The 57,671-nt window shown below is 51.5% G+C and carries 57 protein-coding genes (2 of these 57 running past the window's edge); 22 read left to right on the forward strand and 35 right to left on the reverse strand.

Features of this window, described 5'->3' with window-relative positions; genetic code table 11:
- On the forward strand, positions 1–354 hold the 3' portion of the coding sequence (locus tag FT643_RS17045; RefSeq protein ID WP_156872630.1) for an ExbD/TolR family protein. 60 nt of this gene lie to the left of the window's left edge; 354 of the gene's 414 nt are visible here — the last part of the coding sequence; the start codon falls outside the window, past its left edge; it ends in the stop codon at positions 352–354.
- Positions 355–676: 322 nt separating this feature from the next.
- Here the strand turns inward: FT643_RS17045 and FT643_RS17050 are convergent, their stop codons facing one another.
- Both FT643_RS17050 and FT643_RS17055 read right to left on the reverse strand, forming a co-directional pair.
- Positions 677–1,186: a hypothetical protein gene (locus FT643_RS17050; RefSeq protein ID WP_198043636.1), complete on the reverse strand. Its 510-nt coding sequence runs from the start codon at positions 1,184–1,186 to the stop codon at positions 677–679.
- A complete protein-coding gene (locus tag FT643_RS17055; protein ID WP_156872631.1) occupies positions 1,186–2,361 on the reverse strand; it encodes a PepSY-associated TM helix domain-containing protein in 1,176 nt (391 codons plus the stop codon). The genes FT643_RS17050 and FT643_RS17055 overlap by 1 nt, the downstream gene beginning before the upstream one ends.
- A 150-nt stretch (positions 2,362–2,511) precedes the next feature.
- On the opposite strand from FT643_RS17055, the gene FT643_RS17060 reads away from it, so the two are divergent.
- The 4 genes from FT643_RS17060 to FT643_RS17075 all read left to right on the forward strand — a co-directional run bounded on the left by FT643_RS17060 (position 2,512) and on the right by FT643_RS17075 (position 5,734).
- Positions 2,512–3,348 carry a siderophore-interacting protein gene (locus FT643_RS17060; RefSeq protein WP_156872632.1) on the forward strand — a complete coding sequence of 279 codons (837 nt, stop codon included), beginning with the start codon at positions 2,512–2,514 and terminating at the stop codon, positions 3,346–3,348.
- 138 nt (positions 3,349–3,486) lie between these two features.
- The gene (locus tag FT643_RS17065) at positions 3,487–3,897 is read left to right on the forward strand and encodes a YybH family protein (protein WP_156872633.1); all 411 of its coding nucleotides are present in this window, start codon (positions 3,487–3,489) and stop codon (positions 3,895–3,897) included.
- A gap of 46 nt (positions 3,898–3,943) precedes the next feature.
- Positions 3,944–4,555 carry an HD domain-containing protein gene (locus FT643_RS17070; RefSeq protein ID WP_156872634.1) on the forward strand — a complete coding sequence of 204 codons (612 nt, stop codon included), beginning with the start codon at positions 3,944–3,946 and terminating at the stop codon, positions 4,553–4,555.
- 183 nt (positions 4,556–4,738) lie between these two features.
- Entirely contained in the window at positions 4,739–5,734 is a 996-nt protein-coding gene (locus FT643_RS17075; RefSeq protein WP_156872635.1) for an alpha/beta hydrolase family protein, read from the forward strand.
- Between the two features lie 30 nt (positions 5,735–5,764).
- Here the strand turns inward: FT643_RS17075 and FT643_RS17080 are convergent, their stop codons facing one another.
- The 6 genes from FT643_RS17080 to FT643_RS17105 all read right to left on the reverse strand — a co-directional run bounded on the left by FT643_RS17080 (position 5,765) and on the right by FT643_RS17105 (position 14,734).
- The gene (locus FT643_RS17080; protein ID WP_156872636.1) at positions 5,765–7,075 is read right to left on the reverse strand and encodes a serine hydrolase domain-containing protein; all 1,311 of its coding nucleotides are present in this window, start codon (positions 7,073–7,075) and stop codon (positions 5,765–5,767) included.
- 102 nt (positions 7,076–7,177) lie between these two features.
- Positions 7,178–9,352: a glutamine synthetase III family protein gene (locus FT643_RS17085; RefSeq protein ID WP_156872637.1), complete on the reverse strand. Its 2,175-nt coding sequence runs from the start codon at positions 9,350–9,352 to the stop codon at positions 7,178–7,180.
- A gap of 270 nt (positions 9,353–9,622) precedes the next feature.
- The gene (locus FT643_RS17090) at positions 9,623–10,366 is read right to left on the reverse strand and encodes an ABC transporter ATP-binding protein (RefSeq protein ID WP_156872638.1); all 744 of its coding nucleotides are present in this window, start codon (positions 10,364–10,366) and stop codon (positions 9,623–9,625) included.
- Positions 10,366–11,358, reverse strand: coding sequence for a FecCD family ABC transporter permease (locus FT643_RS17095; protein ID WP_317622051.1), 993 nt, complete (start codon positions 11,356–11,358; stop codon positions 10,366–10,368). The genes FT643_RS17090 and FT643_RS17095 overlap by 1 nt, the downstream gene beginning before the upstream one ends.
- A 74-nt stretch (positions 11,359–11,432) precedes the next feature.
- Positions 11,433–12,602 carry an ABC transporter substrate-binding protein gene (locus FT643_RS17100; RefSeq protein ID WP_156872640.1) on the reverse strand — a complete coding sequence of 390 codons (1,170 nt, stop codon included), beginning with the start codon at positions 12,600–12,602 and terminating at the stop codon, positions 11,433–11,435.
- Positions 12,603–12,628: 26 nt separating this feature from the next.
- Positions 12,629–14,734 (reverse strand): TonB-dependent receptor domain-containing protein, encoded by a 2,106-nt coding sequence (locus FT643_RS17105; RefSeq protein ID WP_156872641.1) that lies wholly within the window; start codon positions 14,732–14,734, stop codon positions 12,629–12,631.
- A 141-nt stretch (positions 14,735–14,875) separates the two neighbouring features.
- Here FT643_RS17105 and FT643_RS23945 point away from each other — a divergent pair, with 141 nt between their 5' ends.
- A complete protein-coding gene (locus tag FT643_RS23945; RefSeq protein WP_156872642.1) occupies positions 14,876–15,829 on the forward strand; it encodes a helix-turn-helix transcriptional regulator in 954 nt (317 codons plus the stop codon).
- 14 nt (positions 15,830–15,843) lie between these two features.
- Here FT643_RS23945 and FT643_RS17115 read toward each other — a convergent pair whose 3' ends face one another.
- Entirely contained in the window at positions 15,844–16,287 is a 444-nt protein-coding gene (locus FT643_RS17115) for a hypothetical protein (RefSeq protein ID WP_156872643.1), read from the reverse strand.
- Between the two features lie 165 nt (positions 16,288–16,452).
- Between FT643_RS17115 and FT643_RS17120 the strand changes: the two genes are divergently transcribed.
- From FT643_RS17120 to glnG, 8 genes are all read left to right on the forward strand, one after another.
- Entirely contained in the window at positions 16,453–17,298 is an 846-nt protein-coding gene (locus FT643_RS17120; RefSeq protein ID WP_232340284.1) for a TonB-dependent receptor plug domain-containing protein, read from the forward strand.
- Between the two features lie 72 nt (positions 17,299–17,370).
- Entirely contained in the window at positions 17,371–18,420 is a 1,050-nt protein-coding gene (locus tag FT643_RS17125; protein WP_156872644.1) for an arabinan endo-1,5-alpha-L-arabinosidase, read from the forward strand.
- Positions 18,421–18,698: 278 nt separating this feature from the next.
- Complete coding sequence (locus tag FT643_RS17130; protein ID WP_156872645.1) at positions 18,699–19,166, forward strand: hypothetical protein; 468 nt, start codon at positions 18,699–18,701, stop codon at positions 19,164–19,166.
- 54 nt (positions 19,167–19,220) lie between these two features.
- Positions 19,221–19,454, forward strand: coding sequence for a sulfurtransferase TusA family protein (locus FT643_RS17135; protein WP_156872646.1), 234 nt, complete (start codon positions 19,221–19,223; stop codon positions 19,452–19,454).
- A 424-nt stretch (positions 19,455–19,878) separates the two neighbouring features.
- Complete coding sequence (glnA, locus tag FT643_RS17140) at positions 19,879–21,285, forward strand: glutamate--ammonia ligase (protein ID WP_156872647.1); 1,407 nt, start codon at positions 19,879–19,881, stop codon at positions 21,283–21,285.
- A gap of 123 nt (positions 21,286–21,408) precedes the next feature.
- On the forward strand, positions 21,409–21,930 hold the full coding sequence (locus tag FT643_RS17145) for a DUF4124 domain-containing protein (RefSeq protein ID WP_156872648.1): 522 nt from the start codon (positions 21,409–21,411) through the stop codon (positions 21,928–21,930).
- A gap of 300 nt (positions 21,931–22,230) precedes the next feature.
- Entirely contained in the window at positions 22,231–23,376 is a 1,146-nt protein-coding gene (gene glnL, locus FT643_RS17150; protein ID WP_156872649.1) for a nitrogen regulation protein NR(II), read from the forward strand.
- A gap of 3 nt (positions 23,377–23,379) precedes the next feature.
- Positions 23,380–24,816, forward strand: a complete 1,437-nt coding sequence (glnG, locus tag FT643_RS17155; protein ID WP_156872650.1) for a nitrogen regulation protein NR(I) — start codon at positions 23,380–23,382, stop codon at positions 24,814–24,816.
- 10 nt (positions 24,817–24,826) lie between these two features.
- Here glnG and FT643_RS17160 read toward each other — a convergent pair whose 3' ends face one another.
- The 16 genes from FT643_RS17160 to FT643_RS17235 form a co-directional block, all read right to left on the reverse strand.
- The gene (locus FT643_RS17160) at positions 24,827–25,450 is read right to left on the reverse strand and encodes an NUDIX hydrolase (RefSeq protein WP_156872651.1); all 624 of its coding nucleotides are present in this window, start codon (positions 25,448–25,450) and stop codon (positions 24,827–24,829) included.
- 31 nt (positions 25,451–25,481) lie between these two features.
- Positions 25,482–26,225: an SDR family NAD(P)-dependent oxidoreductase gene (locus FT643_RS17165; protein ID WP_156872652.1), complete on the reverse strand. Its 744-nt coding sequence runs from the start codon at positions 26,223–26,225 to the stop codon at positions 25,482–25,484.
- Between the two features lie 98 nt (positions 26,226–26,323).
- The gene (locus FT643_RS17170) at positions 26,324–29,461 is read right to left on the reverse strand and encodes a DUF6701 domain-containing protein (RefSeq protein ID WP_156872653.1); all 3,138 of its coding nucleotides are present in this window, start codon (positions 29,459–29,461) and stop codon (positions 26,324–26,326) included.
- A gap of 34 nt (positions 29,462–29,495) precedes the next feature.
- Entirely contained in the window at positions 29,496–29,930 is a 435-nt protein-coding gene (locus FT643_RS17175; protein ID WP_156872654.1) for a hypothetical protein, read from the reverse strand.
- Positions 29,920–30,777 carry a type II secretion system protein gene (locus FT643_RS17180; RefSeq protein ID WP_156872655.1) on the reverse strand — a complete coding sequence of 286 codons (858 nt, stop codon included), beginning with the start codon at positions 30,775–30,777 and terminating at the stop codon, positions 29,920–29,922. The genes FT643_RS17175 and FT643_RS17180 overlap by 11 nt, the downstream gene beginning before the upstream one ends.
- Positions 30,777–31,244 (reverse strand): type II secretion system protein, encoded by a 468-nt coding sequence (locus tag FT643_RS17185; RefSeq protein ID WP_156872656.1) that lies wholly within the window; start codon positions 31,242–31,244, stop codon positions 30,777–30,779. The genes FT643_RS17180 and FT643_RS17185 overlap by 1 nt, the downstream gene beginning before the upstream one ends.
- Complete coding sequence (locus FT643_RS17190; protein WP_156872657.1) at positions 31,241–31,714, reverse strand: prepilin-type N-terminal cleavage/methylation domain-containing protein; 474 nt, start codon at positions 31,712–31,714, stop codon at positions 31,241–31,243. The genes FT643_RS17185 and FT643_RS17190 overlap by 4 nt, the downstream gene beginning before the upstream one ends.
- Before the next feature lie 22 nt (positions 31,715–31,736).
- Complete coding sequence (locus FT643_RS23805; RefSeq protein ID WP_156872658.1) at positions 31,737–32,192, reverse strand: type II secretion system protein; 456 nt, start codon at positions 32,190–32,192, stop codon at positions 31,737–31,739.
- A gap of 41 nt (positions 32,193–32,233) precedes the next feature.
- Positions 32,234–32,806, reverse strand: coding sequence for a prepilin-type N-terminal cleavage/methylation domain-containing protein (locus tag FT643_RS17200; RefSeq protein ID WP_198043637.1), 573 nt, complete (start codon positions 32,804–32,806; stop codon positions 32,234–32,236).
- Between the two features lie 65 nt (positions 32,807–32,871).
- Complete coding sequence (locus FT643_RS17205) at positions 32,872–34,101, reverse strand: type II secretion system F family protein (protein WP_156872660.1); 1,230 nt, start codon at positions 34,099–34,101, stop codon at positions 32,872–32,874.
- Positions 34,101–35,810, reverse strand: coding sequence for a GspE/PulE family protein (locus tag FT643_RS17210; RefSeq protein ID WP_156872661.1), 1,710 nt, complete (start codon positions 35,808–35,810; stop codon positions 34,101–34,103). The genes FT643_RS17205 and FT643_RS17210 overlap by 1 nt, the downstream gene beginning before the upstream one ends.
- 5 nt (positions 35,811–35,815) lie before the next feature.
- Positions 35,816–37,546 (reverse strand): pilus (MSHA type) biogenesis protein MshL, encoded by a 1,731-nt coding sequence (gene mshL / locus FT643_RS17215; protein WP_156872662.1) that lies wholly within the window; start codon positions 37,544–37,546, stop codon positions 35,816–35,818.
- Entirely contained in the window at positions 37,530–37,871 is a 342-nt protein-coding gene (locus FT643_RS17220) for a hypothetical protein (RefSeq protein ID WP_156872663.1), read from the reverse strand. The genes mshL and FT643_RS17220 overlap by 17 nt, the downstream gene beginning before the upstream one ends.
- Positions 37,858–38,526 (reverse strand): hypothetical protein, encoded by a 669-nt coding sequence (locus FT643_RS17225; protein ID WP_156872664.1) that lies wholly within the window; start codon positions 38,524–38,526, stop codon positions 37,858–37,860. The genes FT643_RS17220 and FT643_RS17225 overlap by 14 nt, the downstream gene beginning before the upstream one ends.
- Complete coding sequence (locus FT643_RS17230; protein WP_156872665.1) at positions 38,507–39,124, reverse strand: hypothetical protein; 618 nt, start codon at positions 39,122–39,124, stop codon at positions 38,507–38,509. Before FT643_RS17230 ends, FT643_RS17225 begins: the two co-directional genes overlap by 20 nt.
- The gene (locus FT643_RS17235; RefSeq protein ID WP_156872666.1) at positions 39,114–40,073 is read right to left on the reverse strand and encodes a type IV pilus biogenesis protein PilM; all 960 of its coding nucleotides are present in this window, start codon (positions 40,071–40,073) and stop codon (positions 39,114–39,116) included. The genes FT643_RS17230 and FT643_RS17235 overlap by 11 nt, the downstream gene beginning before the upstream one ends.
- A 143-nt stretch (positions 40,074–40,216) precedes the next feature.
- On the opposite strand from FT643_RS17235, the gene trmL reads away from it, so the two are divergent.
- Both trmL and FT643_RS17245 read left to right on the forward strand, forming a co-directional pair.
- Positions 40,217–40,681 carry a tRNA (uridine(34)/cytosine(34)/5-carboxymethylaminomethyluridine(34)-2'-O)-methyltransferase TrmL gene (gene trmL / locus FT643_RS17240; RefSeq protein WP_156872667.1) on the forward strand — a complete coding sequence of 155 codons (465 nt, stop codon included), beginning with the start codon at positions 40,217–40,219 and terminating at the stop codon, positions 40,679–40,681.
- 140 nt (positions 40,682–40,821) lie between these two features.
- Positions 40,822–41,571 (forward strand): ParA family protein, encoded by a 750-nt coding sequence (locus tag FT643_RS17245; RefSeq protein WP_198043638.1) that lies wholly within the window; start codon positions 40,822–40,824, stop codon positions 41,569–41,571.
- Between the two features lie 35 nt (positions 41,572–41,606).
- Here FT643_RS17245 and secB read toward each other — a convergent pair whose 3' ends face one another.
- The 3 genes from secB to FT643_RS17260 form a co-directional block, all read right to left on the reverse strand.
- Entirely contained in the window at positions 41,607–42,083 is a 477-nt protein-coding gene (secB, locus tag FT643_RS17250) for a protein-export chaperone SecB (protein WP_156872669.1), read from the reverse strand.
- A 46-nt stretch (positions 42,084–42,129) separates the two neighbouring features.
- Positions 42,130–42,393: a glutaredoxin 3 gene (grxC, locus tag FT643_RS17255; protein WP_156872670.1), complete on the reverse strand. Its 264-nt coding sequence runs from the start codon at positions 42,391–42,393 to the stop codon at positions 42,130–42,132.
- Between the two features lie 67 nt (positions 42,394–42,460).
- The gene (locus FT643_RS17260; RefSeq protein ID WP_156872671.1) at positions 42,461–42,886 is read right to left on the reverse strand and encodes a rhodanese-like domain-containing protein; all 426 of its coding nucleotides are present in this window, start codon (positions 42,884–42,886) and stop codon (positions 42,461–42,463) included.
- A gap of 210 nt (positions 42,887–43,096) precedes the next feature.
- Here FT643_RS17260 and gpmI point away from each other — a divergent pair, with 210 nt between their 5' ends.
- The 5 genes from gpmI to FT643_RS17285 all read left to right on the forward strand — a co-directional run bounded on the left by gpmI (position 43,097) and on the right by FT643_RS17285 (position 49,486).
- On the forward strand, positions 43,097–44,638 hold the full coding sequence (gene gpmI, locus FT643_RS17265) for a 2,3-bisphosphoglycerate-independent phosphoglycerate mutase (protein ID WP_156872672.1): 1,542 nt from the start codon (positions 43,097–43,099) through the stop codon (positions 44,636–44,638).
- Between the two features lie 49 nt (positions 44,639–44,687).
- The gene (locus FT643_RS17270; RefSeq protein WP_156872673.1) at positions 44,688–45,830 is read left to right on the forward strand and encodes a murein hydrolase activator EnvC family protein; all 1,143 of its coding nucleotides are present in this window, start codon (positions 44,688–44,690) and stop codon (positions 45,828–45,830) included.
- A 226-nt stretch (positions 45,831–46,056) separates the two neighbouring features.
- On the forward strand, positions 46,057–47,382 hold the full coding sequence (locus tag FT643_RS17275) for a S41 family peptidase (RefSeq protein ID WP_317622052.1): 1,326 nt from the start codon (positions 46,057–46,059) through the stop codon (positions 47,380–47,382).
- A 52-nt stretch (positions 47,383–47,434) separates the two neighbouring features.
- Positions 47,435–48,364, forward strand: a complete 930-nt coding sequence (locus tag FT643_RS17280) for a divergent polysaccharide deacetylase family protein (RefSeq protein WP_198043639.1) — start codon at positions 47,435–47,437, stop codon at positions 48,362–48,364.
- A gap of 90 nt (positions 48,365–48,454) precedes the next feature.
- A complete protein-coding gene (locus FT643_RS17285) occupies positions 48,455–49,486 on the forward strand; it encodes a hypothetical protein (RefSeq protein ID WP_156872676.1) in 1,032 nt (343 codons plus the stop codon).
- 49 nt (positions 49,487–49,535) lie between these two features.
- On the opposite strand, the gene FT643_RS17290 is transcribed toward FT643_RS17285, so the two are convergent.
- From FT643_RS17290 to FT643_RS17320, 7 genes are all read right to left on the reverse strand, one after another.
- Positions 49,536–49,892, reverse strand: a complete 357-nt coding sequence (locus FT643_RS17290) for a hypothetical protein (protein ID WP_156872677.1) — start codon at positions 49,890–49,892, stop codon at positions 49,536–49,538.
- 82 nt (positions 49,893–49,974) lie between these two features.
- Entirely contained in the window at positions 49,975–50,400 is a 426-nt protein-coding gene (locus FT643_RS17295; RefSeq protein WP_198043640.1) for a GNAT family N-acetyltransferase, read from the reverse strand.
- Between the two features lie 7 nt (positions 50,401–50,407).
- A complete protein-coding gene (gene hisF, locus FT643_RS17300; protein WP_156872679.1) occupies positions 50,408–51,184 on the reverse strand; it encodes an imidazole glycerol phosphate synthase subunit HisF in 777 nt (258 codons plus the stop codon).
- 30 nt (positions 51,185–51,214) lie between these two features.
- Positions 51,215–51,952, reverse strand: a complete 738-nt coding sequence (gene hisA / locus FT643_RS17305) for a 1-(5-phosphoribosyl)-5-[(5-phosphoribosylamino)methylideneamino]imidazole-4-carboxamide isomerase (protein WP_156872680.1) — start codon at positions 51,950–51,952, stop codon at positions 51,215–51,217.
- A 76-nt stretch (positions 51,953–52,028) separates the two neighbouring features.
- Positions 52,029–52,679: an imidazole glycerol phosphate synthase subunit HisH gene (hisH, locus tag FT643_RS17310; protein ID WP_156872681.1), complete on the reverse strand. Its 651-nt coding sequence runs from the start codon at positions 52,677–52,679 to the stop codon at positions 52,029–52,031.
- Between the two features lie 26 nt (positions 52,680–52,705).
- A complete protein-coding gene (gene hisB / locus FT643_RS17315) occupies positions 52,706–53,311 on the reverse strand; it encodes an imidazoleglycerol-phosphate dehydratase HisB (protein WP_156872682.1) in 606 nt (201 codons plus the stop codon).
- 57 nt (positions 53,312–53,368) lie between these two features.
- The gene (locus FT643_RS17320; RefSeq protein WP_156872683.1) at positions 53,369–56,494 is read right to left on the reverse strand and encodes a response regulator; all 3,126 of its coding nucleotides are present in this window, start codon (positions 56,492–56,494) and stop codon (positions 53,369–53,371) included.
- 135 nt (positions 56,495–56,629) lie between these two features.
- On the opposite strand from FT643_RS17320, the gene mutY reads away from it, so the two are divergent.
- Positions 56,630–57,671, forward strand: the 5' portion of a protein-coding gene (gene mutY / locus FT643_RS17325; protein ID WP_317622053.1) for an A/G-specific adenine glycosylase. Its footprint extends 38 nt past the window's final position; only the first 1,042 of its 1,080 coding nucleotides appear in the window; the start codon lies at positions 56,630–56,632; its stop codon lies beyond the right edge, outside the window.

A 57,671-nucleotide genomic window follows, 5' to 3' on the forward strand; every position in this document is an offset into this window, starting at 1 on the left:
CCCCTGGTGGACGTCATGTTGGTACTGCTAATCATCTTCATAATTACCGTTCCGGTACTGACTCACTCGGTCAAAGTGGACCTGCCCCAGGCAGACAACACACCCAACGAAATCAAGCCGGAAACGGTCAGTATCGCCGTGACCGACGACCGCAAGATTCACTGGAACGAAGATGTTGTGAATTTTGAAGAGTTAGAGCAACGCCTGGCGGCAGCGGCCCAGCAAACCAAGCAACCGGAAATTCACCTGCGGGGCGATAAAACCGTGCCCTATGAAAATGTGGTGCAGGTGATGGCCGCTATCCAACGCGCAGGAATCGATAAGCTAGGGTTTGTGACGGAACCTGCCCAATAAGGGCAGGAAGCGCGCCGCTCCCGCCAAAGGGGTCAGAAACCCAACAAATATAATTGATGATATTCATCATTGGCATTGGCCTCCTTGATTTACTAAGGAGTACTTTGCGATGAGCGCAAAAATTGGGAACACTTTATTGGAACTGGAAGAAAAAAGGCCGCATCCATCCGGGGTAAATATGAAAGTCTTAATGAAGGTTCTGACTGCACCTATGGCGAGCGTTTGAACGTCACCGGAAACGCACGATATAACTTCTGAACTGCTGTAAACTGAAAAGCCCCACTGCGAAAGCGGGGCTTTTTATTGCGCCGGATAATCCGCTTTACTGCTGTACCACTTGGTCTGCTGAGGACGCCTTGCCTGTTGCCTGCCCCACCGCAGCATGGGTATCCAGTGACCAGCCGCCATGATGAATTTTGCCATTCCACTCCTGCACCGAAACCCACAGTTTATCTGCTGCGTTCAGCTCCGCAGGATATGGTGCATGCACGTGTTGCGTTACCCTATTACCATGCAATATCCCTTCTCCGCCTCGCGGTATCGGTGCTGGCCGCTCACCAACACTCATATACGCATAACGGATTTTTTCCACGCAGCCATCACAAAATTTCACACTGAAATCTTTTACTGATTCCCCGTCGTGCAGGTACGGCGGCTCACCATTTGCCGGCGTGGGTGTCGCAGTGAAGGGCCCGATGGATTGCTCTTCCCATGCTTCCTGTAGGGCCGGTGGCGTCAAAGACGTATATAAAAAATACACCGGCGCAATGATCACCAACCCATTCAGCCAATAACGGGATTTGTGCCATAACGTGCGTTTAGCTTTGGTCATTATTGCACCCCCTCCACAGGCTCTGAAACACCCGGTGCAATATTGCTTGGCGTTTCACGAACCGGCTTTTTACTGCGTCCTGCTTTCACCGTGCGCTTGCTGTAAATCATAAAGCCACTGATTGACATGCCGCTCAGTATCAGACCGAAAATAAACCAGATTGCTTTGGTCCACGGGCCCAGCAAAGTGCCGTAATGCAAAGGATCCGCGAGATGCGACATGGTTTGCACAAAATTCATAGTCGATGGAGTACGAATGGCGCTGACTTCTCCACTCCAGGGATTGACCTTGACCTGATAGGAATAACGATCAAAGAAGAACGAATCGCCATAACCGCTAAACGTATAATAATCGCGATTGTGCTCCGGCAGATTGATACTGGCGGGTCTCAGTTCCGGAACCGCAGCCAACGCGCTTTCCATCGCATCGGAAAGGGTAACCGGTGTCGGTGCCAGACTTTCCGTTACCGGAACCGAGCCCAGCTTCATTGGATCTTCATGGGGCCAGATATCTATACCGTTATGCCACAGAATTCCCTGCACCAGATACCAGAACCCGGTGAACCCCATAATCAATAAAAACCAGATCGACCATACACCGCCTAAGCGGTGCAGATCACCCAGCAAAATGCGCGCCCCCTTGCCTTTACGCAAACGGGGTTGAGTGAGGGAGCGCCAGAATTTTTTATACACCACCAAGCCGGTGATCAACGCCCCTAACACCACAAAGGACATGGCCCCCACCAGATAGTATCCGACGCTATAACTGTTCTGCCACGGAAACAGCAGCCAACCGTGAAGCCCCCGCAAAAACCCGATCAGTGTGATGCCCTGACTCATACCCTGTATTTCTGCCGTATAAGGATTCACATAAGCGAACGCAGAAGGTATCTCTTTCGTGGTAAAGCTCAACGCCGTGACCAGATAGGGCTCCATGGTATAAACCAAACCCACATCCGCGCCCGGATAGGCTTTTTCAACCGCTGCTTTCAACTCCGGCAACGGCTTTGCAGGCAAGTTCTGCGGGTTTTCGGCGCGCGCTTCAGGATGGATCAGCCAGGTTATTTCATGACTCACAACAGCCAACGTACCGGTGATACAAATAAAGGCGAACAGCAACCAGATCGGCAGGGAGAACCAGCCATGCAATTGAAACCAAAGACGTTTTTTATTCATAACTCTACTACCCGCTGACACGGCCCCACCGACGACGAATGTTTTGACTCAAACCCAAAGAGTGGGTGAAGAACTATACATGATAATAGTTATCATTTATAGTTTGACCCTGACCTAAATTCAGCCCGGCTCCGATCAAGAGAAAGTTCAATGTCCAAACCTCGCCGTTTACCGCCCCGACCTTTGCAGGTGGTCCGCTCCACTTTACTGAATCCGAAATTAGTCCGTATTACTTTGGGGACGAAACCGGGCGGCACAGAGCTCAATGAGTTTCCCGAGGATAGCCGCGGCGACCACATCAAACTGATGTTTCCCCGTGCTCACCAAACAGTGCCGAAACTACCCACATTGGGCCCGGATGGCCCAGTCTGGCCAGCCGCAGATGAACGCCCCATTACCCGCACCTACAGCGTCAGTCAGTTCCGCGCGGAGCAAGGTGAGCTGGACGTGGATTTTGTACTGCACAGCGAAGGGCCCGGATCACTATGGGCAGAGAGTGCCAAACCCGGTGATGCGGTGGGATTAGCAGGACCGGGTGGACCGAAGCGAGTGAAACCCGGTGCAGACTGGTATTTACTCGTCGCCGACCCGAGCTCTTATGCCGCTTTCGCAGCGGCCCTGGATTCGTTGCCGCCGCACGCCACAGGCTACGCGCTGATTGAAGTTGGTGCGGCGAACGAAGAAATTGAAACGCCGCACCCGCCGGGAATCGAATTGCGCTGGTTGGTGCGGGAACAGGGTCGGGCCGGTGAAAGCCGGCTGTTGATAGACGCCGTTCAAGAGTTGGCATGGCTGCGTGGCACACCCTCGGTAATGGTATCCGGTGAAAATGCACAGGTCATCGCGATCCGCAACTATGTGGTGAGAGAACATAAGGTGCCCAAAGCCATGATCTATGCCGTGCCGTACTGGAAAGACCTCCACGACGAAGAGCGTTATCACCAGGAACGTCATCGCATTATGGATGAAATGGATGAGGCTGAATAATGGGTGCGCATGACTCTTAAATAAGCCATTCAAATAATCCACGCACCCAACTTCCGACAACTGATCCACACCCTACTGTAAGCTGCATCCAACCCATGCCATACTGGCCTGCAATCAACAATAAGATGGAGACGTTTAATGTTTGCAGGATCAATTGAAGACCGAACACTTATTCGTGAACGATACGGCGCTTATAGTGACGCGGTATTTCAGCAGGATGCCGAAGCCTGGCTTGCCAATTTCAGTGACGCCGCCGTTTGGGAAATATTTGGAAAAAAAATCCAGGGAAAATCCATGCTCAAAGCGCAATGGGATGGGCTATGGAAAAACCTGGAAAGGATGGCTTTCTTTTCAGAAATCGGTTCCATTGTCGCACACGACAACAGTGCCACCGCCCGCTTATACTGTCGGGAAATCCTCTTGCTTAAAACCGGCAGCGTAAAAAAAATTACCGGGTGCTACGAAGATGAGCTGATCAAAGTAAACGGCGTTTGGCTCTACTCCAGACGATGCTACTCCGTTTTGATTAACGAAGCCGGACCATCCTGACGGCACAAATTTTCTTACTGCACAGGCTTTCATACCGAGAATTTATATGGACTTCCAACGCTGGAAACAATTGATGCAGCGGCTACAACTACCGCCTAACAAGAACACCTTTGATGCTCTACTAAAATCCTACTCCGAACCACACCGCCACTATCACAACCCAATCCATATTGATGCCACACTAAAACAGCTGGATTGCGTACAGTATCTGGCAGAACAGCCGGATGAAATTGAGCTGGCGTTATGGTTTCACGACGCCATCTATAACCCGGTGTCATCCAGCAACGAACTGGACAGTGCCGATTGGGCTGCGGGTTTTTTAAAACAACATGCCGTAATACAAGACCGCATTGACCGGGTGCACAATCTGATTATGGCGACCCTCCACTGTGCGAGCTTGAAGCAGGCAGACGAAACCCTGATGGTGGATATCGACCTGACTATTCTGGGCAGCCCGGAATCCGCTTACGAACAGTTTGAATGTAATGTTCGCGAAGAATATAAATGGGTGCCAGAACCGCTATATAAAGCTAAGCGAAAGGAAATATTGCAAGGCTTTGTTGATCGCGAACGAATATACCACACAGACTACTTTCATAATCACTTGGAGGTTCGGGCAAGACAAAACCTGAATAAAGCAATCCGTAATTTATCCTAAAGCGTAAACGAATTCGTTGCACCACAGCCTGATCAATCCCTTGTACCCTGGACCATGACTTTGTGCCTGGGCCCAATGTACACTGGGGTTATGGGTCACAGCACCCACTTATAAGCCTACAAATTGAATATCGACACAACCAAGAAAAAACAATAATAAATACAACTGAAGGATTTACCTGCCATGAAAGCGATTTTAAAAAAAACGGCTCGTCCCTATATTTGGATTAGCCTTATCATGTTCGCGTTATCTTTTATCAGTGGCTGCCAGAAGCCCATCGATCCGGGCCCACCGCCGCAGACCACCCCCGAGCCAACGGCACTGGATGAACCGGGCTCGTATTCGGTCAGGACATTTGATACCGGATTCAACAATGACAGAGGATCATACGGCGCCACAATTTACTACCCGGAACAGGCAGACAACACACCGGCTATCGCATTCTCACCCGGCCTCGGTGCCCGAAAGCAATACTATACGTGGGTTGGCAATCATCTGGCATCCCACGGTTACACCGTGCTTATTTTTACGGTTCCCATGCCCTTCACTTTCAAAACCACTCAACACGAAGCGGGGTTTGCCAGCGCCTTCGAGACCCTGGAAAAAGAAAACAATGACCCGGACAGCCCGCTGTACACCCACCTCGATCTAAGCAAACGAGCCATCATGGGCCATTCACTGGGCGGCGCAGCAACGATTAAAGCGGCTGTTTATATGGATCTGAGTGCGGCCGTGGCACTCGCTCCGGCAATTAACCCCGCAAGCTCTGGCAGCAACGCAACACTGAGCGATTTTCCGATCCCCGGCGAGACTGCGGTAAAGACTCCGCTGCAAATTCACGCAGCTAACTATGACTGCATAACCGGCGATAAAGACGCCATCGCATTTTATGATGCTTTGGATTTCAGCCCGAAACAGGTGATCAATATCAATGGTGGCAACCACGTCGGTTTTAATGACGCATCCAGTATCGCCAACACGGGGGGGCAATCTTTCGATTGCAGTGCATTGATTGACACAACAGATCATTTGCAACGCTTATCCCGCCGCTATTTCACCGCTTGGCTGGATTACCATCTTAAACAAGACAGAAATGTTGGAGCTTATCTCTTCGGTTCATCGGCGCAACAGGATTTAACCTCCCGGTTACTCACGAAGATGGAGTTTGAGCTGGATTAATATCGCAGATTCGAAATTCGGGACTTCCTTCTACTCCGGTGGTAATCGGTCCAATATATTCAGAATAAAGTCCTGCATATCGAAATCACCGGGCTGCGCGCTAAAACCAAACCGCACCACCACTACATCGTGCTGCGGCAGTGCAACGGTGTAGCGATCGTAGGAACCAATAAACGCAAACGTATCCGCGGGCAAACCAGGAAACAACGATTGCCCGCGGTTCAACCAGATACCCGCGCCGTAATCAAAATTGGTGGCGCTGGGTCGGAGACTGTAATCAACCCACTCCGCGGACAATACCCTTTGCCCTGCCAATATGCCCCCATGCATATATAGCGATGCCATTGCCGCCCAGCCGCGAGTGGTAAGATACACACCTTCGGCTAATAAAGGTATCTGGCCGGTTGGCCCGTATTCCAGTGCGAATGTCTCACCCAAATACCAACCGGGATCAAACCAATCCCGCATTTGCACCAGGCCTGTGGCGATATTCATATAATCGCCGCTGGAATAATTGAATTCAGAGCCAGGCTGTACCGCCAAGGGTCTAGTTCTGGCATAAACAGACGGCGCCGGATTATTGTAAAGCATTTGCCCCTGGTCATTGTCCGCCCCGATTGCAGCTTCATGCCACAACAATCCACTGCTCATCCGCAAGCTGTCATCCCAGCTAATTGCGCCGCGCTCGTCAGTGGACCAATCAGCCAACAGCATCGGCTCATTCACGTTCAATCTCTGCTGATCTGCCAACCTACCCACCAACAGGTTGGCAAAACTTTTTGACATTGAAAACCCTTTTAACGCAGAGGCAGCGCCAATGCCATCACGATACACTTCCCCCACCACCTGATTTCGGTGTAGCACCAAGATGGCCGTGGTGTGTTCCGGTGCTCCCACGGCAATTACCTGTTTCAGATAATTCTGTATCTCACTGTGCTGGTTGGTAACGTCCACAAACTCGGCTTTTACATAGGAAGTTATTTTCTGCGGGCTATCGTTGTGTGTGCTGGCTTGCCTGGAAACACCAGCGTAGTCATTGCGGCACACACTCACTTCCTCGGATACGATGGGCATCGCAGTTTCGATGTTTAACCAGGCAAACCAATTATTACGAACCGATACCGAAGCCTGGTCTGCCACCATAATCGTCCAGCTATTTTTTAACGGCGGTGCTATGTTACTTACGTAATCAATCGCTGCAGATTCACTGTATCCTTCCTGCCAAATTGCACCACACACATTCTTTGCAATATAACGACTTATCAAAGGCAGATCTTTCCCGTGGTCGCACCCAATCAAAGCCAAAATCAAAATCGCGCACAACCCCCATTTTTTGCCCATGACTTCCCCCGTTTTTATTCTTATTTTGAGTATTAATTTGAAATCAAACGAGGGATTATAACAAGCACTGCGATTTATAGATTAATAGAACTGCATAAAAATTTATTTAATGAACAGCATCTCCCGATATTTCGGCAAAGGCCATAACTCGTCGGCAATTTCGCATTCCAATAGATCACCATGCTCCCGGATTTTGTCCATCAACGGCCGGATAGTAAAGGCGCAGTGATTCATATGGGCATCCGTAGAATCGAAATCGTGTTGCGCCAGGGCATCACTGAGTTCAGCTACGGCTGTCATCATGGCATTGCTTTCTTCCGCAATGGTTTTGGCCGTGCTGGCGTCCACAGTGATGCCTAACCCGGAGCCTTCTGATACCACCGCCAGTAAATCCGACAAATAGCTCATAGCTGTGGGATAAATCGTGGTTTTGGCCATATCTATCACCAACTTGGCTTCTACTTCGATAGATAATATGTACTGTTCAGCATAAACATCAAAGCGGCTTTTTAATTCCACCGGGGTTAACACACCGGTGCTTTCAAACAATTCTACGATGGAGGGATCACGCAAATACGGTAGGGCATCGGCTGAAGTGGGCAGATTTTTCAAGCCGCGCTCTTCCACCGCTTTGGTATGCCATTCAGAAGAATACCCGTCCCCACCGAACACCACGTTGCCGTGCTCATCCATGAGTTTTTTGAGCACAGTGATCACAGCCAAGACCTGATTCGAATCGGTGCTTAACGCTTTCTCTAACTGGTCCGCTACCCACTCCAGTGAGTCAGCCAGGATGGTGTTCATAGCAACCAGGGGGCCGGATACAGACTGAGACGATCCCACTGCACGAAATTCAAAACGGTTTCCGGTAAATGCAAAGGGCGAGGTTCGGTTACGATCACCCGGATCGCGTTCGAATTTCAGGATCTGATCCAAACCCAGGTCCATCAAACCACCACTGGCGGTGGCTTCGAGCTTGCCTTCTTTGATATCCAGAAACAGCTTTTCAAGCTGATCGCCCAAATAGACTGAAATAATGGCGGGTGGTGCTTCATTGGCGCCCAGCCGATGATCATTGGAGGCAGTAGCAATAACCGCCCGCAACAGCGGTCCATAGGTGTGTACACCGCGGATTACCGCACCACAGAACAACAAAAAGTTCAGGTTCTCGTTTGGCGTATTACCGGGATCAAGCAGGTTGCCCTGGGTCGCATTACCCACAGACCAGTTCACATGTTTGCCCGAACCGTTCACACCGGCAAACGGCTTTTCGTGTAACAAACACATAAAGCCATGCTGCTTGGCTGTCACCTTCAAAATGGTCATCATCAATTGCTGATGGTCCGATGCGACGTTGGCCGACTCAAAGTACGGGGCGATTTCGAACTGTCCGGGCGCCACTTCGTTATGGTGAGTTTTGGCGGGAATGCCCAGGCGATACAATTTGTTTTCGAAGTCCTGCATAAATACCTGAACCCGCTCAGGTATGGCCCCAAAATAATGGTCATCAAACTCCTGGCCTTTGGCGGGTGCTGCACCAAACAAAGTACGTCCTGCCAACAGCAAGTCCGGCCGGGCGTTGGCAAACAAAGCATCTACCAGGAAGTATTCCTGCTCGGCACCGCAACTGGAATTCAGTGTCGCAATCTCCGTTTCCCCCATCAGTGACAACACTTTTTGCGCCGCTTCATTCATCGCGCAATTCGACCGCAACAAGGGGATTTTCTTGTCCAGTGCTTCTCCGGTCCAGGACATAAATACACTGGGGATCATCAAGGTAGCACCGTTGTCGGTCTCCATGATGTAAGCCGGACTGGTCGGGTCCCAGGCAGTATAGCCGCGGGCGGCATTGGTCATGCGCAGGCTGCCATTAGGGAAAGAGGATCCGTCCGGTTCGCCTTTTATTAATAAGCTTCCGGTGAATTCGGTTATGGCCGCGCCATCCGCATTGGTGATTATAAAACCGTCGTGCTTTTCAGCGGTTGCGTTGGTCATGGGATAGAATATATGGGAAAAGAACTTTACCCCTTTCGACATTGCCCAGTCTTTCATGGCAGCGGCGACCACATCCGCGGTCGCGGGGTCTAAAGCGGCCCCTGTCTGCACGGTATTCTTAATAGCTTTGAACGCTTTCTTGGACAGGGAATCTTCCATGGTCGCGAGATTAAATACATCGCACGCCCAGATCGATTTCAAGGTGTCCGGCATTTCCACCGACATAGGTACACGCTTGGTAATCTCGTTAATCGCTTGAACTCGGGCTGAATTTCCACTCATTGGTCTTTTTCCTCGGCTATCCGCCTTGCACTATATTGGTATTTTGAAGAGACAGGCAAAAAACGATCCACCTTTGCAAATGCGAAGTAAATCTCCGACCAACAGCATCCAAACCGGTGTTTTTAAATCAAAGCCGGTAAAAATCGCGGAATAAGTGAATGCAACAAGCGGGTTTGATTTCAGCGCCCCGCACCAACTCAGCCCCGGGGCTAATTCCCGCGCCAAGCAATGCCCGAAAACGGGCACCACACCAATAGGGATTCATTAGGGTTATAACGGCCGGATAATTTCCACCATGGGGAAACCCTGGCTGCCACACTCAACCCGGGCTTCAACGTTAAATGCTTCCGCTATATAAGCCGGTGTCAGCACCTCTTCAACCGTGCCCACCGCTATCACCCGGCCCTGCTTCAGCAGAACCAGCTTGTTGCAATAGCGCGCCGCCAGATCCAGATCGTGTAGAGCGGCAATCGCCATGCCACCCTGCTCCTTGACCCGGCCCTGTACCAGCCCCAGAACCACCATACGCCAATGCAGATCCAGTGCTGAGGTCGGTTCGTCCAGTAACATGATCGCCGGGTCGCGGATAAGGGCCATCGCCAACCCCACCAACTGCCGCTTACCTCCGGATAAGGAATACATAGGTGACATCGCCACTTCACTCAAACCCAGGCGCCGGAAAAGCACCTCTATTTTGCCTGCAAGCTGCTGGTCCGACCAGGCTAGGCCTAACGACCGGATCGCACTCCACAGCAGCTCATAGGGCAGTAGAGACGATTCTTGCGGCGGATTTTGTGGCATATACGCCAGCTGCGCTTGCAGGTCGGAGTCAAACTCGATCTTTCCCTGATACTTCTGAAATCCCGCCAACGCCCGCATTAACGTCGACTTGCCTGCACCGTTAGGCCCCAATAGACCAATCACATCGCCCTCTTCCGGGGCTGGCAGACTGACATCAAACAGTCGTTGCTGCTTTCCGTAAAACACTTGAATTTGCTCAGCACAGAACATCATTACAACCTGCTGCGCCGGGATAACACCAACAGCACAAATACCGGTACCCCGATAATCGCGGTGAGGATACCCACAGGAACGATGGCTCCCGGTATCAGTATTTTGGATAAAAACGACGCCAGAGACAGAATCAACGCACCACACATTGCGGCACCCGGCACCAGCAAGCGATGGTCTTCACCCAGTAATAACCGCGCGATATGGGGTCCGATCAATCCTACAAAACCGATTGCACCCACAAAGCACACCGCAAAAGCACTTAAAACCGATATACGGGCAATCACCAGCATACGGATGCGCGGAACGTTCAAACCCAGGCTCATCACCTGCGCCTCACCAGCCCGCATCATCGTCATAACCCACACGTGCTGCATACTGAAGGGCAAGATTATGCCGACACAGGCAGACACAATAAGCAGTTCCGTCCAACCCGCTTTCGTCAAATTACCGATACTCCAGAACACGATTTGCTGAACCGCTTCTGCACTGCCCACATATTGAATGGCTGCAGTTAACGCATTACCCAAAAAAAACAACGCCATTCCTAGCAGGATAATACTTTCACGGGCCCCTCCGGTGAGGTGGGAAAATATCAAAACCAGGCCACCGCAAAGCAACGCAAAAAACAGCGCGAGTGCGGGCAGCGCAAATACCAAGCCCGCGCCCACCTCCATGCCGACAGCGGGCACCACGATAATCGCTATACTGGCCCCTAGCGCAGCAAAAGAAGAAATTCCCAGAGTGAAAGGACTGGCCATCGGGTTATTCAATACAGTCTGGGTTTCAATGCCGGCCAGCCCCAACGCTGCACCCACCGCCAACGCAATTAATGCATCCGGCAGTCGCACATCAATCAGAATAATACGATGACGTAATGATAAACTGTCGGGAGCGATGATGCCCTTGAACACATCAGCCAAGCCCAATTGCGCTGGCCCGGCGCTAACATCCAACAACAAGCTACATACGATTGCCAGCAATAATCCCGACACAATAGTTGCCCGCCGCAACCAAAGTTGCCGGTACCGGGATTGAAGAGAGTCTGATTGCATCGCAGGCTTAATAACTATCGGCTGTTCGTTGAGGTCGCACTACCGGACCAATCGAATGGTAAATACTGCGCAAAAATAGTGGACATCGTGTGTTCCGGGTCCAGGTCGGGGAATAACTCCGGATGAATCCAGCGGGCGAACGCGTCCAGCACCACGATATTGAGCGGGGAATTATAGAAGTTATGCCAAATTGCATGGGCGCGCTTTTTTTGCACTGCCGTTAACGCCTGAAACTCTTTCGACGACAGATATTGATCCAGACTTTTTTGAGCAGTCGCGCGGTCCACTCCCAACCCCAGGGTCACGCCATTCTGTCCTTTGGCAAAATCGTCCGGACTGGCGGATGCAGTACCGATCCACACATCCGGATCTTCAACCAATAAAAATTCCATCGTGTGTTTGGAAACCGGACCAGGGGCCACTGCGTCAGCAATGTTATTACCACCGGCAAAGCCCACAAACGGCCCTAACATCCCGTCGGCCATTCCCACACAACAATCAAAGCGGCCAGGATGGGCTTGCAGAAATACACCGGGTTTTGTTTTGGTGTTAGCTACCGTAGCGGCGATGTGATCGCGCTTTTTCTGGTAAAAATCGATGTATTTTTTTGCGTGCTGTTCGGACGCAAATAACTGGCTGAGAATCTTCAGGGAGGGCAGTGTGTTATGCAGAGGGTCCATTCTGAAATCAATAAAGATAACTTTAATCCCCGCCGCCTGTAGCTGATCCAGCAGTTCTTTATTTTTGGAGCCCGGCCCGTGATCCTGAATACCGAAAATGGCGGCTTCCGGTTTCAGGTCAATGAGCTTTTCCACCGACAGGCTGCTTTGGTCATTAGCACCGAACAGCGCAATGTCTTTAGCCTCGGGGAAGCGTTCGAACACTTGCTTTTCCAATTTCGGATAAGCCCAGGACACCGGCTGCATCATGCCTTTTAATCCGCTAACCGGATTACCGGGACGCACCAATGCCAACGCCATTACATAGCGGCCTTCACTCATCACAAAACGCTCTAGCGGCTGTGACAACGTGACTTTACGGCCCACGATATCGGTCACCGTGACCGGAGCAGCCTTCACCTGCGTTGACAGCACAACCCCTAAAATAAAAACGCAGAACAGTCTGGTTAAGGCCTGCCCTGTGCTGTTTAACTTTGCGTTAATCCCGCTACTGATTAAACTCATTTATCAACCTGTTGGAACAATTTCATTTAAAACCGATAACCCACTGACACCTTCACATTGCGACCCGGCTCATAATCCAGCAGGAACAAATCGCCGAACAACGGATGCTTGGATAGCCCGGTACGCGAAGATTGTGATGCATAGTATTCATCAAACAGGTTATCCACCCCCAGAGTCAGATCCAGCCCCTCCCATTGTGCCGGCGTCCAGCGCAGCGAGATGTTATGCACCATATACCCCTCTTTGGCATTATCAAAAGAGGCTCCGTCCAGATCAGCCCCCGCCGGCAGATCATTCACCAATTGCATATCCCAATGCAAATTCAGGTCCCGTGATGCCACAAAATAATCCACGCTCAGGCTACGGCTGTTGCCCTGTTCACGGTCCAGACGTGCACCTTGCAGATAGCTGTATTCAGCAAAAGCAGACAACTCACTGTTGGCGCGGGCATAGGTCCACAGCACACTCAGGTTACGGTAATCAAAACCAATGTAAGCTTCATACCCTTCGTTGGTCATATCACCCACATTATCCTTACCGGAAAAGCCAGTGGTCTGCGACGCTGCATAATCGTAAATGTAGCCGTCTATCTCAGTCTGAAAGAAGGTAATCCCCATACTGAACTGATCCAGACTCCAGGCCGCTTCCTGAAAACCAAAAAACAGCTCGTGGTTATATCCGGTTTCCGCTTCAATATCCGGGTTAGGTGCGTCATCAATACCGGCACCGACAAATATTTCACCCAGTTCCGGCCCTTTGAATAACTGCGTGGTGCTGGCCCGCGCCGAAAAGCCATTGGCAGCTTCGTATTCCAGCGCTAACGCTCCGGTTACGTCATCGTAGGTTTCGGTGACCACAGTGGATTCTATATCGTATACGCTATAGCGCACTCCCGGCGTTACCGAAATACCGTTACCGAAACCAATCTTGTCCTCGATATACAGCGCCGAATCCGTGGCTTCTTCATTGGACTCCACCAAGCCACCGGACAGCGGTTGTGAGCGGTAATTGGTTTCGTATTTCACACTATCCAGCCCGTATACCAGGCCGTGGGTAATAGTACCGTCGATTTCAGTTTTACCGAGAATTTTGATACCGGTGTTATCGGCTTCGCCTTGGGTAATCGCTGCAGAGGCTGCAATAAAACCTGCGGTCGACTGGGACAGGCCACTTTCATCGCGCCAGAACTCACTGGTATTCTGAAAAACCGTGGTTTCAAAAAAAGTGCTTTCCCCGACTTCGACATCGTAATTCAGGGTCAGGGTATCGCGGGTATATTCCGTAGGAAACTCAAGCGGAGTATTCAGGCCCACCGCAATGGCCAGGTCGGTCGACAAGCCCATATCCGGACGGTAACTGTAATCTCCTTCATCGGTGTAGGTTTCGTACCCCAACACCAAACGCTGGCCTTCGGTTATATCCCAACCCAACTTAATCAGGGCATCATCAAGCTCACCCTCCAAACCGCGTACCGTGCCATCAGTGCCAGGCACCACGTTGTCTTGAAAATCCCTGATTTCGCCACCACCCACCTCAAAATTATCGCGCTCTATCAAATTGTAATAACCAAGAATATCGATGCTGTCCGTGATATTGCCATAACCGGTTGCCGAATAACTTTGCGACGCATTGCTGTTAAACGTGTATTTGAGATGAGCCCCCACCTGCTGCCCCGGCATCAACAGTTCATCGGCGGATTTGGTTTTAAAGCGCACTGCGCCACCCAAACCACCGTTCACCACCGAATTATTCCCCACCGCAATCTCGGCGGATTTGAGGATATTGGTGTTGATCTGCAGGTTACCCATATGGTGATACATATAGTTATTCTGATTAGCGCCATCAATGGTGATGTTCAAATCCTTATCGTCCATGCTGCGGATGGTAATGCGCTGGTTGAGGGAATGAGCGCCCCCCACATCGACACCCGGCAGCGGGCGCAACAAATCACTAATATGGTCGGATTGCCGAATGGCGATGGCCTCATCATCCAAATCCACCGATGAAGTATGCACCTCCGTACCCCAGACCTGCACCGCGTCCAGTGTTGCAGCGTCTTCTTGGGCCATCAGCGGGTTGCTCATCCCAGTAACACCGACCAGCAAAGGCCCCAAAACATGACTTTTGTTCATACCCACTCCCAAATAACAGCAAATCGATTTACATAATAAAAATGAGATTCATTATCATCTATGGTATAAAAAACCGGCGGCAGATGCAGTGCTAACTGTTATGCAAAATCGCCAATTGAATGTGAGAGATCGTCAGTGACCGTGAAATCATCAGACTGCGTCAATATGGAAACCCTGAACGGGCTTGCCGGCAATGCCGGTGTCGCCGTTCGCGAACCCAGAATTCGGTCTGGAAGCGGTAACAACAATGTGCTGCAGGGCAGCTTTATGCTGGCACGCTACGATTCCGGCATGATGATTCACACCTGTGACTCCACCGAGCTGGCCGATGTGGATTCCGAATTCGAACTGCCACCCGGCATTGGGGTGACAGCCATTCTGAACGGCGAACTGGAGTTCTTTGCCAACGGCGAACGCCACTACTTTGATGTGCGTGACAGCCGGACACCGCAATGCTTTGCCCTGTTCGGCAACCAACCCCGAACCCTAAAGCGGTGCGTCCGGCAGGGCCGCTACCTACGGAAAATTAATGTGTCGGTGGACAGCTCTTGGCTTGAACGATACATCGGCAACGACGCCCTATTAATAGACCAGACTTCCAATCTACTAAAAGGACCGACTAACCTGGTCTCCTGGCAGGCCTCACGCCGCCTGATTGCGCTGGCCGAACAGATTCTGAACCCCAGCTACCCGACGGCACTACAACAGAGTTTATTGATAGAAAGTCGTGCTTTGGAAATTCTGGCAGACTCCCTGTCGCGCCTAACGGATCAGCAGGACAACTGCCCCAACCAACGGGCCCTGAACCGTGCCCGCGATTACATCGAAGCCAATCTCAGCACCATTGCCGGTATCGGCGAGGTGGCGTGCCATTCCGGTATGAGTGTCAGCACCCTGCAACGACAATTCAAACGCCAATATAAGCGCACCGTGGCGGACTACATACGCCACCGTAGAATGGAATGGGTGCGCAAAGGGCTGGAGCGTGAAGAAATGAGCATCGGAGAGGCCGCCTACCTGGCGGGATACAACCACACTTCCAATTTTGTGACTGCCTATAGGCGGCATTTCGGCACCACACCGGGCCGAAGTTAATGCCGCCCATGATACTAGTGCAGTGTCTGGGATCGCCCCACTTCCATTACCAGGGCCAGCTCTATTTCTTCATTGACTTCCACTTCCGGACGCACTGTCATATCCAGTAAAGGTTGTAAGCGGGAATCCAGTTCCTGCAACGGGATCATCTCGCAAAGCCGGTTACGCACCAATGCGATCAACTGCCCGACTTCACTGACACAGGTATTTTTGCGTAACGCGTAAGCGAATTCGGCCGAGGTTTGCAGATAACGGGCCACAGCCCGCTGATCGCAATCATCACCATTTAACAGGATTTCAGCCGCTTCAAAAGCGTTACCATAGATAACGCTGGCCTCCCCCCATAAGGATTGAACCGCCCGTTGTCTGGCCAAGCATAACGTTTTGGTCCAAAAATTCAGTGCTGCCTGAGGATCACTGGAATAGATTTCACGGTGATGGTCACAGATAAATTTCACAAAAGCTCTCCGCTCTTTAGTTAACCTACCAATTACTCGTTAAGCGCTACGCCGATTTACGCTTGGTATGCCCATCACGCAATCGTCACTTAATCGCATTCTATACACTACCGCCCCAAATGCAAATAAGAATCTATATCATTTGTGTTAGCCGGGGCTTCTGCTTTGGGCGCCACACAGCCGGGCCTGGCCAACGACGATCAAGAAACCCATTCAGCCAAAACCAAAATGGAACAAGTGGTGGTTACCGCAAACCGGGCCGAAAAACCACTCAGCACCATTCCCAACACGGTCACCGTGATTGATGACGACGAGCTGGACCAACAAATCAACATCAACCCAGACCTTTCCACGATTCTGGGTAACATGATTCCCAGCTTTGCTCCCAGCCGCCAAAAGCTCACCGGTTATGGTGAAACCCTTCGCGGCCGCGACCCCTTATATCTGGTTGATGGTGTACCCCAAAGCAATCCACTGCGGGACGGTTCCCGTGACGGCTATACCATTGACCCGCTAATGCTGGAACGGGTTGAAGTACTCCACGGCGCGACCTATAGACTGAATGACAACTGGCGCGTATTCGACATTTACAGCGTGGCTCGTGAGAAGACAGAAATAGACGGCATTGAATTAGTCCTGAACTGGTTCGCATCGGAAGTGGACACCGTTGGTTTACGTTCCTCCTTTATTCGCGGCGAATACGATTCCGATAATGACGGCACCGTGGATTCGGATCTGTCCGGTGCAAACATGTCGCCCAACCGGCTGAATCTTAGCTGGGACCGGATCTGGACAGACCTGATTAGCACCCGCCTGCAAATGAACCACGTTTATAACCGCAACTTCACAGAGCTCGGACGCTCCTATACACCGTCCTGTCAGGGGGCATGGCGTCTCGGTCGAAGTCCGCCGGATCAAAGTCGATCCGGCCAATTTACCACTGACTATAGCCACCCCCCTCGTCCCCGCATGAAAACCTGCTCCAAATACACCAGCATCCGGTGTGCTTAATTAAATTGACTACGCCACCAGAATAAACACACCAATAAAAGCACAAACGGAACCCCCAACGGAGCCTACCCCATGCGCGCCCTTTTTCTACTCAGCAGCCTTTTATTGCCAATTACCGTATTGGCGTTCAACAACCCCACACCCGGTTCGGACCCGCAACCAGAGCCTGATCCACCCACTGGCAACACCTGCGATGTCGGCGAGTACAACCCAAGCAGCCCTCCCGGATCGCTCAATCTCAGTGGAAACCTGATCACCCACGACCCCACCATTATCGAAGACAATGGCACTTACTACATTCTTCAGACCGGATCAGAAGCGGATGGCTTGGTGTTACCGGGCAAACGCTCCACCAACCTGACCTACTGGGAAGGCACTGCTGGCGCATTCCAGCAAGGCAATTCGCCAAACTGGTGGCAACAACGGGTGCCGGGCGTGAAAAACCTGTGGGCACCGGACCTTTCCCGATTTAATAGTCAATTTCACCTGTATTATTCCGTTTCCACTTTCGGGAGCAACCATTCCTGCATTGGACACGCCAGCCGCAGCAGCATGGGCGCGGGAAGCTGGAATGACCATGGCCCGGTCATCTGTAGCACCGATCGCGACAACTACAACGCCATCGATGCCAACATCGTAGTGGACGACAACGGCACCCCCTGGATGTCTTTTGGCAGTTTCTGGGACGGCATCAAAATGGTCATGCTAAACCCCGACGGATCCCGATCAGACAACATCGTACATTCACTAGCATCACGGGGCGGCGGAGCTATCGAAGCACCCGTCATCGTAAAGCGCTGCGGTTACTATTATCTGTTTGTCTCGTTTGACAAATGCTGTGACGGCGCAAACAGCACTTACAATATTCGCGTAGGGCGCGCCACCAGTGTACTCGGCCCCTACATCGACAAACAGGGCCGAAGCATGATGGACGGCGGGGGCACTCAGATCGTATCCGGTAACTACAGCTGGCAAGGACCGGGCCACAATTCGGTAATCTTCAGTGGCAACAAGGCGTACAACCTGTACCATGCTTATCGCGCTTATTCAGGGGAACCGAATTTAAGAATTTCGGATTTGGTTTGGGATAGCAGCGGTTGGCCGGTGGCGACGGGGCCGTAGGAATTCGGCCCCGCTCTACAGATTACAACCACCCGGTTACCTTCGCTGACATAACCCCAAAGCCAATCAAACAGTTGGCCTTGAATTGTTAAAAAGAGTGACCTAACGCCCATTTTTCTGGCCAATAAACATCCAGATCGATAGAGTAGCCAGCAGTCCTATTTGGGGGGAAGTGTCGGCAGCAGCGAGTGTTGTCGGCTATATCAGGAGCCCGGCCGGGCCGGACACAATGATCTGTGCCAGCCCGGCTCAAGGCCTAACATACAAGAAGTTCAGGCATGAAAAATTCATTAATTCTTGGCGCGATTGTTGTAACTTTTCTTTATTTTTATTCCATTAATGGCCTGCCTTTTCAGGAGCGCATTATCAGCTATGGCGAAGCACGCTATGCACTGGATTTTCCGCAACGGGATGTCGAACTTGTTGCTATCGGACAACGCTTTGATACTGGAAAGTGTGAGAAAAACTCGGTCATTGATGAAGTTTATAAAATCTGTGAGAACTCACCGAATTGCTCCGAGATCAAATATGAATGCAAGTCCAAGATGGAGTCAGAATATCAGCGTATGTTCAATCTGGAACAGGCCAGCACCCACTATGTTCATATGCAGGATGTGCAGGATAAGCTGGCAGGCGTCATTTTGTTATGGGGTTTGACGAAGCAGGAATCCCTTGGCTTTTGTCAGTCCCTGGTGGGCAACTTTCTGGCAAAGAAGGATGATGATTTCACCATGCGCTGCATCTGATCAAGAGACCGGTTCTTTCTGAACTCTGGTATGATGTCGGCCGGAGGAGCAAACATGACCGAACATGAACTGGATGCCCGAGGGCTACTGTGCCCGATGCCCGTAATCAAAACCCAGACCGCTATACAGCAATTGCCGGTTGGGGACCATCTTAAAATCCTGGCCACCGATCCCGGCGTGCTTCACGATATTCCTGCCTGGTGCCGGGTCAATGGCCACAAAGTATTATCTACCGATCAGGCGGATCGGGATATCACCGTGGTGATTGAGGTTTGCGAAGGCGATTAGCCCTGCACTTTCTCATGGGGCTTTACTATCAGACCGTATCGGCAATGCACCAGCAGCGAGCATAACGCACCATTATAAAGCGCAGAACAGCAATAACGCCCCACAATAGCGCACTCACCGGCGATGAATTTTTCGCCTTGCGCGTTCTCGCCTGTAGACTTTCCAAAATGAAGCCTCAGGCCCCCTCACAAGCCCCCCACAAAATGTGCAACAAGCCCGTCCGGAAAAAAAACTACCAAAAGCGGGCACTACCCCTTTCAACTCCATATCCAATGGCATATATTTTGCCTTCTTGTGAGGCAAGACCAAACACACCCGAACAGTTTCGGTTGGGGCTGTCGCTTCCCGAGGGGGGACTCGTCAGAAGACTGCTTCCCATGGTCAAACCCCCTAATTTTATAATCCAATCGGAGGACACATCAGAATGTCTGCAAAGACTCTAAATCTTATAAAAGAAAATAATGTTCGCTGGGTCGATCTACGTTTCACAGATTCCCGCGGTAAAGAACAGCACGTCTCTTTGCCGGTGACTGAAGTTAAAGACGACTTTTTTACCGAAGGTAAAATGTTCGATGGCTCTTCCATTGCCGGTTGGAAAGGCATTAACGAATCCGACATGATTCTGCTGCCAGACGACACCACTGCGGTGATCGATCCTTTTACTGATGAAACCACGCTGAACCTGCGTTGCGACATCGTTGAACCTTCCACTATGCAAGGTTACGAGCGTGACCCACGCTCTGTTGGCCGCCGCGCAGAAGAATACCTGGTGTCTACCGGTATCGCAGACAGCGCCCTGTTCGGCCCTGAACCAGAGTTCTTCGTATTCGACTCTGTGAGCTGGAAATCCGATATGAGCGGCTCCATGTACTCTATCTTCTCTGAAGAAGCAGCCTGGGTTTCTCACGAAGAATTTGACCGCGCCAACATTGGTCACCGTCCTGGCGTTAAAGGCGGTTACTTCCCTGTTCCTCCCGTTGACTCACTGCATGACCTGCGTGCTGCTATGTGTTCCGCTATGGAACAAATGGGTCTCACCATCGAAGTGCATCACCACGAAGTGGGAACTGCCGGACAGTGTGAAATCGGCGTTGGTCCCAACAGCCTGGTATACAAAGCGGACGAAGTTCAGATCCTGAAATACTGCGTTCACAACGTGGCTCACGCTTACGGCAAAACGGCTACCTTCATGCCCAAGCCTCTGGTTGGCGACAACGGTTCCGGCATGCACGTGCACCAGTCTCTGGCTAAAGACGGCAAAAACCTGTTCGCAGGGGATGAGTACGCGGGCCTGTCTAAAGAAGCGCTGTACTACATCGGCGGCATCATCAAGCATGCCCGTGCTATCAACGCCTTCACCAATGCGTCCACCAACTCGTACAAGCGCCTGGTACCCGGCTTTGAAGCCCCTGTAATGCTGGCTTACTCAGCCCGTAACCGCTCAGCTTCTATCCGTATACCCTGGGTAAGCGGCCCCAAAGCACGTCGTGTGGAAGTTCGCTTCCCGGATCCCACTGCAAACCCGTACCTGGGCTTCGCAGCCATGTTGATGGCCGGCCTTGACGGCATCAAGAACAAGATTCACCCCGGCGACGCTGCCGACAAGGATCTGTACGACCTGCCAGCAGAAGAAGCCAAAGCGATCCCGACGGTTTCTTCCACTCTGACGATGTCTCTGGACGCACTGGAAGCGGACAAAGACTTCCTGATGGAAGGCGGCGTGTTCACTCAGGACATGATTGAAGGTTACGTAGATCTGAAACGCGGCGAAGTAGAGAAACTGAACATGACAACTCACCCGGTTGAGTTTGAAATGTACTATTCTTGCTAAGCTACACTTAATGCTACTCCGGTAGCCAAAGTGCGAAAAAGCTCCCGAATATGGGAGCTTTTTTTGTATTATGCCGGGTAATATGGTGTCTTAATCAAGAGAACAATTAAAAAGGAACCTGCCATGCGATTTACCCCCACCCTATTGGCCGCAGTGATGGTAATCAGTTTTTCGGCCCAGGCCGAGACCGTATACAAATACACTGACAAAGACGGCAACACCGTATTCACTGACGAGCCTACCAAGGGTGCAGAAAAAATGGATGTTAAACCGGTTGCCACGGTTCCGGCGATTCCGGTACCCAAAAATACTCCGGAAGAAAGCCAGGAAAAAACAGCCTTCGAATACAAGGACATCAAAATCACCTCCCCCCAGCCCGATGAGAATTTCATCAATAACGGCGGCAAGGCCACGGTATCGGTATCACTGGACCCCAGCCTGCGCGCTGGCGACACCATCCAGCTCTATTTTAACGGCATCCCGAAGAGCGAGCCGGTAAGGTCAACCTATTTCCCGTTCGATAATCTGGCACGAGGCTCTTATGCGGTCACCGCGACCGTTCGTGACAAAGATGAAAACGTGGTAGGAAAAAGCGATACCCTGACCTTTTACATCCGTCGCAGCGCCATCCCACAAAAAAAGTAATATAAACGCCAAGTAGTCGGGCACACCAATATCACGGCGCACCAAAATGGTACGCCCACCCCTTCATTTCGGCTAAGATTAACCCTACCTTCACTTAGAAGGAGCCATATCGGGGCACCTGACCCTATACCGCTCCGCAAATAACCGAAACTCTGCCGCTTAACACTCCGGCAGCGCAGTCCAGTGCCTGTTTTTAGACGGCACCCTTTAACTTAATTGCGATCAATGCACCAAACTCTAACTTCTGATTCACAGCTGGTTTGGTTCTTGCATCGTCGGGATATACACGATCGAGGTTCTATGAAAGCAGTGAATACAGTAAGGGTATCAAAGAATTACGAGCTACCCAGCCGGCTTATGGATCACCTGACAACCGCGGTTATGTTGTTGGATGATGACTTGCGTGTGATGTATATGAACCCCGCAGCAGAGCAACTCATGGCGGCAAGCATGTCCCAGCTGCTCGGCACGTCGATTCAGCATCTGTTTCATGACAACGATCAAAGTACGCAAGCGGATCTGCAAAGCGCGTTACGGGATCTGCACCCCTTTACCAAACGTGAGGCGCAGGTATTTATCGGCAACAACCCACAACTGGTTACGATGGATTACACCATCACGCCGATCACTGCATCGAATCAGACACACAGTCTGTTACTGGAGCTGCGCCCACTAGACCGTCTGATGCGCATCAGCCGTGAAGACAACATTCTTAACGCCCATCAAGCCACCCGAGCACTGGTGCGGGGCGTAGCTCATGAGGTTAAAAATCCGCTTGGGGGAATCAGGGGAGCGGCACAACTGCTGGCGAGGGAGCTGCCGGACGGTGCCATGACGGAGTACACCGACATCATTATTGCCGAGGTAGACCGTCTCCGAAACCTAGTGGATCAGATGCTGGGGCCACGCAAGTTACCCAAGCTTGCCCTGGCTAACATTCACGAAGTTCTGGAGCGTGTGCGATCGGTACTCAGCGCAGAGACCGGCGAGCCGGGTTCTACCGACAGCGTACAGATTCACCGCGATTACGATCCCAGTCTGCCCGAGCTATGGGTCGACAAGGATCAAATGATACAAGCCATATTGAACATTGTGCGCAACGCCAAGCAAGCACTGAATGAGTCCGAGGATCAGGCCAATCCCATCGTGGTACTCAGAACCAGGGCATTGCGTCAGTTCACTATTGGCCATGTCCGCCACCGCCTGCTGGTGCTGGTGGAGATAGAGGATAACGGCCCTGGGGTCAGCCGGGAAATGCAGGAAACGATGTTCTATCCGATGGTGAGTGGCCGGGCAAGCGGCACGGGCCTCGGACTTTCAATTTCTCAATCAATAATAAGTCAGCATCACGGGCTGGTGGAATGCGATAGCCGCCCGGGTCAAACCATTTTCAGACTGCTGCTACCACTGGAACAACCAGAGGGGCAATTTAACGTTGGAGCATAAACCATGCACGGACAAGAACACGTATGGATCATAGATGATGATAAATCCATTCGCTGGGTCCTCGAAAAGGCGCTTGCACAAGAAGGCATCCATACCTCTACCTTCGACTCCGGGGACTCTGCGCTCAACAAACTGCGCAACGCCCAACCGGATGTAGTCATTACCGATGTGCGCATGCCCGGCACCGATGGCCTCGGCTTGCTGGCGCATATCCAGGATAATTTCCCCAGCCTGCCCGTGATCATCATGACCGCGCACTCGGATCTGGACAGTGCCGTGCAATCCTATCAGGGCGGTGCGTTTGAGTATCTACCCAAACCCTTTGATCTGGATGATGCCGTCTCCTTGGTGAAACGTGCCATTACCCATAGCCAGGAACAGCAAGGCACATCTCCGGATGCCGTGTTCAACACCAATACCGATATCATCGGCGAAGCGCCGGCCATGCAGGAGGTGTTTCGCGCCATTGGCCGGCTCTCTCATTCCAACATCACGGTGCTCATCAACGGTGAATCCGGTACCGGTAAAGAGCTGGTGGCCAGCGCGTTACACCGCCACAGCCCACGCTCCGAAAAGCCCTTCATCGCCCTGAATATGGCAGCGATCCCCAAAGACCTGATCGAATCGGAATTGTTCGGCCACGAGAAAGGGGCGTTCACCGGCGCAGCGGCTCAACGTCAGGGGCGCTTCGAACAAGCCAATGGCGGCACCCTGTTTCTGGATGAAATCGGCGATATGCCGCTGGATGCGCAAACGCGCTTACTGCGGGTTCTTGCGGACGGTACTTTCTACCGCGTTGGTGGACATACAGCCGTAAAAGTGGATGTTCGTATTATTGCCGCCACCCACCAGAATCTGGAGCAGCTGGTTAAAGAGGGCAAGTTCCGGGAAGATTTATTCCACCGTCTGAACGTGATCCGTGTTCACCTGCCAAAACTCAATGAGCGACGCGAAGACATTCCGCAATTAGCCGGCCACTTCCTGCAAAAGGCCGCCAAGGAGCTTAATGTCGAAACCAAGGTTTTGTTATCCGAAACTGAAGAATACATGATGACGCTGGACTGGAAAGGCAATGTGCGACAATTGGAGAACACCTGCCGCTGGTTAACGGTAATGGCGTCAGGCCGCGAAGTATTGATCAATGACCTGCCTCCTGAGCTGCTGGAAACGCACGGCTCACAAGACGCCTCATCAAACTGGGAACAGGGTTTGCGTGGCTGGGCTGATCAAGCTCTATCCCGCGGTCAGCGGGGATTACTGGACAAAGCCGTACCGGCCTTTGAGCGCATAATGATCGAAACTGCGCTCAAGCACACCGCCGGCCGGCGTCGCGATGCTGCGGAGCTGCTGGGCTGGGGACGCAACACCTTAACCCGTAAAATCAAGGAGCTGGGTATGAATGGGTCTAACTCCGACGATGACGATGAAGGTGACGGGTAAAACAGCGGGGTTAATCAAACTGCGCTGACTTTGAACTAAGCGTATAAAAATCCCAGGCATCCAATAAATCACGGGGCAACACACGCCCCGTTGATAACTCAGGCAACGCATTGCGCGCGAAAAAACGCGCATCAAGGGTTTCCGGCCCATGCTGCAGAGGCTCGCGGTGTTCGCGCTCGCACAAAAAATACAACTTATAAAAGTCCCGGGTATCCGGATCGTATTCCCATTTTGCTTTATGACGCAGGGCATACAAATAACGGGCTTTGACTTTGATACCTGCTTCTTCGAACACTTCTTTTTCTACACTTTCCGCTGCCGACAACCCGACGTCGGCATAGCCGCCCGGTAACGTCCAACGACCATCTTCCTTTTCATGCACCAATAATATTTTATCGTCTTCGATGAGCGCACCCCGCACTTCAACTTTTGGCGTTACATAGCCTTTTTCCATAGGACCGACCAAACCCAGGATACGGGTCACCGGCACTTGACCGAGCTGGCCCAGCATGGTGGTCGCTATATGGGATATTTCCTGGTAACGCTCACGATCAAACGGATCACGAGTGAACTCCGATCCGGTCACGGCCAATGCTTGCAGCCGCTTCGCCATTTTCAACCAACTATCTTCCATGGGGTTATGCTCCGTACTGCGTCAAGCGATATTAAAATGCTTTCTCTACAATTTTATCCGGAAGCATCGGCATCACTTTACCCAATACTGCCCAAGGCATTGCCGGAACAATGATATTGCTGTGATGTTTAAGAATGCCACTTACAATTGCCTTTGCCGCTTTGTCTGCAGGAATCACGAAAGGGAATTTTTCCATACCCGGGGTAAGCTCTGTCTTCACATACCCGGGATGTACGGCAATCACTTCAATACCGTGCTTTTTCAGCTCTATTCGGGTGGCATCCAAATAATTGCTAAAGCCGGCCTTGGAGGCTGAATAGGCGGCGCTGCCCGGAATTCCCTTGAACGCTGAAACCGAGGAAATTCCCACTACCGTGCCGCTTTTTTTCTTCCTGAATATTCTTACGGCCGCATCCACTGTGGCCATACCGCCAATCAGGTTCACCTGAATGACGTTAATGTCCTGGCTGAAGTCGCCTTTGCCGGTGCGGTTAACACCGGTGATACCCGCATTGGCAATCACACAATCAAGGCTACCGAGCGCACGGTGCGCTTGTTCTAATGCCGCAGGCACGGTTTCTGGTTGAGCCACATCCAGACCAATGCATACCACATTAACGTTGCTGTGCTGCGCCTTGATTTCCAACGCCAATTGCTCGAGCAGCTCCGTACGCCGGGCTAACAAAGCCAGACTTGCGCCTTTGCGGGCAAATTCGAGCGCCAGGGCTTTACCAATTCCGGAAGAAGCGCCGGTTATTGCTACGGTTCGAAACATAATCCACCTTCAGTCTGTAGGGAAAATAGAAGCAGCGGCCTAACATAGACTGAAGGGTTTAACACTTCCAACGGGAGGGATCAACTCACCAACCCAGCTTAGCGATAAGATTCGCGCTTATATATGACCGGTGAGTTTTTACCACCGTAGATTCCGAAGGTCGCAGTGGCTCCAGCGGCCTCCGCAACGCCATCGCCGTTAAAATCGAACTGCATAAAATCCGGACCTAATAAATTGACATTAACCTGACCGCTGTTGCCCACACCCGGAGCGGAAAAAACCACTCTTCCCAGCCCATCCACTAAACCGTCCAGTGCTGGGGCCGTATTGCCCTCCAGGTTGCCTTTCCTGGCCGGATAATACTGCAAACCAACCGTGATCCCGGTGGTACCGGTACACGCACCCGGACTGGTGGCAGCAACATTGTCGGCACCGTTTACGTAGAAGCCGTACATACCCCCACTCAATTGCCAATATTCGCTGCGAAGCGGCAGAATAAGTGTGTTGATTTCCGGACCGAAGTTATTATCTATATTCAGCCGGCCATACAGTATTCGGGTGCCACCAATACCACTGAGAGTAAAAGGCCGACAGCTGTCGGTTACCCCATCCCCATTGGTATCAACCTCGTAACACACACCATCCAGATCGGTCAGATTGTTGCCGCTATCATCAGGAAAAACCAAATCCAGGTCGGCATCAAACGGAATCTCCCCGGCACCGGGTTGCAAAGGTTTGCTATAACGAATCGCGTAAGGCGCTTCACTGTAGCCACTGACGGTTTGGATAAACTGCCCGGGCACAACGTCATCAGTCACTGACATTACGGGCGTAGCCGGGGTCGACAGCGCACTGCCGGAAGCAAGCGGCAGTCCATTATCAACGAAAGTCCCGCTCACTGCAGAAAACTTGTTGAATGTGCCTGCGTAATTCTGCGTAACCACATTATCGCGATTGCGCGCGGTGAACGTTAGCTGAGGTGGCGTGTCGAGCCCGAAACTCTGCCCAAAATAGGTAAAGTCACAATCCCAATCATTTATGTTATCGCCATCGGAATCAAGCCAGCCATCGGTCAGGTTCACGGTATTCGACGTCACATCAAAATGATGGGGTATAAAACGACCCACATAACCGGACGCACCCAAAAGAGCCACACCGCTGTTCAAATAGGATGCGTCACTAGCCGCCTTTAATTCAATGATACCTACTTCGCTGTAACGGTATGTGCCCGTACTGATGCCACCCGAAAAGGGGCCGGGGCCTGCTGATAGGATGCCGGGATTACCGCTCACCGGGGTGATCAATTGTGCAGTGACATTCACCACCACGTTTTCCTGCCCGAAACTTTGAGTGACGCCATTGTCACTGAGATTGGCCAGCGTGGAGGGATCAGTGTCAGCAAAGCCATCGGGAACCCCATTGCCATCGCTATCATCGGCAGCGTCGTACAACATACCGCTAACGGACACCGAAAACGGATCACCCGCCTTAACATAGGCCGGGCCGTCCGCGTTTGCAGCACTGAGCCCGGATGATTCAAACTGGTTATGCCAATCGTTGCCTTGAGCCACCACATACAGGCCGAAAGGACGTACGGTTATAGGCGCGCCTTTGTCCTGCTCTCCTTCAATTTGTGCCCCCGGCGAACTGACCGCAAAATCACTGACGTCATCCAGAACATGCAGATTAAAATCCCCCACATCACTGGTACGCAGGTTGAGTGCGCCGACCCCGCCCGTGACATCCACAGACAAGGTCGTCGGGTTGGTGCCATCGGAACTCAGCGGGCTGTATCCCGCACTGCCGGAGAGCGCAGGAACCACTGCAGGGGGTGAAAGGCTTGCGGTCGGGGTCACCCAAAATTTCAAATCAATCTGGGCATCAAAATCCTCGGGCTCGCACTCTTCTTTCGCCTCATTAAATAACAAATACGCGACGCTAAGATCATGATCGCGTCCGGCGATCACATCCCAGCCGCTAGCGGACTCATTCCTGATCGTAATTCCCGCGTTCAGGAATTGAATGGCCGTGGACGTATTTGAGATAGATTCTGCGCTCGCGTTCACCGTGACCTGCGCGCTGCCCACACGAGCGTGGTCTAAGGACAGCGTTACCACGCCGTTATCAGCGGCGGCGTAAGTGTAACTTGCCGCGCCGTCACCGGCAGTGCCATTATTTAAACTACCGGCACCGCTGCTGACACTCCAGTCACCTGCACTACTGGTCATACCCAAGGTGATTGTGCCAGTGTAATCCGTAATGGGGTTGCCACTGGAATCAATAGCGGTAATGGTGACAAGAGCGGTTCCACAGGCACTGGCGCTGGCTGGCACAGTGATTTCGAAATGGTCCAAAACCGGGGTGTCATCTACAGCAACGCAGGTTGACAGCGCGGAGCTGGGAATGGTCCGTTTACTTTGCGAAGGAGGATCCCAGCGTAGCACAATGGAACCCGTGTCATAAAAAATGAAGCCCTGACGATCGTAATAAAAATCCTGCACGATGGGATAGTAAACTCCTTGCGTCAGTGACTTGGCTGCAGAAGTTCGGGTCACTGCATTGGAGCCGTCGGCTCCCCAATAATTAATTATTGATGCAGAAAGATCACCTACCCAAAGCCGGGATCCGTCATTCGTTTCTGTTTCGAACACAAAATTGCCGGATTCAGCAGGCAACAAAAACCCTTTCCAGCGTGCAGAAACATCGGTGCCACACAACCCAGGAAAAAAAATACAAAGAAACCCACCGTTATAAGTTTCATCAATCACCGGATCCACTTTGATTGTAACATCGCCGCTATAATCTTTGCGATTATAAAGCTCCCCAACCAACCCAGACTCTGTTGTTGAATAGAAAAAAGTATCCGATGACGCGCTAATACCGGAACCGTTTTGGTCTTGTATATTAGCGACGTTAACTGTGTATTTTGTCAGGTTACCCAGCGTAGAATTCAAGGTTAAAACAGTACTGTTAGCACTCGTGCTAAAGACAGCGGACGTCACCGTATGTCCGCTAACGGAATAGTTCGCTACGTTATTGGTCGTTACGGTGTTGAGCTGGGAATAACCAGCCCCGCTTTTAAAAGCCACCACCACTTGGTTATTGGCTCCGCATCGTGGCGCACCATAATACAATGCAGGATTAGCAGCCATTGCCGAAGGCACCACTAACAAGGCTCCGATCAGCAAACCGAACTTCAACTTACAGAGCCGATACCTCACCATAATTACACCCACGATTGTCTGCTCAACCTTACCCAGAACTGACCGGTTAACCCGACTGTTTAATTAGCATTTCAACCTGCGACGACCGGAACACGTAATCCGGATCATCCACCCCTAAACCTTTGGTACTGGCGGCAGCACTGATCTGATAGCTTTGAACACTGGTTGCACCGGCCTCCTGGTAGGATTGGCTTGCACAGGTGACAACCACCTGAAACATCCCGACATCCAGTGTGCTACTACCACTACAACTTCCATTCGCACTAACCTGGTACAACCCCCACTCCAATCCGCTTTGCGCAGCCCAATAAGCGCGGGTAGACAATAACCCCTGATTCACACCCACCGTTTGCCCTGCACCTAACCGCACCATCGCCGCAACCATCAATGCAATAATAACCACAATGAAAATGGCGGCCGGTAGAGCAAATCCGCTGTGCCGCCCGCGGTGATATTGATGTCTGCTCTTGCTAGGGAACATTATTAATCTGAACCTGTTTCATAAGTGTAGTGGACTGCTCACCATCCGATAGCGTCAATTGCAGTGAAACGACAGCATTACGCGCCAACGAACCACTGCTGTAACGCAGAACACAGTTACTAACTTGGTTAGCCAACGTCGCATCGGCTGCACTACTTAACGGGCTTGCGCCGGCATTGGTTGGCTGACTTTCTTGAATAGCGTAGTTTCCATAGCGAATAAGAGTGCCATTGGCGGCATCGCAGTGGTAGGTAATCGCGCCGTTTACCAAATACATTTTCTGATTCGGTGAACGCTGGGAAAATTGATGGGCGGTATCCAGACTCACTACATCCTGAGCACCATTGTTGGTTACACTCACTCCGGGGGAAGAAATAACATGGGCCTGCGCCGATGGGTTTGAGGCATAAAGATTAGCGCCCAACACCGGAGCCCCACCGTTGGTCAATCCCAGGTTATAGACCACCACCTGCCCACCACTGAAAGCTTGTGATGAGGAAATCATATCGGCGAGAACATCAAAGCTTGCGTCTGCCGTGGAAAAGTCCAGCTTGTCAGAAGTACCCGACGCATCCTCTTCACTGCGGTAAGGCGCAGCCAAAACAACCGGCACCAACTCCAAATAGTTACCATTCACCCGAACGCTATTGGGTACAGCACGATGAATATCCAACGCTATTTTTTGTAGTGCGGAGTCCGCCATCTGCACAAGTTGGGCACGCTGTTGCAATTGTACGTAACCCGACATTTGGCGACCCACCAAAACCGACATCATCACGGCAATAATACCGGCGACGGTGATCACCACAATTAATTCGATCAAGGTGAATCCAGTTGAACGCCGCATCAATAACGCGTCCTGTAACTGGTCACTACCAGGGCATCCCCCAGAGGATGGGAAACCGTCACCGTCACTTTCAATGCATCGTTATTATCTGTAATCGAGATGTCACTGCCCGCGGCAACCACTTCAACGCTGACGCCATAGCCGTCTAAACCCATGTCGTTGCCCGCTACATCTTCTATATCAGTCGCGCTGTATGTATGGTAATCGCAGACATCAGCGTATTCCGAGCGATCGTCCGGAGGAGCCGGACAGGCACCGGAGAAAGACGCGGGGAACTCTTTTGAAGCAATTTCTTCCATAAAGGAATCAGCAATCGCTAACGATTGCTGATAAATCATCGGATCCGCCGAACGGGAAACCAAGCCGGCGTAAACCGACATCATGCCGACAAAAGCAACGGATACAATCACAATCGCTATGATCAATTCCACCAAAGTCAACCCAGCAGCCTTAACAAGAGGCGTCATCGCACAAACCCCGTTTCACCATCCACACTGAATGTTCGACTGCCAATGGTGAAAGTTTGTGTGGAGGAATAGACCGTAAAAACACTCGCGCTAACACTGCCTGCGCGACCTTGGCTGTCAAACACCAGATTGGCGGCCCCGGTGCCGGCGGGGGCATCCACGTTGCGGAAATTTTCACTCTGATCTTCTGGTCGTTTCACCACTGCAGAAAAATCGAAAGCACTGCTGTTGCAATCCGTATCCCGCTGCAACTCAAATTGCGAGCTGGTGATCGCAAGGCGGGTATAACAGCCTTTGGTCACTGAAAACTGTCGTGCATAACGGGCCGCGTGCACCACATCGTCATAGAAAAACCGATCTTCAAATATATCAGCCGAAAAAAAACGGGGGCCAGCCACAGCGGCCAGCACCCCGATTAAAACGATTACCATGATCAATTCGACCAAGGTAAAACCTTCGTTGGCTTTCATTTTGAAATCATGAAAACCCGTATTAAGGTGTACATGTATCACCGGCAGCGTTCATAGCGCCAACTGTGGAAATGGCGGGGGCAGTATTGACCGCAGCCGCAGCGGTATAATTAAAGCATGGGTCCGACTCTTCACCGCCAACCGTGGTGATAATACCACCGGAACAGGTGTAGTCCGTAGCACCCAGGTTTGCAGCCAAACAAACGCTCGCTGCGGTTGGATAGCCGTACGCCAGAGCGATTGCCGTTCCTTCCATCGAGACCGAGCCGGTAGCGCCGTTCTGATTATTTGCAAGCGCGGATGCGTGGGCTATAGCGGAAGCCGATTTGACAGCGCCTAATGCCGCTTGAATGGTAGCAGTTTCAGCGCTGCCGCTGAGATCCGCAAACCGAGGCAACGCGAAAGCGGACAGTATGCCCAGTATCACGATAACCATGATTAATTCTATTAAAGTAAAACCTGATTGTTGCTTGTTCATCTTGCTACCTCTTTTTAAAAATAATTCAACCGGCACGACCATTAAATTGTGGTAATGACTTCGCCGGTCCTAGCGTTGTAAATTATGTTGCTGCCTCTGTCGCTACGTTGGTAGGTAAAACGGCAGTTGCCACTGACGGTATCCACCAGGTAATCTGCGCCGCTGCCGGAACTGCTCGAAACCGAGGGCGCATTCGCCACCAGCACGCCGCGCCATAAACGGACACATCGTTCCGGGCTGTCCAGCACCGCACTGTGGCTGGAGCCGGCGGCCATGCCGGCATCCGTGGGCCAACCGTCTGAGCTGGTGGCGATGTCGTCATTGCCAAAACCATCGACTCCATCAACCGCTAAACTACCGCCATTGGCTACCCATTGGCTGCGCACTAAAATCATTGCCGACGCCATTGCGCCACCAACACCAAAAACAGCGGCTTCGTGCGCGTTGTCATAGGTATCCAGCATCCGTGGAAGTGCCACAGCGGCCAGAATAGCGATCAACGCGATCACCACGACTAACTCGATCAGGGTAAAACCGCGCGAAGCGTCTCTTGCCGGTTTTATACAAAAATGTCTGCTATCCACTTCTACAAAATAGTTGTCAGGTTGTTTCATAAATATAGTCCAGAAAATACACAACATTGTTTTTTTCACGAAACTAAACAATCTGTTAAAAATTGCTATTTACGCTGCATTGCAGATCCCAGCTCCCACATTGGCAAAAACACGCCCAACGCCAGAACCAACACCAATATTCCCAGGAATACCAACACAATAGGCTCAATTGCATCGGCTAATCCCTTTAGGTCGTAATCCACTTCCTCATCATAAAAATCCGCTACGTCGTGAAGTAATTTATCGAGTGACCCGGTTTCCTCGCCTATCGATATCATCTGCAACACCAAATCGGAGAAAATTCCCGCGGCTGCGGAACTGCGGGCGAGCGAATCACCACGTTCAACTCCACGGCGAATCGAATCAATATTCGATGCAATAAACTCATTACCCACAGTGGGACCGACGATCGACAATGCCTGTAACACCGGCACACCAGACTCGAAAGTCATGGCAAAACTGCGGGCAAAGCGGGACAAAGCGATTCGTTCAAAAATACCCCCGATTATCGGAAGTTTCATTTTCGCCTTGTCCCACCAAAGGCGTCCTCTTTCAGTTTTTATGTAATGCCGAAAACCGAATAGTCCGCCAATCACGACAATCCCAATCAACCACCAATAATCAACCGTAAAATTAGAAACCGCTATTAAGATACGCGTAGGAGCTGGCAGCTCCGACCCGAGCTTGGAAAAAACTTTAGAGAACTGCGGAATAACAAAAACATTCACAATCATCATCGCCAACATCATCGCACCAATGACAAAGGTCGGATAACGAATGGCCTGGGTCATCCGGTTGCGGGTATCCCGCTCCATCTCAATATGGGAAATCAACTTTGAAAAAGCGTCTTCCAGGCGACCGGTGTTTTCACCCACATGAATCATGCTGACAAACATAGTGTTGAATATTTTAGGATGTGCGCCCATGGCGCTGGCCAAACTGGATCCCGTCGCCAATCGTACATTGACGTCGGCTAATGCCTCTTTCAGGAGTTCCGATTTACTGATATCAGCAAGCCCGGCGATGGCCTGAATAATGGGGACACCTGCGCGGGTTAGCGCGCGCATCTGTCGACAAAGCATAATCAGGTCATCGGTGTTTATTTTCTTTTGAGACGGTAGCTGAAATTTGAAATTCAATTGTGTCGACTGCGTCACCTCCTTGATCGCAACCGGAACAATATCCTGCTTTTGTAGCTGCACGGCAGCCGCACTCGCATTGCTTGCCTCGACTACCCCGCGCACTTCATCGCCGCTGGCGGATCGACCACGATAGCTAAACGATTGCCCGGCCATCAGCCTTCTTCCAGCGTAGCCGAGATTTTAAAGACTTCCTGAACCGAGGTGATTCCGGAACGGGCAAAATCCAAAGCGCAACGACTAAGGGTCACAAATTCAGGGTTATCCCTGGCCGCCTTGGTAAATTCAGCAGCATCCCCCTTACGCAGTGCATACAGCAAGGGTTCGTTCATTTCCAGTAATTCATACACACCCAGGCGACCGGTATAACCGGTATTATTACAATGATGACAGCCGCTGCCCTTCTGGAATTGGGCATCCACAGCGGTTGCATCAATATTGGAAAGCCAGGTTTTTTCCTGCGGTGTAAGTGTGTATGGCTGCTTGCAATGTTCACATATTTTTCGCACCAAACGCTGCGCTATAACCGCGCGTAGCGACGATGCAACCAAAAACGAATCACAACCCATATCGATCAGCCGCATCGCCGTCGACACCGAGTCATTGGTATGCAGAGTGGACAGAACCATGTGTCCTGTCATAGCTGCACGCAAGCCGATTTCTGCGGTCTCCTGATCCCGCATCTCTCCCACCAGAATAATGTCCGGATCCTGACGCAGCGCGGTACGCAATACGGTGGAGAAATTAAGCCCGATTTTTTGGCTAATTTGCACCTGATTAATTCGCGGTAAACGATATTCAATCGGGTCCTCTGCGGTAATGATTTTTCGCTCCGGCAAATTGAGCAGCGAGAGCGCCGCATACAAGGTCGTTGTTTTACCGCTTCCGGTGGGCCCTGTTACCAACACCATGCCATAAGGCCGTTGCACCAGGTTTTCGAAACGGTGGCGAAGGGCTTCCGGCATGCCCAACTTGTCCATCGACAATATGCCTGCCGACTGATCCAGCAAACGCATAACCACACACTCGCCATAGGGTGTGGGGAGTGTCGACAAACGAACGTCTATGCTTTTACCTAGAACCCTGATATTAAATCGCCCGTCCTGCGGCAACCGCTTTTCGGATATATCCAGGCCGGACATTATTTTCAAACGAGACACCAACGCGGCAGCGATACGGCGCTCTTTCATAACCTGTTCCTGCAACTCCCCATCAATCCGCAATCGAACCCGAAGCTCATGTTCATCCGGTTCAATATGAATATCGGAGGCCCGCACTTGCACCGCATCTTCAAAAATACTTTGTAGCAAGCGCACCACCGGTGCTTCTGCGGTATCAGTGGTGGTCGCCAGACTCTCCAGGTCCACATCGGTGGTTTCCAGCTCCGAATCCAGCTCCACCGCAATGGAAGCAATCTGCTCGGAGCGACGGTAAGAACGATCCATCGCTCCCAACAACTCGTGCTCTTTTACAAACGCCGGATTTACCGGACGTCGCAGCAACCGCTGCAATTCGTCAATTGAAAGCAGATCCAGTGGATCTGCCATACCCACTAGATAACCGTCCGGCTGTTCGCTCAGCAAGATGGCCCGAAAACGGCGAGCATAGGTTTCCGGCAACACTTTAATTAATTCACTATTGAGACGGAAATGCACCAGATCAACAAAGGGATAGCCAAAGTGGTTTGCCAGGGTTTGCAACATTTGCGCTTCTGTCACAAACCCGAGATCGACCACAACCTTGCCAATTTTCTTGCCGGTTCTCTTTTGTTCGTTCAGTGCCTGCTTCAGCTGCTCGTCTGCGATTAAGCCCTTCGATACCAGCAGGTCACCGATTCGTACTTTAGGCGCTTGCGCTGTATCCATATCGATTACTCTCGTGATTCCAGATCAAACCCTTCGACGTCACCGGGCTGGTCTTCTTCGTGGGGGCGCACAATGGGTGACTGATGCATGTCAGGGAGATAGGGTTCAAAACGCTGTTCTATTGAACGCACCTCTGCATCAAACTCATTGCCAATTACGACATAGGGCTTCAGCAGAATAACCAACTCACTTTTTACTTTACGCATCAGCTTCTGCTTGAACAGCGCATCTCCAACATAGGGAATGTCGCCTAATACGGGTATTTGTGAGATTTCTTCACGGTAGCTGTCTTGCATAAGACCGCCAATTACAACAACCTGACCATTGGCGGCCCGAACAATACTGTCGGTTTCACGGATGGTGCTAAACGCCAAAGGAAGCGAAATGCTATCACCGCCCAGCTCTATACTCTTACGCTTTTCTGTTACTTCGGATATGGATGGATGAACATGCAGAATAACATCACCGGCTTCCGATATTTGTGGTGTCACGTCCAGCGCAATGCCTGAGAAAAACGGGGTCAGCGTCACATCCGGAGTATCACTCACCGTGGCAGACGTTGTTGTCGTCGTGCTGGATATATCGGTAACGAAAAACTCATCGCTACCCACTTTGATCACTGCCTTCTGATTATTTAGCGTAGATATACGCGGGCTGGACAAGACTTTTACCTTGCCCTGCAATTCGAGCATGCTGAGCACCGCAGTAAAATCCGCGAAATTGGCACCCAGGGAAAACACACCGCCAATTAGCGACGTGTTATCACTTATCAATGAGCTAAAGTCCGCCTGATTCAATCCGCCGGTAAAGGTATTGTCGCTGGTTTCCCTGGCACCGTTAAAGCCTTGCCCAAATGTGTTCCACTGAATACCGGTGGCGTACCCATCAGATAACTCTACTTCCAGTATTTTCGCTTCAATAAGAACCTGTTGTTGCAAGCTCAATTGAGCCGTATCCAGAAAGTCCTGCACTTCGCGCAGCTCGGAAGGAAGTGCTTTCACAACGGCTATGCCAGAGACCGGATCTACGACCACCGAACGCCCCTCTGCCTTTCCGACTATCATGCTCAACACGTTATGCAGCTGAAGCCAAAACCCGCTGTTGGATTCCGTTTGAATATTGCTGCTCTGTTGTACCTGGGTTTCGCTTGAGCTGCTGCTTCCTGACAGGCCCTCCCGATCTTCACCGGTGGTGCTGATCTGCCCGCTGCTCACCGACGTGGTGGACAACCCATTACGGTTTACATTCAGATAATTAATCCGGAACACCCGGCTTTGCATCGACTTGGGAAGAATCTGATAACCATAGGGCTTAGCAACAAAATCAAAGCCATAAGCGTCACGCACGGCGCGCAGGGCTTCGGTTAAGTTAACGTTGCGCAAACGGATGGAAATATTGCCATCCACTTCAGGATGCACAACCATATTGACCGATGTACCGTGCACCAGGCTCATAAAAAACTGTTTCGCCGGGGTGTCTTTCGCCGTCACATCGAAGCGTGGCGACGCTTTCTTTAATTTCGGCTCGGGCAGCACATCCAATACCGAAGTCGGCATCGCTTTCGCCCCCTCAACCTGAACCGGCATACTACTCTGGTTCTGCTTAAGCGAAGTTGGAGTAGAGCGCTTTTCTTTTTTAGGTGCGTCTACTTCTTCCGGTTGATACCAGGACGCACAGCCACTCACAAGAAAGCTGCTAACACCTAAAATAGCCAAGCCATTAAAAAGCCTCTTCATACTCTCCGTCCCTGCGTATATCACCTAGCGACATTTGCAAAATAATTCTCTCTCCTGATCGGCTCAACACAACCTGATCTTCATCAATCATCATGACTCGCGCGCTGCCGATTCGGTCATTAACGGAAACCACTTGCTCATTGATAATGGCACGCCAGGCGCCCTCTCGCTTCATGACCAGCGAAAGCGTCAGCGGACTATGCACCGCCTGCTGGGTATAGTTAGAAAACAACGGCGGTTTCGTCGGGTCATGCTCTATGGCCCATACTGCCGCGATTGAAAAAGGAAACATGAACAATACGAAAATGAGTTTATTGAACAACACGAATCAACTCCTCATGAGGGCTCAGGGTATGTACATTCAGCACCAACGCACCATCAGGATGCTGATTGACCTTGTATTCCAACTCGTCAACAACCACTCTTTCAGGCAATGCCTCAAGTGCACGCAAATACTTTTTCATCTGGAAAAAACTGCCTTCCATTTTTAATTCCAATTCATGCCGATAGATCGCTGCAGACTGCTGTTGCTGTTCATCCGCCACCATTAACCGGTGCGCTGTGCTGGAATGAATACTCAAAATTTTCAAACCGGATTCATCACTAAGTAGCTCACCCAGCACATACGCCATCTGGGACGGCTCAATCATACCGGTAGTAATGCTGTTAATCTGATCATCGATTCGCTGCTCACTGACCTGCAATTTCCCGATTGCCTGTTGCAGGCTAAGATTAGGATTATTTGCGATTGTTTTTTCCAGTGCTTCAATGGTGTTATTCGCTACCTGCAAATTTTGCAACACATCCGCTTTCTCGCTCTCAATCTGAACCCTTTCCGCCATCAGGCCACGCAGCAATAATTGATCAAACAAACCCAATATCAGAATTCCGACCGCAACCGCCAAAATCACTCTTTCCCGCACACTAAGGGCGTGCAACTTGTCTTCAAGTTGCTGATATTTACTGCGCAGTATTGTCATCAAACCGAGTACTCAAATTAAACGTCAAGTAGTTGGAATTGGATTTATCCCGCTCCAGGTTAAACACTTTGAAGCGCATACCGACAAAACTGGAATCACTTTTTAACTGGTTTACATAACGCGGTATCGCCTTCGGCTTATTGGTGAGGCCGTATAAACTTATTTCCGGCCCCGGCGCATGTATGTTAATCAGGGTTAACCAGACTGGCCCGGCATCGATAGTCGACAAAGCCTGCAAATAGCCGGAGAATTTCAGATCGCTCATTTCTCCTTGCTGTTTCAATGCCTGAATAAATTGGCGTTTATTCTGCAGTGTTTTTCGCATCATTTTTTCCTGTTGCACCAACCGTTCATCCAGCGAAATCGCATCTGCTTGCTGTTGGAGCTTGGCAACAGCGGCCTCCAGTTTCGCTTGAGATGATTCCATTTTTTTCAGTGTTGCCCTCGCCTGACTGGTGCGAGCCAAGTCAAGTGCCGACACCACAGCCAACAAACAAAACACTCCGGCCCAGGCAAGCAGAATTTTATTCAGAGGCAGCTTAACAACCGGTTTACGGAAGCTGTCCTGGTAGAAGTTGACGCTTTGCTTAAACGGCATCACGTAAGCCTCCGACAGCAGCGCCTAATGCAGCAGCCACTGCACCGGCGGGCAACGCAAAATCACTGCCTTCGGTCATCATGTCTGACGGAACCTGGCAAAGCTCCACCTTTACCGGCAATCGTTGCTGCAATATTTCCAGCCAGCCGTTGTGCTCTGCGGACGACGACACCAAATACACGCAACTGACGCCGGACTTCCCAATTTGGCTCTCGTAATAATCCAGCGAACGCTGTACGTCCAACGCCAGGTTATCCACCGGGTCCTGCTGAAAATCCAGGTTACCGGTATAGCCGCCGGACCCGGCATTGACTTCAATGTTGCGGGTCAGGTAAAGATGGCCATTCTCAATCAGGTTGATGGTGCCGCTCTGCCCGTTCAGATAGAGCATGGCAACACTACGCTGTTGCAGGGCCCTCATCTCGGATGTCATGGCCGCCATCGCCAATTCAGTGATGTTGATACCGCATACGTCGATATCGGCCTGTTCGCAGACCTCCAGAAGAGCCTTAACTACTTTGCTGTCGATCACTGCCACGTAAACCATGTTCATGCGGCCCCGGTAGGCGTCTTCCGGCAGTCGAAATGCGTCCACGACTACCTTATCTATCGGCTCAGCAATCAAATCCTTTACCTTCCAACGAACCGCATCGCGCAATTCCTGGTCAGGCACAGGTGGCGCATCGACCAAAAGCAGGTTGTAGTACTGGTGTCCCAGCGTGATATAGCAATCAGAATTGGGGAGCGACGCGGTTTCAATCAGCGCTTGCATCGCGTCCGCAGGGGATTTAAAGTCATCGGAAATTGCTCTACCACCCTGAATTTTAAGGTGAGAATCAACTTCTGCTATCTGGCACCATGCCGCGTTAACGGGGGTTAAATCAACGCCAACAACCGACCGTGCCTTACTTTTCTCCTTTTTAAACAAACGTTTAATCCAACTACTCATTGCTTTTGTTCCATACCGACGGGATTTACCCCTAACTAAACAAAGCGTAGACAGTATTTGGAAATGGTGTTAGAAATCACCAACTTGTGATCATCAATTAACCGCAGGTTTAACCTTACATTTATCCTGGCCATTAATAAAAAATGCTGCATATTGTTCTATATCAACCGGAAATTCCCCCCAACACCGGCAATATAATCCGCTTGTGTGCCAATACGGGCATGCAACTGCATCTGATTAAACCGCTGGCGTTTGAGCTGGACGATAAGCGGATGCGCCGCGCCGGACTGGATTACCATGAGTGGGCCGACCTGAAAATCCACGACAGCTTCGAGGATTTTCTGCAGCAAACACAACCAACCCATTGTTATCCGATTTCAACCAAGGGCACTACTCATTACCATCAGGTTCGTTATGCAGAAGGCGATGCGATTATTATGGGACCGGAAACCAGAGGCCTGCCTCCGGAAGTGCGACAACATGTTGCGGTGACGCAATGCATCCGCATTCCGATGAAGGAAAACAGTCGCAGCCTTAACTTATCGAATGCCACAGCGATCGTGTTATATGAGGCTTGGCGGCAACTGGACTTCGCTGGCTCAATTTAACAATTTAAGCCACCATCAAGCGCACTATTGTTCAACGAACAGCACATCAATTCTGGTATCATCCTACGAGTTCAACACCTGGACACTTTTCCTTTTCTATTCTTTTGTTGTTTCTTGCACAGATAAGGAGCCTGTTAAGATTGAAGACCATTGCATTTTTCAACGTTAAGGGTGGCGTAGGCAAAACCACATCAGCCGTTAATATTGCCTATCTGGCAGCTCAGTCGGATATCCGCACCATACTCTGGGATCTGGACCCGCAAAGCTGTGCAACCTGGAATCTGGGAATTGACGACGGCAGCGCTCACAAAGCGATTCGTGTATTTAAAGGCAAAACACCGGTTGGACAATTGAAGTTACACTCCCCCTATCGCGGACTGGATGTCATACCTGCTGACCTGAGTTTACGTAAACTGGAAGTGTTACTGGGCAGCGAAGAAGATTCACAAAAATTACTGGATAAGCTGGCCGAGCACCTGAGCGAACAAAACAAGCTGCTGATTTTTGATTGCGCTCCGGCTTATTCAAAACTATCCGAAAACATTTTTTCCTGTTGTGATGTGCTGGTGGTGCCGCTGTTGCCGTCACCGTTATCATTGCGATCCTATGCTCAATTAAAAACATTTCTGGCGGGCAAAAAGCAGTGGAAAAAGCTGCGCCTGCAACCGTTCTTTACCATGGTCGACAAACGACGAAAGATCCATACCGATGTGCTTGAACAAGCGAAAGAGTTAATTGACGAAGATGAACCCCTGGTAATTCCTTACGCCAGTGACTATGAAAAAATGGGCACTCATAGAGCACCCATTCATTGCTTTGCTAACAGCGGTTCTGCCGCAAAGGCCTATCAGTCATTGTGGTCGACGCTACAAGACCGGTTTCAACTATAATAGCAAAGCAGTGTCGACTCTAGCACGGTTGGAAATCAGTGCGTAGGCGCAGTTTCAGCAGCCCCTTCTTGTTGCTTCCGCAGGTTTTCCGCAAAAGCTGCTTCGAAGTTGATCGGTTGCAACAGAAACTGCGGGAATGTACCGCGAGCCACCACATCTGAAACGGCTTCACGCGCGTACGGGAACAGGATATTGGCACACACACCTTTCAAAACCCCTTCTTTTTGCAGCCCTTCAACACCGGTCAGCAAAAACAAACCGGCTTGTGCCACCTCGACGATGAACGCCGTGTTCTCTCCGTTTTTTACTGTCACAGTCACTTTCAATATGACTTCGTATATGTCTTGTTCAACTTCATCCGCCGTATTGTTCACTTCCAGATTTACTTCTGGTTTCCATTGTTCTTTGAACAGTAACGGCGTTTTAGGCGCTTCATAGGAAAGGTCTTTCAGATAAATACGCTGAAGTTGGAATTGTTGTTGAGGCTGTTGATCAGCCGCTTGCTCGCTCATTCTCTTCCCCTAATCAGGATGTCTGTTAGTTGCTTTAAGGTTTGGGTTAGCTTTTGTCCGTGTTCAGCATGCCATCTAACTTACCGGCACGCTCCAATGTGTACAGTTCATCACAACCACCCACGTGAGTGTCTCCGATCCAGATTTGCGGGACCGTGTGCGCTCCGGCCCGGTTTTGCATCTCCTGTCGCAGTTGCGGCTGACCGGAAACATCAATATCGCTGAATGGGACCCCCTTGGACTGCAACAAGTTTCGTGCTCGGATACAATAGGGACACCAGGGCGTCGAATACATCACTACTTCTTTCATAATACACATCGGCTTTTTCAGATTACTGGGCTTACTTATTTGGATGTTACTCTGACTGCGTGTCTGACTACTTGGCTTTGCCTTTCACCAACGGCAGACCGTCCGCACTCCAGGTGGCGATGCCGCCTTTCAAACGCAACACGTTTTTAAAGCCGTCCGTGTTCAGAATCTTTCCGGCGGCACCGGCGTGCTGGCCCATTTTACAGACCACAACCACGGGTTTCTCTTTAAATTGAGCTAATTCGGCCAGACTGTCCTTCAGCTTGCTGAACGGGATGTTACGGGCACCGGTGATATGTCCATCCCGATACTCTTTGGTATCGCGCACATCGATCAACAGGGCGTCCTCGTTGTTGATCAGGTTAGTTAATTGGGCCGATGATACGGTTTTTCCACCCCGCCGCGATTCCAATAAAAAGAATCCGATCAACAAGACGAAAAAGGGCCCCACCAGTTCAGGGTGATTCATGCTAAATTCGAGCAGACGATCCATTTATAATTCCCGTAGATTCAACAACTTATCGAAAGGCACTAACATGCCCTAAAGAAATAGTCGGAGAGTATACCTGAAACGAGTGAATACAAACCACCGCCACGCCCAAACAGGCTCATGATAAGGCAAGGTTTTTAAGGTAAACTACGCGCCTGAAGCTTTTGACCTGTTAACAGGCCTGTGCGGCCAAACAATCAAGAAGTTGGAATTATGAGCCAGTCACGAACGCCCCACGTTTTGATCATCCTAGACGGTTTCGGCCATCGCACCGAGACAGAATTCAACGCCATCGCCCACGCCAGCACCCCAACCTGGGATAAGCTCTGGAGTGAACGCCCGCATACGCTGATCTCGGGATCCGGAATGGATGTCGGCCTACCCGACGGCCAGATGGGTAATTCCGAAGTCGGCCATATGAATCTGGGTGCCGGGCGTATTGTTTACCAGGATTTCACCCGCATCACCAAAGCGATTCGCGACGGGGATTTCTTTACCAATCCCACCCTGGTGGACGCGGTAGACAAATGCGTCGGCAACGACTCCGCCCTCCACTTGATTGGGCTGCTGTCTCCCGGTGGCGTACACAGCCACGAAGACCATTTTGTTGCCATGGCGGAACTGGCGGCCAAACGCGGCGCCAAGCGGGTCTACGTTCATGCATTCCTGGACGGTCGGGATAGGCCACCGAAATCCGCTCGGCCCAGTCTGGAATTATTACAGTCCAAGTTAGAGGAACTCGACATAGGTCGCGTCGCCAGCCTGGTAGGACGCTATTTTGCCATGGATAGAGATAACCGCTGGGACCGGGTTGAAGCCGCTTACAATCTCCTGATCTCAGGCGAAGCCGAGTTCACCAGTGCCAATCCAGTGGACGGCTTATTGGCAGCCTATGAGCGCGGTGAAAACGACGAGTTCGTTAAGCCCACTATCATCGCCGGTAAAGACCAAAGCGCCGTTACCATTAACGATGGTGACAGCGTAGTGTTTATGAATTTCCGTGCCGACCGGGCCCGAGAGCTAACCCGAGCCATGATCAACCCGGACTTTAACGATTTCCAGCGCAAAAAAGTCCCTGCGCTGGCCGACTTTGTCATGCTCACCCAATATGCAGCCGACATCAAAGCCAGCTGCGCGTACCCCCCCACCGCACTGATCAATGTGCTGGGTGATTATCTTGCACAAAACAACAAAACCCAATTACGCATCGCAGAAACCGAAAAGTACGCCCACGTCACGTTCTTCTTCAGCGGCGGCCGTGAAGATACCTACGACGGCGAAGAACGGATTTTGATTCCGTCACCGGATGTTGCGACTTATGATCTGCAACCGGAAATGAACGCTCCGCTGGTCACCGATAAGTTAGTCGAAGCCATTACCGGCGGCCAATTCGACACCATCATCTGCAACTACGCCAACGGCGATATGGTAGGCCACACCGGCAACTTTGATGCAGCAGTTAAAGCAGTTGAAGCGCTGGACACCTGTATCGGCCGATTGGTGGACGCGGTGGAATCCGTGGGCGGGGACATGCTGATCACTGCGGATCACGGTAATTGTGAACAAATGGAAGATCCAGATAGTGGTCAACCTCATACCGCCCATACCACGGAATTAGTGCCACTGGTGTATGTTGGCCATAAAAATATTACGCTGCAGGCGGCAGGGGGCAAGCTTTCCGACATTGCACCGACTATCCTTAAGCTCATGAACCTGGAGCAACCCAAAGAAATGACCGGACACCCTCTTGTTTGAGGGTCCGGACACACCCACTCACTACTAACGGTCTGTTATAAGCCGGAATATGCCAGCCAGAATCTGCCTGATTATTTACGCAATTTGTTTGCTGCCTGCGCTGGTCTTTGCCAATGTTGATCCGGTAGCAACAAAAAAAGAACTAAAGCAATTACAACACAATATTGATGCCCTACAACAGCAAATCAAACGCTCTCAAACTCAGCGCAGCAGCACCGAGCAAGCACTTCAACAAGCTGAAAAAGCCATCAGCGACACCCGTCGTAAGCTGCAAAACGTGAGCGCCGCGCTCACTCAGTCCGAAAGCAGATTAAAAGCGCTGGAAGCGGAACAGACCAAGCTTAACCGCGCCAAAGAATCGCAAAAGTCCGCCCTCAAAAAAGACATTAATGCCGCCTATCGCTCCGGTCGCCAGGAATACGTCAAACTGTTATTGAATCAGGAACAACCGGACAAAATGGCGCGCCTGATGAAATTCTATGACTATTACCACCAAGCGCGCATGGCCCGCATCACCGCCTTCAATAAAACACTGGAAGAGATACGCAGCAACGAGCTCGAAATCAACGACAAAGTGGCGGAACTGGACCTGCTTAAACGTAGCCTGGATGAAGAGCAACAACGATTGGGCGATGCAAAAAAACAACGTCAGGATGCTTTGGCCAAGCTCGATAGCAGCCTGAAAAGCGGTAGCGGCAAAATGAAACAGCTGCAATCCAGCCAGGCGGATCTGGAGAAAGTGTTACATCAGGTACAGCAAACCCTGAGCGATCTGCCCGAAAACATCGGCAAGCAACCTTTCGCACAATTAAAAGGCAAGCTGCACTGGCCCAGCCACGGCAAGATGATAAAGCGCTTCGGCAACAGCCGCGGCGATGGCAAGATGAGCTGGAACGGCGTACTGATTGGTAGCAAAGACGGCTCACCGGTGAAAGCGGTCCATCACGGGCGCGTGGTATTCGCAGACTGGATGCGGGGCTACGGTATGCTGATCATCGTCGACCACGGCGACGGCTACCTTTCTCTTTATGGACACAACGAATCGCTGCTGAAAAGCCCGGGCGACTGGGTCCGGCATGGCGAAGTCATCGCCTATAGCGGCAACAGCGGAGGCCAGGATCTGGCCGGACTGTACTTTGAGATTCGCAAAAACGGTAAGCCGATCAATCCTTCCGCCTGGTGTCAGGGCTAACATGGAAGAAGGCTTAATTTTGGTGCGGCCACTGCGTATTCACGCTAGTCTATCTGTAACTGAAACCAGACCGGTGGTTTGTGGTCTGATTTCCATTATCAGTTTATAGGAGTTCAACATGGGTTATCCTCTCTCGTCCAACTGGCGCGGCTTTTGGCAGCAGTGTGCGTTGATATCAGCTCTGTCCTTAAGCACGTTCGCCTTTTCACTGGATGAAGAAGGCACTATGCCGGATATCGACCCCGCCACCTCCGAAATTCAGAACATCATCAATTCGTCTGAACAGGGCCAGCTACCCATCAAAGAGCTGCGCACCTTCGCAGACGTGTTCGACCGCATCAAGCAAGCCTATGTAGAAGAGGTGGACGACAAAGACCTGTTGGAAAATGCCATCCAGGGTATGCTCACCGAATTAGACCCCCACTCTGCCTATCTGAAACCAGAGGCTTATCAGGATCTGCAAATCAGCACTACCGGCGAATTCGGCGGCCTCGGCATTGAAGTGGGAATGGAAGACGGCTTCGTTAAAGTGATCACCCCCATAGACGACACCCCCGCGAAGAAAGCCGGTGTTGAACCCGGCGACCTGATCATCAAGCTGGATTCCACGCCGGTTAAAGGGCTATCCCTGAGCGAAGCAGTCAAATTAATGCGCGGTAAACCCGGCTCCAAACTGCTCCTCACTATAATCAGAGAAGGCGCAGACAAGCCGCTGGAAATCACCGTAGTGCGTGACGTTATCCAAGTGCAATCGGTGAAAGGTCGCCTGCTTGAGAAAAATTATGGCTATCTGCGCCTATCGCAATTTCAGATTAATACCGGACCGGACATGATCAAATTACTGGACCGGCTGAAAAAAGAAAACAAAGGCGATCTTACCGGTGTGGTGCTGGATTTGCGCAACAACCCCGGAGGGGTGCTACAGGCGGCAGTTGATGTCAGTGACGCTTTCGTTGATGACGGTCTGGTGGTCTACACCAAAGGCAGGCTGCCCGATTCCGATATGAAATTCCATGCCGCTCCAGGTGATCTACTCAACGGTACTCCGTTGGTGGTGCTGGTAAACGGCGGCTCAGCGTCGGCGTCCGAAATTGTTGCCGGGGCGCTGCAGGATCACAAACGGGCCGTTATTATGGGCACCACCACCTTCGGCAAGGGTTCGGTACAAACGGTATTGCCGCTCAACAATGACCGAGCCCTGAAGCTGACGACGGCCCGCTACTATACGCCCGGAGGCCGATCCATCCAGTCCAACGGCATCGTTCCGGATATCACCGTGGAAAACGCCCAACTTACCCGGGTAGAAGGCATGGTGCGCATTAAAGAGCGGGACCTCACCGGCCACCTGATTAATCCCGACGGCGAAGGTGATGACACCGTTGTGGTGACGGAAGGTGAGGAAAAACCACCGGAAGAACAAACTCTTTCGGAGTCTGACTACCAATTGTATGAAGCCTTGAATTTACTTAAGGCACTCAATGTATTGAAAAAAACGCCTGCTGCTGCCAAGCCGGACGCGACGGAAGAAAAGGCGGCCCAGCTCACAAATTAGTGAGCGGGGCCTGCCCAGGCACGCCTATAAAAACTACACTTAAGAGATGAAAGTGATCAGATCCTTTGCTGTAGGATCCCTAGCCCTAAGCTTTATGTTAGCGCTGACCCTGGGCCTGACCCTGGCCAGCTCCAACCCGGCCTATTCCGCAGCCAATTCGTTAGACACTAAAGCCCCCATGCCCTGGGTGCCCACCTTACCCAAGATTGCCATTATTCTGGACGATCTCGGGTATAACCGGCCGTCCGGTGAGCGCGCCCTGCAGCTACCCGGAAACATTACCTACGCCATTATCCCCTTCACCCCGTACAGTCAGACCTTTGCCAACGCGGCCTTTGACCGTAATCGAGAAGTGATCCTGCATATGCCGATGGAGAGCAGCGACTCAACCCGTAAGCTGGATCAGGGCGGCCTGACCCGCAACCAATCGGAAGTGGAAGTGAAAGCCAGAGTAAAAAAGGCAATTCAATCAGTACCGCATATCGTGGGGCTGAATAATCATATGGGCAGCAACGTCACCGCTGACACGCAGATGATGCAATGGGTCATGCAGGAGGTACGCAACCAACCCCTTTATTTTATCGACAGTATGACGAACCCGCACTCTGTCGCCAATGACAGCGCTGCGCAGTTCGCTATTCCCACTCTAAAGCGTGACATCTTTCTGGATAACGTCCAAACCGAAGCCGCTGTTGAACGCATGTTCAGAGCCCTAATCAAAGTCGCTCAAGAGCGCGGGCACGCCATTGCTATCGGCCACCCTTATCCGGCTACCCTCACCTATCTTGAGAAAGTATTGCCGAAACTCCAGGAAATGGGCGTCGAACTAGTGGATGCATCCGACTTGGTGATGCAATTCGGGCAACCCGTCGATCAACCCATCAATGCCGAAGATCTACTACAACACATTGTTGCCATGCCCGCCCCTGAAAGCCAGCGCTTGAATTTCTCTAACGAAAATCTCTATAACCGAACCCTGTAGCCGTTTCGAAACTGATAGGTTCCCGTAGTTTAAACTGATACCCCCACTGGGTTACCATGCACGCCTAAGCTCATTGATTCAGGTGTACTGATGTCGGATTTCAGCAAGGAAAAAGCGCAACAACTACTGGATGCCCAGACCGCCTTCTGGTTAAACGACCTGAATCCGTCACGACTTGAGCCATTGGTACGGCAGGAGCTGGAATTCATTTATGAAAAGCTCGACACCATCACCCTGCGCCAATCCGTAGACGAAGAAAAAGTAAAAGCCACAGCGCAACGCTATGCCACCGAAATGGAAATTGCCGGAGCGATACCGGAACTGTTTGGCGAAATTGCTAATATCATTTATGAACACCCCCATAATGACACTACGCTGATCAGCGATATCGTATCCGATTACGTGGCAACCGAGCTGCTGGAAAAAATATTCGAGCGGAAAAGCCTGCTCGACCACGCGGTGTCCAACATCCGTGAAAGCCAACCCTTTCAGGCCTTCATTTCTGATCTGGTGTTCACCGCGGCCAAAAACTATCTATTCGAAACCAATCAACTCATGAAAGTGCAGCCGCTATCGAGCGGGATAACCCGGCTGCGTCAATGGTTTCAGGACAAGGCACCGGCAATGTCGGAAAACATGAGCGGGCTGGGCAAACAGCTATCCCAAAATAGCGTAACGAACTCCATCCGTCTGGTGCAGAACACCCTGGACAATGACCTTTATCGAGACAGTGCTCTGAATAGCACCCTGGCACTCTGGGACGACCTCAAGGCCTGGCCCATCAGTTACTTCAAAAAATATTTCACCGAAACCGACCTGCAGGAACTGCTGGTCATGGGCTACGAGTTCTGGCTCGACCTGCGTCATACGGATTTCATGAAGTCCCTGATCGATTCCGGCGTACAGTTTTTCTTCGATAAGTACGGCGAAGAATCTCTGCAAAGCATCACCGGCGAAATGGGGGTTACTGAAGATATGATTATTTCAGAGATTTTGAATTACGCGCCGGACCTGGCGCAGTTGGCGGTAAAAGAAGGCATTGCAGAGACCATTATCCGCCGTCATCTGCAACGCTTTTACTTCGACCAAAAAACCCTGACGCTACTGCAACCGGAAACCTGAAACGAGAAACGAGAAACTCGGGTACAAACCCGCTCTGGAATACTGGAACCTACTTTTTACGCAGCTTCAGGTTTCCGAGTACCAGAAAAATGATGGCTACAGAAGCGAACAGCGATTCCAGGGTAAACAAGCCCGTGAAGGCCAAAATCTGTGCGATCAATACCAGACACATCAGCACGCCCAACAAGGAAAAATATTTCGGGTTCCACTTCAGGCCAGCCAAGGCGACCAATACACCCACGAACAAAGCGATGAACGAAAGATTGTGGGTGCTGCTCCAGTGTTCTCCGGCCGCGCGCCCCATACGCGCAATCTGATACCCCATAAATCCGGCCAATAAAATCAACAGCACAAAAGACGTGCTTAACAACCCATTCCAGTTTGGTTTTATTTTTTGATTACTCACAACCCCCCCTCTCCATGATGGTGCAATGAAGGGCGCACTCTACATCAAACAGGCCAAATAACACCATTAATCAGGTCGCGTTTTAGTAGTTTTTCATCGCGCGATGCAGCATTCCCGCATCCAGGTAGTCCCCACCATACGCCTGGAAGCCAAAATACTGATAAAAGTGAATACTATCCACCTGCGCCTCCAGCATAATGCGCTCAACGGATCGTGATTTAATATGGTCCAGACAGGATTGGAACAGTTGCCTGCCGACACCCTGTCCGCGCAACTCTCGCTGAACCGCGAAGCGGCCTACTTTAGCGTGCTGCGGCAGCCAGAGAATGCGTAGTACACCCACGACGTTACCGTGCAGTAACGACACCATATGAGTGGCACCGTCGTCTTTGCCGTCAAATTCCTCTGCCTCCGACACGCCTTGCTCATCCATGAAAACGGTGCAGCGCAGCTGGCAACCCAAACGGTATAAATCACTGCCCACCGGGGCCAGCATAGGCAGACTCATAAAAACGTTATTCCAGGCGCATCTCAATACCCTGCTCCGCCATAAATTCCTTGGCTTCCCGGATACTGTATTCGCCAAAATGAAAAATACTGGCAGCCAGCACGGCATCGGCTTTTCCCAGCGTCACACCATCCGCCAGATGCTGCAGATTCCCGACCCCACCGGACGCAATGACCGGCACATGAACCGCTGCACTGATGGCACGGGTCACCTCCAGATCAAAACCGTTTTTGGTGCCGTCCCGGTCCATGCTGGTGAGCAAGATTTCACCGGCTCCCAGATCCACCATTTTTCGAGCCCACTGCACCGCGTCCAAACCAGTCGGCTTACGCCCGCCGTGAGTGAAGATTTCCCAGCGATGAGGCTCACCGGCAGCGCTGACCTTTTTCGCATCGATCGCCACCACAATGCATTGCGAACCGAAACGGTCTGCCGCTTCACCGACAAAATCCGGATTAAACACCGCCGCCGTATTGATACTGACTTTATCCGCTCCGGCGTTGAGCATGGTGCGGATATCTTCCAGCTTACGGATGCCCCCGCCCACTGTAAGTGGAATAAAAACTTGGCTGGCCATTTTTTCTACCGTGTGCGCCATGGTGTCACGGTCTTCGTGGCTGGCTGTAATATCCAGAAAAGTGATTTCGTCTGCGCCTTGCTCGTCATAGCGGCGGGCTATCTCAACGGGATCGCCCGCATCACGAATATCGACAAATTGCACGCCTTTCACTACGCGGCCATTGTCCACATCCAGACAGGGAATAATGCGTTTAGCCAATGCCATTGGGTATTCTCCTCCTACGCTGACGGGTGCTTATGAGCGGTGATCGTCCACCCACTGCTGGGCGGTCTTCAGATCCAATGTACCTTCGTAAATAGCACGCCCGGTAATGGCGCCTGAAATACCGCAAGCCGCGACGTTCATCAGTTGTTTCACATCGTCGATATTGGTCACACCGCCAGATGCAATCACCGGGATCGAAATGGCCTCCGCCAATGCTACGGTGGCGTCTATGTTGACGCCCTGCATCATGCCGTCTCGACTTATATCCGTGTAAACAATGGCGCTGACACCGTCATTTTCAAATTGCTTCGCGCAATTGACCGCCTGCATTTCTGACACTTCGGCCCAACCGTCGGTGGCGACCAAGCCATTCTTAGCGTCAATGCCGACAATGATGTGACCGGGAAAACGTTCGCAGGCGGCTTTGACAAACGCGGGTTCTTTTACCGCCTTCGTGCCGATAATGACATAATCCACACCCGCATCCAGATAAGCCTGAATCACCTCCAGAGTACGGACTCCACCCCCGATCTGAATTGGCAGGTCCGGGTATTTCTGAGCAATCGCCTGTACTACCCCCGCGTTCACCGGCTCGCCTTCAAAGGCGCCGTTCAGGTCAACCAGATGCAAACGTCGTGCACCCTGCTGCACCCATTGATCCGCCATAGCCACAGGGTCATCGGAAAACACGGTGGCGTCCTCCATCAGGCCCTGACGCAGGCGTACACATTTTCCGTCTTTCAAATCAATGGCGGGGATAATTAACATGGCACTCTCTACTGTCTGGTGGTGAATTATTTTAAATAAGGTCGTGTGAATTAAGAATCAATCCGGGGACGAAGCCTCAGGCAGAGCCGTCCCACTGCATAAAGTTCTTCAATAGGGTTAAACCGGACTTTTGACTTTTTTCCGGATGGAATTGCACCGCGAAGACATTGTCCCGGCCCAGGGTGGCCACGAAGGGTACGCCGTATTCACCGCGACCGGTGATCAGGGCATCATCCTGTACAGTGACATAATAGCTATGCACAAAGTAAAAGCGGGCAAGGTCGGGTATGTCATTCCACAAAGGATGGCTGCGCAGTTGCGCTACCTGGTTCCACCCCATATGCGGAACTTTCAATTTCTCGCCTTCACCATCTTTCAAATCATTGCCGAAGAAACGCACTTCGCCCGCATACAAATCCAGGCAATCGACGCCGCCGTTTTCCTGGCTGTGGCTCATCATGCTTTGCATGCCGACACAGATACCCAGCAATGGCTTGGTTTTTGCGGCTTCCTGTACCACCTGGTCCAACCCCAGGCGACGTATCTCACCTACACAATCCCGGATCGCGCCGACGCCCGGAAACACAACTCGATCGGCAGAAAGAATGGTTTCGGGGTCGGCGCTGACCACCACACGGGCGTCTGCATTCACATGCTCCAAAGCTTTGGCGGCACTGTGCAGATTGCCCATGCCGTAATCAATAACTGCAACGGTAGTTCGGGTCATAAAGAAAACACCAGGATTTGACTAAATTAAAGAACGCCCTTTGTGGAAGGCATCACACCGCTCATACGGTCATCCATTTCCACCGCCATCCGCAAGGCTCGGCCAAAGGCTTTGAAAATGGTTTCGGCCTGGTGATGTGCATTTTTGCCTTTGATGTTATCGATGTGCAGGGTCATTTTGGCGTGATTCACCAATCCCTGAAAAAATTCTCCAAACAAATCCACATCGAACCCGCCAATCATCGCGCGGGTATAGTCCACGTCCATTATCAGACCAGGGCGGCCTGACAGATCCAACACCACGCGGGACAAGGCTTCATCCAACGGAACATAAGCATGACCATAACGCCGCACCCCTTTTTTATCTCCCCAGGCCTGGGCCAGCGCCATTCCCAAGGTAATACCGGTGTCTTCCACCGTGTGGTGAGCATCAATATGCAGATCCCCATTCGCCACGATCTCAATGTCGATCAGGCCGTGCCGGGCCACCTGATCAATCATGTGCTCAAAAAAAGGCACTCCGGTGTCCAGCTTACATTGGCCGGTGCCATCCAGATTCACGGTAACGGTGATTTGGGTTTCCAGCGTGTTGCGCTCAACGCGGGCTGTACGCTGCGACGTACTAACTGACATAGGTACTCCACTGAGTATGGACAAAGCGCGGATTATAGCGCGAAGGCAGCAAAAATCCTAAGCCGACGGTTTAATTCCGTGGTTTGGTGCAGACACCGCCGGGTACCAGCGGGCAATCACCTGCTGCAAACGTTCCTTCCTCAGGGGCTTGGTCAGGTAGTCATCCATCCCGGCAGACAGGCATTTTTCGCGATCCCCTTCCATCGCATTCGCGGTAACCGCAACAATCGGCAACGGGCGCCCCTGCAGTTCAGCGCGGATAGCACGGGTAGCCTGATATCCATCCAGCACTGGCATCTGGCAATCCATAAACACAATACCGTACTGCTCATGCTTGACCGCCTCCACCGCTTGGCGGCCGTCTTCTGCGATATCACAACTGAATCCCAGTTTGCGCAAATAACCGCAGGCCACACGCCGGTTCACCTCGTTGTCGTCCACCACCAATACCAGCGGTAGATCAGGATGCGGATGATACCACTCTGCTTCCGAATGCGGTAATTTCCTGGGCTTGCCCAACAGGCAAGCCGCCAACTCTTCACGAGAAAACGGCACATATAAATGCGGCAACGGACGCTGACCGTAGCGCTCAGTCGGCACTCTGAGCTGCACAATTTTCGCCGCCTCAGGCGTATTAAGATAAGGGTGTAGCTTTTCCCAAAAAGAGTCACTGATGTCTTGAGCCAGGAAGATCCAGTGGTAATTTTCCTGGTGCAATACCTCTTCCAGATTTCGTAATATACGGCGCTCTTTTCGTTCCCAGTGAAAACCGACGCCCCACTGCTGGCAAGCCAGCTTGATGACCATTTGAGTCGCAGGCAAATCCCCAATAAGCAAAACAGCGGCGTCACTATGTTGCCGCTGCAATTCGCTTTTGACTTCGCTTGAAAATGCCGGCTGAAAATCAGGAACCGTCACCGGCAATTCAAAATAGAAAGAAGAGCCTACCCCTTTGATCGACTTGACGCCGATCTTTCCGCCCATCGCCGCCAGCAATCCTTCACACAATGCCAATCCCAATCCGGAGCCCCCGTATTTACGGGTATCTGACACATCCGCCTGCACGAAGGGCTCAAACAAAGCCTGCTGGAGCTCCGCTTCAATACCCACTCCGGTGTCTTTCACTTCGACATACAAACGGCTGGGGCTGAGCATTTCGGTCCACAGCAAAATCGAACCGTGACTGGTAAATTTAACGGCGTTGGACAACAAACTGGTCAGAACCTGATTCAGCTTAGTGCCATCCGCTACCACTTTTTGTGGCAGGCTGGCTTCCATCGCCACGCCAATGTCCAGACCACGAGAATACGCATCCACCGCCACCAAACTTACCGCCGAGTTGAACAACTCATGAATATCAAACTCGTCATAGTTGAATTCAATCTCACCGTTTTCCAGCCGGGAGAAATCCATCACCTCATCCACTAACGCCAACAGATTACGTCCAGAGCGTTTCGCCATACTCAATGTTTGCTGTTGCTCGTCAACACCGGCCTGCCCGCTCAACATGTCCAGCATACCCAGCATACCGTTGATCGGTGTACGAATTTCATGGCTGACAATTGCCATAAAACGGCTTTTGTCCTCGGCGGTTTTCAACGCGATATCACGGGCTTCTGCCATTTCCTCTGCGGCAATGACGATGTCGTTAATATCCACCACAACACCCCGTAATCCCACCACACCCAGATCTTCAATTGTCACCGAGATCAGCGCTTTTACCCACATCCAATTTCCGTTTCCATGCAGAAACTTAAACTCCACATAAGTATCGGTTCCACGTTCAATAGCTGTGGTGCAAGCGTCAATTAAAAGCGAGTGATGATCGCTGTGCACCAGCGATTGCCAACTATCCAAATGGCTCAGCACCTGATCCGGGCTACGTCCAAGTACATGATCCACCTGTCCACTGAGCAACGTCACTTTTAGCGGGTTGATATGTGCCTCCCAAACCACACAATCAATGGAACTGATAATCGACTGGTAACGTTCTTTCGAATCGAACAATTCATCCAGGTATTTTTTTAGATTTCGGCGCATGTTATCCAGCGCACTGGCCAATTGCGCCAGCTCGTCATTGGAGCGCAGGCTGATATTGCTATCCAGGCTGCCATGGGAAAGCTGCTCGGCCCATCTGGATAAGCGGGTGATCGGAGAGCCAATCTGGCGCGACATGATATAGGCCACCAAGCCGATCAACAGCACCGTGATAATGCCGATCAAAAACGCCCGCTCACGAATATATTCAATATCCTGAAGAGCGGATTTAGCATTGCGAACCAACACCAGGCTCCAGCCCGTTTTGCCTATATACCTGAATTCCGACGCGGGCATATTAACCAGCATAAGCTCATCGTTACCCCGGCGAATGTAACGATGCCCCGGCCGCTTCAATACACGATCCAACAACATCGGATTTTCTGCCACCCACCAGCGCGAGTCATAAACCCGCGCCATGCCCGCCTCGGGCAACGTGGATTCCATACTAAACAGAATAAAATCCGGAGCCGCCAAAATATAACCTTCACTGTCAATCAGGACCGCATAACCATCCGGCACCTGCCCTTCCGGAACCACCTCTATTGCCGTGACCTGTTGCAACAGCTCGCGCCAATCCAGGCTCGCTTTCAATACCCCAATAATGTAGCCATCACTGTATTTCTTGAAGATCGGCACAGCCAAACTGACGCCATACCCCCCCAGATCCGAGTCATAACGAAGTGGGGCCATATAAGGTTTACCACTGGCCATCACCCTTTTGTACCAGTCGGCACTGGTCACCGATACACCCAAGAGCGCCGGATCACCTGCCGCAACCACCGACGCATCCTCGTCCACAGCCACCAAGGTGTTATAAACACCATACGCTTTCTGATAGTCGCCCAGCATATGCGAGATCGACCCTTCTGGATCGCCCCGTTCCACCGCCTGCAAGGTATCCAGATCCGCCCATGAACGAATGTTCTCAAGACTAAAACCAAAGGTGCGGTCGATCTGGGACATGGCCAGTAATGAGGCAGCCTGAAGCCTTTCACCGACCTGATTGATAACGGTTTCCCGCGATTTGAAGTATGCTAGCGCCCCGAATACCATTAACGGTGTCAGCGCCACCACCAGCATCACCGCTAACAGCTTATTCTGGATGGTTGGTGCAAACCAACGTCGGGGCTCTCTTCTATCCATAGACGAACCAGTGAGACTCCGCTCTTCCCCTGCCAATAGTCTTTGCGTATGGTGAGACCAATACGCCGCTACCAACAGTATAGTGCAACTTCAAATCACCTGCTTTGATGAGATTTTTATCCAAGGAGTTAAGCCATTTCTGTCCTAAATAAGGCGCATTTACCGGCTCCGGAGGAATTCCAACAGCGTATTTTAAACTGGTATTCCCAGTTTGGGCGCAGAGACCTGCCCTGGCAAATAGACATCAGCCCCTATCGGGTTTGGGTATCCGAGATCATGCTGCAGCAGACCCAGGTCACCACCGTCATCCCCTATTTTCAACGGTTTATGGCTCGTTTCCGCACAGTAGAAACACTGGCCGCAAGCTCTGTTGATGAGGTGTTGCAGCACTGGGCCGGGCTTGGCTATTACGCGCGCGGGCGCAACCTGCACAAAGCGGCGCGACAGGTAACCGAACAGTTCCAAGGCCAATTTCCCCGCAGCGTGGATGAACTTATATTACTGCCGGGTATCGGGCGATCGACCGCCGGCGCGATTGCCAGTATCAGTATGGGAACTGCCGCACCGATTCTGGACGGAAACGTAAAGCGGGTGCTCACCCGCCTGCATGCGGTCGCGGGTTGGCCCGGCCAGAAAAAGGTATCGGATCAGCTTTGGATGATAGCGGAACACTACACAGAGCAACGTCAAACCCGGCAATACACTCAGGCGATGATGGATTTGGGCGCGACCCTCTGCACCCGCAGTAGACCCGCCTGCACGGTGTGTCCCGTCGTGGATCTGTGCGCCGCAGCGGGGCAAGGTAACCCCACTGTCTACCCCCACTCAAAACCGAAAAAGGCCAAACCGGAAAAGCGCACCTGGATGCTGATCATGCAATACCGTGATGAGACCCTGCTGTATAAGCGCCCTGATAACGGTATCTGGGGTGGGCTCTGGAGCTTTCCGGAATTTCCCTCAGAGCAGGATCTATTGGCCGGCCTGCACGATTATCGCCTCGATCAAACCGACGCCATAACTCGCCTGCCCGCGTTCCGACATACCTTCTCTCACTATCACCTGGACATTCACCCTGTGCAGGTGCGCGTGGACCACAAACCACGGCAAGTGATGGAAGGCCAGGATCAGGTCTGGTATAACGAACCCCAAATTACCCAATTGGGGTTTGCCGCCCCGA

The sequence above is a fragment of the Ketobacter sp. MCCC 1A13808 genome (assembly GCF_009746715.1).
GTDB lineage: Bacteria > Pseudomonadota > Gammaproteobacteria > Pseudomonadales > Ketobacteraceae > Ketobacter.

Excerpts from the sequence above, each read along its gene's own strand:
- FT643_RS17050 (WP_198043636.1), bottom strand. The coding sequence starts at position 1,186 with ATGACCAAAGCTAAACGCACGTTATGGCACAAATCCCGTTATTGGCTG.
- FT643_RS17055 (WP_156872631.1), bottom strand. The coding sequence starts at position 2,361 with ATGAATAAAAAACGTCTTTGGTTTCAATTGCATGGCTGGTTCTCCCTG.
- FT643_RS17060 (WP_156872632.1), top strand. The coding sequence starts at position 2,512 with ATGTCCAAACCTCGCCGTTTACCGCCCCGACCTTTGCAGGTGGTCCGC.
- FT643_RS17065 (WP_156872633.1), top strand. The coding sequence starts at position 3,487 with ATGTTTGCAGGATCAATTGAAGACCGAACACTTATTCGTGAACGATAC.
- FT643_RS17070 (WP_156872634.1), top strand. The coding sequence starts at position 3,944 with ATGGACTTCCAACGCTGGAAACAATTGATGCAGCGGCTACAACTACCG.
- FT643_RS17075 (WP_156872635.1), top strand. The coding sequence starts at position 4,739 with ATGAAAGCGATTTTAAAAAAAACGGCTCGTCCCTATATTTGGATTAGC.
- FT643_RS17080 (WP_156872636.1), bottom strand. The coding sequence starts at position 7,075 with ATGGGCAAAAAATGGGGGTTGTGCGCGATTTTGATTTTGGCTTTGATT.
- FT643_RS17085 (WP_156872637.1), bottom strand. The coding sequence starts at position 9,352 with ATGAGTGGAAATTCAGCCCGAGTTCAAGCGATTAACGAGATTACCAAG.
- FT643_RS17090 (WP_156872638.1), bottom strand. The coding sequence starts at position 10,366 with ATGATGTTCTGTGCTGAGCAAATTCAAGTGTTTTACGGAAAGCAGCAA.
- FT643_RS17100 (WP_156872640.1), bottom strand. The coding sequence starts at position 12,602 with ATGAGTTTAATCAGTAGCGGGATTAACGCAAAGTTAAACAGCACAGGG.
- FT643_RS17105 (WP_156872641.1), bottom strand. The coding sequence starts at position 14,734 with ATGAACAAAAGTCATGTTTTGGGGCCTTTGCTGGTCGGTGTTACTGGG.
- FT643_RS17125 (WP_156872644.1), top strand. The coding sequence starts at position 17,371 with ATGCGCGCCCTTTTTCTACTCAGCAGCCTTTTATTGCCAATTACCGTA.
- FT643_RS17130 (WP_156872645.1), top strand. The coding sequence starts at position 18,699 with ATGAAAAATTCATTAATTCTTGGCGCGATTGTTGTAACTTTTCTTTAT.
- FT643_RS17135 (WP_156872646.1), top strand. The coding sequence starts at position 19,221 with ATGACCGAACATGAACTGGATGCCCGAGGGCTACTGTGCCCGATGCCC.
- glnA (WP_156872647.1), top strand. The coding sequence starts at position 19,879 with ATGTCTGCAAAGACTCTAAATCTTATAAAAGAAAATAATGTTCGCTGG.
- FT643_RS17145 (WP_156872648.1), top strand. The coding sequence starts at position 21,409 with ATGCGATTTACCCCCACCCTATTGGCCGCAGTGATGGTAATCAGTTTT.
- glnL (WP_156872649.1), top strand. The coding sequence starts at position 22,231 with ATGAAAGCAGTGAATACAGTAAGGGTATCAAAGAATTACGAGCTACCC.
- glnG (WP_156872650.1), top strand. The coding sequence starts at position 23,380 with ATGCACGGACAAGAACACGTATGGATCATAGATGATGATAAATCCATT.
- FT643_RS17160 (WP_156872651.1), bottom strand. The coding sequence starts at position 25,450 with ATGGAAGATAGTTGGTTGAAAATGGCGAAGCGGCTGCAAGCATTGGCC.
- FT643_RS17165 (WP_156872652.1), bottom strand. The coding sequence starts at position 26,225 with ATGTTTCGAACCGTAGCAATAACCGGCGCTTCTTCCGGAATTGGTAAA.
- FT643_RS17175 (WP_156872654.1), bottom strand. The coding sequence starts at position 29,930 with ATGTTCCCTAGCAAGAGCAGACATCAATATCACCGCGGGCGGCACAGC.
- FT643_RS17180 (WP_156872655.1), bottom strand. The coding sequence starts at position 30,777 with ATGCGGCGTTCAACTGGATTCACCTTGATCGAATTAATTGTGGTGATC.
- FT643_RS17185 (WP_156872656.1), bottom strand. The coding sequence starts at position 31,244 with ATGACGCCTCTTGTTAAGGCTGCTGGGTTGACTTTGGTGGAATTGATC.
- FT643_RS17190 (WP_156872657.1), bottom strand. The coding sequence starts at position 31,714 with ATGAAAGCCAACGAAGGTTTTACCTTGGTCGAATTGATCATGGTAATC.
- FT643_RS23805 (WP_156872658.1), bottom strand. The coding sequence starts at position 32,192 with ATGAACAAGCAACAATCAGGTTTTACTTTAATAGAATTAATCATGGTT.
- FT643_RS17200 (WP_198043637.1), bottom strand. The coding sequence starts at position 32,806 with ATGAAACAACCTGACAACTATTTTGTAGAAGTGGATAGCAGACATTTT.
- FT643_RS17205 (WP_156872660.1), bottom strand. The coding sequence starts at position 34,101 with ATGGCCGGGCAATCGTTTAGCTATCGTGGTCGATCCGCCAGCGGCGAT.
- FT643_RS17210 (WP_156872661.1), bottom strand. The coding sequence starts at position 35,810 with ATGGATACAGCGCAAGCGCCTAAAGTACGAATCGGTGACCTGCTGGTA.
- mshL (WP_156872662.1), bottom strand. The coding sequence starts at position 37,546 with ATGAAGAGGCTTTTTAATGGCTTGGCTATTTTAGGTGTTAGCAGCTTT.
- FT643_RS17225 (WP_156872664.1), bottom strand. The coding sequence starts at position 38,526 with ATGACAATACTGCGCAGTAAATATCAGCAACTTGAAGACAAGTTGCAC.
- FT643_RS17230 (WP_156872665.1), bottom strand. The coding sequence starts at position 39,124 with ATGCCGTTTAAGCAAAGCGTCAACTTCTACCAGGACAGCTTCCGTAAA.
- FT643_RS17235 (WP_156872666.1), bottom strand. The coding sequence starts at position 40,073 with ATGAGTAGTTGGATTAAACGTTTGTTTAAAAAGGAGAAAAGTAAGGCA.
- trmL (WP_156872667.1), top strand. The coding sequence starts at position 40,217 with ATGCTGCATATTGTTCTATATCAACCGGAAATTCCCCCCAACACCGGC.
- secB (WP_156872669.1), bottom strand. The coding sequence starts at position 42,083 with ATGAGCGAGCAAGCGGCTGATCAACAGCCTCAACAACAATTCCAACTT.
- grxC (WP_156872670.1), bottom strand. The coding sequence starts at position 42,393 with ATGAAAGAAGTAGTGATGTATTCGACGCCCTGGTGTCCCTATTGTATC.
- FT643_RS17260 (WP_156872671.1), bottom strand. The coding sequence starts at position 42,886 with ATGGATCGTCTGCTCGAATTTAGCATGAATCACCCTGAACTGGTGGGG.
- gpmI (WP_156872672.1), top strand. The coding sequence starts at position 43,097 with ATGAGCCAGTCACGAACGCCCCACGTTTTGATCATCCTAGACGGTTTC.
- FT643_RS17270 (WP_156872673.1), top strand. The coding sequence starts at position 44,688 with ATGCCAGCCAGAATCTGCCTGATTATTTACGCAATTTGTTTGCTGCCT.
- FT643_RS17275 (WP_317622052.1), top strand. The coding sequence starts at position 46,057 with ATGCCGGATATCGACCCCGCCACCTCCGAAATTCAGAACATCATCAAT.
- FT643_RS17285 (WP_156872676.1), top strand. The coding sequence starts at position 48,455 with ATGTCGGATTTCAGCAAGGAAAAAGCGCAACAACTACTGGATGCCCAG.
- FT643_RS17295 (WP_198043640.1), bottom strand. The coding sequence starts at position 50,400 with ATGAGTCTGCCTATGCTGGCCCCGGTGGGCAGTGATTTATACCGTTTG.
- hisF (WP_156872679.1), bottom strand. The coding sequence starts at position 51,184 with ATGGCATTGGCTAAACGCATTATTCCCTGTCTGGATGTGGACAATGGC.
- hisA (WP_156872680.1), bottom strand. The coding sequence starts at position 51,952 with ATGTTAATTATCCCCGCCATTGATTTGAAAGACGGAAAATGTGTACGC.
- hisH (WP_156872681.1), bottom strand. The coding sequence starts at position 52,679 with ATGACCCGAACTACCGTTGCAGTTATTGATTACGGCATGGGCAATCTG.
- hisB (WP_156872682.1), bottom strand. The coding sequence starts at position 53,311 with ATGTCAGTTAGTACGTCGCAGCGTACAGCCCGCGTTGAGCGCAACACG.
- FT643_RS17320 (WP_156872683.1), bottom strand. The coding sequence starts at position 56,494 with ATGGATAGAAGAGAGCCCCGACGTTGGTTTGCACCAACCATCCAGAAT.